Consider the following 57,671-nt stretch of genomic DNA (forward strand, 5'->3'; position numbering starts at 1 on the left):
TCCTTCGTTCATGCGGAAGACGGGGCCGTTGCGCTCGAAAATGATATGGATATTTTCCTTTGCAATCAAATCGCTGTCTGATGCACCTAAATCCCAAAAGATAGAATACCTAGAATAATTAAGTGGGAAGGTCATGGGAAATCTCCAAACCATAGGATACCCCATGTCAAACTATTTGAATATCAAAAATATGATGTTTTTATTATGAAAATGCTGTAAAAAGGTCCAACCGCACCCGATACTCACTACCTATTCTCCAAAGCACGCAATAAAAGCATAAAAATAATGCTTCACTTCATCCGTCTAAATACTGGTATATAGCCCACCTTCAACCGGCTCTTTCAGTTCATGCCACCTAGTTTATTGGAAAAAATATATCGTTTCGATGTGTATCAAAAGAAGATATGCTGGTGGGTTTGGGTTTAACTTAAATATCGTTCTCTCTGATCGTGGGATTCATACAATAGCCCGATAGTGGAACTCGCGGTGCGTAACTGTTTTTCGCCTTTTTTTGCTCGAAAATTGGCAAAAAGACAACAAAAAACCGCCTTTTTAGGGTGGTTTTTTCATTAATTCTTGGCGGTCCCGACGGGGATAGAAATCACAATTAGTCTCTATATTCAGTCACGAATGATAAAATCTTGTCTGTTGTAGGTTTTTTACGCACATAATGCAATGAGTTACAATTGAGTTTGAGATATGCCTTCACAATCACCTTGTTCTCCCTAAACGAGCATGTAAAAAGTGTCGTATTGTGTGTATCCCTGCCCCCAAGGGTTCATATCCCCTATTTGATCAACTAGACCATATCTACGATGGGGCGTAATTGTTTTTAGGTAATTGTTTTTTGGATATTTATCCTGGACTTCTTCTATCAACACAACGGAGAGACTTATTAGCCACAGCAACTAAAATTTAGCACCTGAAAATCCGTTATTTAGCCAGACAGGTACCGTTGCCAATTTTCGCCTTATAACCGCAATCAGATCTGTCCAGCGTGGCATATATCATGTATCGGGTATAAGTAACCATATACAATAATGCCTCAATAAAAATCTCAACTTTTATTCTGCTCCATAAGATTAACCCCTCTTAGTTTCAGTCAAAATTCAACCACCTCAATATCTACGAGTAAAGTAAAATCATTATAGACAACAAAATCTATAACACGAGATGGCTATGAAATCCTTTCGAAAAGAACTCTGGTTTAACCTCCCCACCCGGCTTGGCTTTGTAAACATTACCCCTCAAGTAGAGGCCTGCCTTCAAGAAAGTGGAATTATGGAGGGCATTTCTCTGATTTCCGCGATGCATATAACCGCTTCTGTTTTCATCAACGACGATGAATCGGGGCTACATCAAGATTACGAACACTGGCTGGAGGAGCTTGCCCCTCATGAACCAACAAGTCATTACAAGCATAACCAGACAGGTGAAGATAATGCAGACGCTCATCTCAAACGCCAAATTATGGGTCGTGAGGTAGTCGTTGCCGTCACTGATGGCAAACTTGACTTTGGTCCTTGGGAGCAGATTTTCTATGGTGAATTTGATGGACGGCGTCGAAGCGTGTTCTAATCAAGATCATCGGAGAATAAAAAGTCTCCCTGGCTTACGCTAGAAGGACTCGGTTCAACATATCTATCTTTATTCTTTTCGGCGAACATTTATGAATGAGAATTCAGTTTTGATAGGAGTAAAACTAGGTTTGGTGAAATCTCAAAGTGGTAATTGTGACGGACTGGTGAATGCCATGCATATCACCGCTTCGGTCTTCATCAACGATGACGAATCGGGGCTGCATCACGATTACGAGAAATGGCTGGAGAAACTTGCACCGCATGAGCCGGTCGGTCAGTATCGTCACAATGACACGGGTGAAGATAACGCCGATGCGCACATAAAACGTCAGATCATGGGGCGCGAAGTGACCGTGGCCGTGACAAATGGTCAACTTGATTTTGGCACCTGGGAACAAATCTTTTACGGCGAGTTCGATGGGAAAAGAAAGAAAAGAGTACTGGTAAAAATTATCGGGGAGTGACCTTATTTAACAAGTTGTTAATAGTGTGTATTTCTTTTCGTGTATAGTTGCGTACGGAAAATAAAATGCATACACCAAAAATCAACTGGTTTCTATTTGTCCTTTTTTCGGTGGCAGCAGTCGGGGTGTTAATTGCCGCCATGATCTCCCCTTCAATCCGCACTCTCGCTTATGCACCGCTGCGCGAAGCAATCATGCCGCCGCCGGAACCGATCGTGGTTTCCATACTCTACTCCACAGAGAAGGAAGCCTGGCTGAACGAAGCAATCATTAATTTTGAAAACACCAACGCAGCGATTGACGGCCACCCTATAAAAATTGAACTCGAAAAAATGGGGTCTTGGGAAATCACAGCCGCTGTCTTGGATGGCACACACAAGCCTGTGATTATCAGCCCGGCGAGTTCGCTGCAAATCGCAGCTTTTCAAGATGCATCCACTTTACAATTTGGCACTTCGCTTGTTAACCCCGCTGACTCATCAATCTGTCGTCCGGTGGTTACAACGCCGCTCGTATTGGTTGCGTGGAAGGAACGCGCGGATGTACTTTGGGGCAGTCAGCCTGGAAAGTCAATATGGCGAGACCTGCACGATGCCCTGACCGATCCACAAGGCTGGGCGGCGTACAATCATCCAGAATGGGGATATGTAAAATTTGGACATACCGACCCGCTAAAATCCAACAGCGGATTTATGACCATCCTTTTGATGACCTACGGCTATCACAACAAGACCTCTGACTTAAACGCATCTGACATTCTTTCCAATGATAAATACCAGACCTGGTTTTGGAAACTGAAGCATCCATTGGACAGTTTGAATACAGCACCGGCCCTTTGATGGAAAAATGGTTGTGTACGGGCCAAGCACATTTGATATTGTTGCGGTATACGAAGCGACCGCCATTGAACAGGCCGAAAATGCCGTTGGCCGATATGGCGAACTGCGCGTGTATTATCCGCCAGCAACTTTATTGAGCGATCATCCATTCTGTGTGCTTAATGCAGATTGGGTCACACCACAACAAACTCAGGCTGCAAAACTATTCATGGATTATTTAACAAGTAAACCGGCGCAGGAACTGGCTCTGCTGAAATATGGTTTCCGGCCTGTAGACTCTTCCATTCCGCTCGAACAGACTGGATCACCTTTTGACCAGTACGCCGCAAACGGTTTTCGCGCGGATATTTCCGGCATCCCTGATGTGGAAATCCCGGCAGGGAATGTGTTAAATACTTTGAGGGATTTTTGGTCTCGAAATGTAAGCAGATAAACGAAAAGCTTTTTGAGGAAGAATAAAAATGAAACTTCGCATATTATCCATTTTGATAATTCTTTCGCTGCTTTTAAGCGCGTGCGGCGCAATACAGGAATTCATTCCCGGCGAAAAAATAACAGTCAGCATTGTATATGGTTCTGAAAAGAAAGAGTGGCTTGAGCCGCTGGTGCAGCAATACAATGATGCGCGAAACGAAACGTCAGATGGGAAAATCATTGTCGTGGAAGCAACAGCCATGGGGTCGATTGAATCGGTACGGGGCATCATCGATGGCACGCTCCAACCCACAGTCTGGAGTCCCGCTTCATCGGTTTATATTCCGGTTGCAAATTCAGAATGGAAAAAGGCCCATGCCGATGACCTGGTCACTGGTTCGCCCAATGATCTGGTATTAAGCCCGGTAGTGATCGCGATGTGGCGACCGATGGCTCAGGCCCTGGGCTGGCCCGATAAAGCATTAGGCTGGCAGGACATCGCGCAAGTAGCAACCTCTGAAGAGGGTTGGGCAGCTTACGAACATCCTGAATGGGGAATTTTCAAATTCGGGCATACACATCCCTCTTATAGCAATAGCGGTATTGTTTCGATTATCGCAGAAACATATGCCGGACTGGGAAAACAACGCGGCCTGACCGAAAACGATCTGAAATCTCCCGAGCTAAAAGAATTCATGACCAATGTGGAAAGCAGTGTGATCCATTATGGAACCAGCACCGGCTTCTTCGGCGAGCGTATGTTTGAACGCGGACCGTCTTATTTAAGCGCGGCGGTATTATACGAAAATCTGATCGTAGCGCAGGAAACAAAACGAATAAGCGGTCAATCTTCGCAAATTCCAGTGGTTGCCATTTATCCAAAGGAAGGCACGTTCTGGTCGAATCATCCTTACGCAATATTGAATGCGGTCTGGGTTACGCCCGCGCAAAAAGAAGCGGCTCAATTATTTGAAACCTTCCTGCTTGATAAACCGCAGCAATTAAAAGCGCTTGAATATGGGTTCCGCCCCGCAGACCCATCCATCCCGTTAACTTCGCCGCTCAATGCCGAACATGGAATTGATATTACCCAGCCGCAAACCATCCTGGAAGTTCCCAGCGCATCGGTTATTGAAGGGATTCAATCCTTATGGCATGAAACGAAAAAGCCGGTTGACCTGATCGTCGTCATGGATATTTCTGGCAGTATGCGCGGTGATAAGATCACATCTGCGCGCGACCCTCACCCCGCTGACACCCATCGGCGAGAAACGCCAACAGGTACTTGATAGTGTTTCCGGGATATTCGAGCAAAACAACACCAGTTTATATGATGCCACGCTTCATGCCTATGAAGATATGCAAACCGAGGGCAACCCTAGTCACATCCGCGCCATTGTGGTCTTGAGCGATGGAGACGATACCGTATCTGTCGCAACGCTCGATCAGGTAATTGCCCGTATCACCGGCTCGGAAAATGAAGGTGGAAACGCCATCAAGGTATTTACCATCGCCTTTGGAGAAGATGCGGATTCGGATATTCTAAAAAGCATCGCGGAACCAAGCGGCGGCAAACAATATGACAGTCTGCCTGAAACCATTCAAAAAATCTACGATGAAATATCAACCTTCTTCTAACTCAATATGACAAACCGCCCGCCTCTTCTTACCTCGATCCTGCATCCGCTTAATCTATCCATGCTTGCGCTGACGGTTGCCGCCGGCCTGTGTTCAGCCTGGTGGCTGGCTCCTGTTGGTTTTATTTTCTGGTTAATCATGGTTGGTATCGTTGCGCGTGATCCCGGCCTGCAAATTTCATTCACACGTCAATCGCGCGAACCATTGGCGCAGCGCTTTCAAAATAGATTTGACCGCCTTGACCGCGCCCGCATTTCCATTTTCAACTCATTGCAGGGTGTTCCACCGTCTTTTCGTAGAACTGTCCAGCCCATTCAGGACACCCTGGATGATCTCACAGAACATGCCTATCAACTCTGTTTAAACATGACAGCGCTTGAAAATAATTTTGCAGTCCAGCAGATCGCCAATAATTTCGATGATGAAATTGAGAACATGCAGGAAAATATCCGTAAAGCAGCGGATACTTCTGGGAAAAAAGAGTATGAAGAAACGCTCAAGTCACTGCAAGAGCGTAAGATTCAAATGAAAAATATCAGTTCCCTGCTTTCGCGCTTTGAAGCGCAATTGACAGGCACAAACAATGCTGTGGATAGTGTAGTGACCGGGATTGCCGGTTTAAAAGGCCGGGATACAAAACAGGTTGCTGTGAAGATCCCACCGCTGCTGCAAGTTCTGCAGACTGAACAAATGGAACTGCAACAATTCGACGCAGAGTTGGAAAAAACATCACTGATCTAAATATAACTATTCCGGCCATGACAACAAAAGCGGGAAACAGAATTGAGCGGCTTAATGACTCCCTTGTTTTTGAACTAACCAAAGCGATGGCATTGCCGCAAACAAAGAGCGCAGATCCTGACCCATCTGTTATTTAACAGGGCCACACTTCGTTTTTCAGAAATCATCCTTGGATTTGATCGTGAAGTTGAACAACGCGGCGCAATGGCCGGTGCGCGCTGGCTGCTGCCATATTTCACCGCAGGCTACAAAGCAAGCGGCACGGAAATAATTCCAGAAAAAGGCCCGTTGATCATTGCATCCAATCATCCTGCATCTTATGATGCGATTGCGATCACTGCTCATATCTCCCGGCCAGATTACAAGATTATCATCGGCGAGATTCCGCCTTATCACTATCTGCCGCATGTTAGTCAGCACGCCATTTTCTCACCCAATGTAAAAAACACATTCGGGCGGATGCAAACTGTCCGCAATGCGATTCGGCATCTAAAAAATGACGGCGCATTGTTGATTTTTCCGCGCGGCGGCATTGAGCCTGACCCGGCCTTCATGCCAAACCCCGATGCAGAATTTAACAAGTGGTCGCGCAGTCTTGAGATTTTTATGCGAAGTGTCCCACAGACTCAAGTGCTTATCACCTCAGTCAGCGGTGTCATCTCAGAAAGAATCATGCGGCATCCCATTACCCGCCTGCAAAAATCCCGCCCGGATAAACAACGACTGGCCTTCATGTATCAAATGATCCGCCAGATACAAAGCGGCAAAGAGTTGTTCGGATTGACCCCACGTGTTACATTTGGAGAGTTACTAACCAGCGCCAACTCTAAAAATGTTTTAACCGAAGTTGAGCGTTCCGCAAGATATACACTTGCAAAACATTTATCGTTATTTCATTCATAAACCAAAGGAGTCAATCATGCGTTTACAAAACAAGACCATCGTTACCCTGATCGCTGAAGGCGTGGAAGACCTTGAATATTATGTTCCATTGATGCGCTTACAGGAAGAAGGCGCAAAAGTTTTATCAGCAGGCATGGATTTAAAACCCGTCAAAGGTAAGAATGGATTGGTCATCACACCTGATGTCACTATTGAGTCACTCAAGGCAGATGATATCTACGGTTTGATCCTGCCCGGCGGCTGGGCGCCCGATAAGATCCGCAGGTATGATGTGGTGAAGAATCTGGTAAGGGAAATAAATAATGCCAACAAGATCATTGGCATTATTTGTCACGGCGGATCGATCGCCATCTCTGCGGGCATCATCAAGCAAGGTCAACGCGCTACGGGCTCAGTTGGCATTAAAGATGACCTCGTCAATGCCGGCGCTGTTTGGGCGGATGAAGCTGCCTTTCGTGAGGGCAATCAGGTTTGGGGGCGGGTTGTGGCGGATATTCCTGATTTCAATCGCGAGCTGGTTAAGGCTTTAGTCGAAGGATAAAGGTTGTTGTTTCATCGTTGAAGGGATGGGGATTTCCAGCAGACTCAGGATCGTTGGGGCGATCTGCAAATGGGAAACGATTTGACCGGTATCGCCTCTTCCTTTAACGTTGGGCTGGATCACAAAAAATGGGACGGTTCGCTGCTCGGAGGCTGCTCCGCCATGCGAACCGTCTTTGTTGATGCCGTGGTCGCCGGTGACAAAAACAGTATAACCAAGTGCAGTCCATTCTTGAATTAAAGGAGCAAGCCACATATCCTGACGAGTAGCATGGTTACGATATTCCTTTGTGTCGGAGCCAAAGGTCTCACCGTGATAATCCATGCCCATTGGGTGGAGTAATAAATAATCAGGGGAAAATCTGCGCACAAGAGATGCGGCGCTTGCAAATAACTCTTTATCAGGATATTCATCTTCAGTGTAAAAACGTCCGTGCTGAATGTTTAAGGAAACATCATCTGTTTCTTTGTCATTAATCATGTTATACGGTGCATGGTTATATAACTCGGAATACCAGTAATATGCCGCAGCCGCTGTGACCTTTCCAGCAGCCTTCACCGCTTGAAAAACATTCGGCTGGTCTGAAAGCCTGACAATGGAATTGGCAACAATTCCATGCTCGCTGGATGGCAGGCCGGTGTGAATGGTCTCGTACATCGGGCGCGACATACTCGGCAATTCGCCAATGATCTTGTAAAGGGAGGATTTTTTACTTTCAACCAGATGCATTAAATATCCCATGTTATCAACAGCAACATCGTAACGCAATGCATCAGAGAGAACGAGAATTACTTTATTCATTATTCCTCTTAAAAAATCACAGGGGCGGCTCTATAATGAGCCGCCCCTGTGATTGATTCAATAAACTAACAGTAGATTACTCATCCAAAACCAGAACGGCTTCGCGGGAACAGGTCACCTGCTCCACAGACCCGATCTTTGGAAGCTCAAGAAACGGATTGTTGAACGTATCCATGTTGAACTTGGTGCTGCCGATCTTCACTTTAATGCGAACCACTGAACCGAGGAAGGTAACATTTTCAATGACCGCATCCACTACATTCGCTTTCTTCTGTTCTGAGGCAAAGCTTAAGCGTTCGGGGCGGATGGCAACCCGAACCTTATCGCCTTTCTTGCGTTCCTTCAAATCCACAGCAGACTCAAATTGCCCGCCGTCGATTGAAACCGTGCCTTTGGCAGGGTCTACTACTTCAGCGGAGGCATTGTTCAATGTTCCCACAAAGTTGGCGGAGAATACAGTGGTTGGGAAATTATAAATTTCAAAGGGAGTGCCTACCTGTTCCATTTCACCCATGTTCATCACGACGATGCGATCTGAAAGCGAGCGCCTCTTCCTGATCGTGAGTCACATAGATGGCAGTGATGCCAAGTTTTTGTTGAATGCTGCGGATTTCGGCGCGCAAGGAAATGCGAATCTTTGCATCCAAAGCGGAAAGCGGCTCATCGAGAAGCAAAACTTCGGGTCGAATGGCCAGCGCACGGGCCAGAGCGACGCGCTGCATTTGTCCTCCAGAAAGCTGATAAGGGTAACTATCCGCTTTCTTTTCAAGGTTGATGATGGATAGCATTTCCTTTACACGATCCTGGACATCTGCTTCTTTTTCTTTTCGAATACGCAAACCAAACCCGATATTCTGTGCCACAGTCATGTTGGGGAAAAGTGCATAAGACTGAAACACCATGCCTACATTACGCTGACTTGGAGCCTTATTGGTGATATCAACACCATCAATCGAGATTACGCCTGTTGTTGGGATTTCAAACCCTGCGATCATCCGCAAAGTCGTTGTCTTTCCACAGCCGGAAGGACCGAGAAAGGAAACAAACTCGCCTTTTTTACATCAAGGTTGAAATCATTAACCGCTGTGAAATCGCCGAAATGTTTGGAAACTTTTTTTAGCGCCAAATGTGTCATGTCAATTCTCCATCAAAGATTTAATGCGTCCCTGCAGCTTGCCCCTGTCCGCCTGTAAACAATTGAATCAGCCCCATTGCAACCCAGGTAAGAAGGAAACTGGCAAAAGAAAGCGCAGCAGGTTCATACGCACGATGCTGACCAAGCAAGAACAAATAAGGGCCAAAAGCAGGCACACCCAGAAAGGAAGCCAGAGTTACTTCGCCAACCACAATGGCAAATGTAAGTAACGCGCCGCTCAACAACGCTGAACGGATATTAGGCAGGATCACACGCATAATGATGGTAAACCAGCTTGCGCCGAGACTCTGCGCAGCTTCGGTAAGAGTCCGCACATCCACGGTACGCATACCGGTATCCACGGAACGGTACATGTAGGGCAGACCTAAAACCACATATCCGGCAACGATCAAAATATCGGTACCTACTTCAAAAGTCGTAAGTGGTTGTATTATCGTAATATTTGTAAATGGAATATTGACGGGGGAACTATAAATGCGGATCAAACCAAAAACAAGGATGATCGCGGGGACAACAAAAGGCAAAAGTGTAATGAACTCAACGATGCGGCGAGCTTCAGGCAAACGCAGTCGAATCCAATATGCGGTCGGTACGATCAGGATAATACTGGCAATGATCGTCATTAATGCAGGCATATTTGAGTAAAGGAAAGTTTTCAGAAAATCAGGATCTTCAAACGCTCTGGTATACGCCTTAAAGCCAATTACATCGCGTTCCATGCGGAGTGAAAAGTTAAGAGTTGCGTACAACGGCAAAATAAAATAGAGCGCGCCCAATATAAACCAGAACCAACTCCAAAAGGGAATTTGGCGAATTCGATTGAGTATTTTCATCGCAGCCACCTTTCTGATCTTTTCTGAAGCCAGGAATACCCCAGCAATGAGATCGCCATAATAACCACCATGCCTACAGCCATTGCATAACCCAACCCTGGATTATGGAGAACATCGCCTCTTATCTGCGCTCCGATCTGAATCGTGATAATACCAAGCCTGCCGCCTGTAAGAGCATAAGCAGTGGCATATGCGCCAAAAGCATTCCCGAACAACAAGATCATGGAGCCAAGAATGGATGGGAGCAAAACTGGAAATGCAATTCTAAGCCAATACTGCGTGGTGCTTGCGCCAAGGTTTTCAGCGGCTTCGCGCCATTCACGTTTCAATCCATCCAAAGCAGGAGCCATAATTAGCACCATAAGTGGAAATTGAAAATACATGTATGTAAGACTCAGTCCCCAGAAACTATATAAGTCAAAATCTGTCTGTTTGTATAAATTAACCCCGAAAATACTTTCAAGAAGGGCTGTCACAAAACCTGTACGTCCAAGCGTGGCAATAAAAGCAAAAGCAAGTGGAACACCCGCAAAGTTGGAAGCAACACCTGAGAATGTGATCAACACAGAACGTAACGGCTTCGGAAGCCCGCCCACCGTCACAGTATATGCAAGTAAAAAACCAAAAATACCGCCGCCAAGAGCGGTAACCGCGCTGATGCGAATACTCAACCAGTATGCATCAAGGATAAATTTTTCCTGAAACAATTGAAGGATATTTGCGAATGTGAACTGTCCTTCTTCATTCGTAAAACTTCCAATGAACAAACGAAAAGAAGGCAACACAAGAAAAAGAATTGCAAAAAGGAAAAATGGCGCGACACCAAGCCATTTTTTCCAATCGGAGAAAGGGGGTGAAACTTTTGGATTAAAAGCAGTTTGCGCCATAATTTAATTACCTCAACTTGCCATGGTACTGCATAATTTACCAAACCAAAACTTCATTTTGCCCGTATTTTCACATCTGAAAATTTAAAAATACAATGAGCAGTGCCTCTTGCTGTGGCGAGACCCCGCCAAATGGCAGGGTCTCGCATTATTACTTCAAAATCTTTTCTTACGGGGCGGCCTGTACATCAGCACCAACGGCTGAGTCCCATTTGGTTGTGATCAGTTCTTTGGCAACATTGAGCTGGTCAAGAGTTGGGAATACTGCGCCGGATACATCGGGCAATTTGGCAAGTAATTCAGCAGGGATGACACCACGGGCGCGCAAATCAGCTTCGCGGATCGGATGGCAATAACCTTCCATCCATAGCAGTTGACCTTCGTCCGAGTACAGGAATTCCATCCACAGTTTGGCGTTTTCAGGATGTGGCGCGTAAGCGCTAATAGCCTGAACATATACACCAGCGAAACGGCCAGTGGCAGGGATAACCACCTCAGCGGCAGGATTTCCTTCAAAGGAATCTATGGCAGCAAGGGCGTTATAGTCCCATGTAATGCGGACTGCGGTTTCGCCGGTAGCAACCAAACCGTTATTGGCGATCAATGGAACGAGATTTCCAGCGGTATTCATTTCAGCAAAATAATCAAGACCGGGCTGTGCATTATCAAGTGAACCACCGTTCGCAAGAGCAGCGGCATGGACAGTTTGAATAGCCTGGTTTGAAGTGCGGGGATCGCCAGACATTGCAACCTGACCATTGTATTTAGGATCAAGCAAGTCGGCCCAATCCTGAGGAACATCAGGCTGAACGTCTGTGTTTACAAGGAAAGACAACACGCCGTAGTAATCGCCATACCAGTATCCTTCCGGATCCTTGGCATCGTCAGGGATCGAATCCCAGGTGGAGACTTTGTAAGGTTGAATAAGTCCTTCAGCCTTGGAAGATTCACCGAACGCGAAACCTACGTCAATCACATCAGGGGCCTGAGGACCTTTGTTTTCCTTGTTGGCTTTAATGGCTTCAATCTCATCGCCTGAGCCAGCATCCGGATTCAATTCGTTGACTGTAATGTTGGGATATTTGGCTTTGAACGCATCAATGACGCCGCCATAATTACACCAATCATGCGGCAAAGCAATAACGTTCAATTCAGTTTCAGCAGAAGCGGCGGGGGCACCACCACAGGCAGACAACAGGGTTGCTGCAATTACGAACAGGGCGAGCAAATGGTAAGCAAAGTTTTTAGTACGCATTCTTTTTCTCTCTCCTATATGGTTTTTGTTTGATTGGACAAACGGAACACATTCCATAAACAGTATCTCTTCCTGACACCTCCAATCTATTAACAAATCGTTAATATTGTAGCATTATCAATATTCAAAGTCAAACATATCCAACTTCGAATTGATTGATCAAAATAACATTCCGCAGGTTTCATCGATTCACAAGAAATATCAACCAGTAAATTCCTGCAGAAAATAAAGCGCTGGCAGGGATCGTAATGATCCACGCGATGAGAATATCACCGGCAACTCCCCAGCGGACTTTCCCAAACCGTTCAGACGCACCGACACCTATGATTGCCGAACTAACAACCTGAGTGGTGCTGACGGGAAGACCGATCAACGACGCCGTCAAAATAACGAACGCCGAAGTCAACTGTGTCGCAAAACTATGCACCGGGCGGATCTTGTAAAACTTACCGCCCAGCGTACGGATCAATCTCCAGCCGCCAGTGCAGTGCCCAGCGCCATGGTTGAAGCGCTTAGCAAAATCACCCAAAACGGGATGTCGAAATCACTTAATTGTCCGCCGATGATCAAACTCAATGTAATAATACCCATTGTCTTTTGCGCATCATTTGTACCGTGACTAAAAGCAAGGCCAATTGCAGTAAAAAATTGACCATTTTTAAATAAATCATTGATGCGCGGCGTCGCATGTTTTGAGAGAAAATAGATAACCCTTAAAACAATGAACCCAATGACAAATCCGATCAGAGGCGAAACAAACAAGGCGATCAACACTTTATAAAGCCCTTGTACCTTAATCACATTCAATCCAACAGATACAAAGACAGCGCCCACCAATCCTCCGATCAAAGCATGAGACGAACTGCTCGGAATCCCAAAGAACCAGGTGATCAAATTCCAAATTACAGCGCCCATCAAACAGGCGATCAATGCCTCAAGTGTGAGAAGATGCGAATCGACAACATCGCTTCCAATTGTCTTGGCAACCGTCACGCCAAATAAAAAAGGTCCAAAAAACTCAGCGACGGCGGTCATCCCAAGTGCAACTTGAGGACGAAAGGCTCTTGAAGAGATCATGGTCGCCACAATGTTGCTCGAATCGCGCATACCATTAAGAAATTCAAAGATCAACGCCAGAATAATAACAAGGATCAGTTGAGGAGACATTAACACCTTGTTAAGTTTTCTTTACAACGATATCTGCAATTGTGTTCGCGGCTTCATCGCCGCGGTCTGCCGCATTGGATAAATGACGATACACTTCACGCATCTTCAACATCTCAACCACATGATGAATATCCTCGGGCCCGCTGAACAGATCGGCTACCGCTTCACGATAGACGGCCTCCACACGATTCTCCAGGGCTTTGGCGCGCTGGGCGTGATCCGTGGCGACATTCGGATGATTCGGAAGGCGCTGCACTGCGTGCCAAATTTCATACGCTGCATCTTTTAGTAAATTTGCCATTCTCAACATATACGGTGTGGACTTTACATTAAGAATAACCATTTCCATCACTGTACTGTCAGCATAATCAATCACATCATCAATGGAACGGGACAGAGAGAATATATCCTCGCGGTCAAACGGCGTGACAAATGTACGGTTTAATTCATCGATCAAAATACGCCGTACTTCATCTGCTTCTTTTTCCTTAATGGACAACTCTTCAGCAACTTCTGAATCAAGTGTCTCCAAATATTTAACAAGCAGTCGTAATGCTTCATAGGTAATCGAAGCCTGCTGTTCGATTAATTTTTGAAACACATCTTCCCTGCGCTTAAAAAACCTTAACATAAAATCTCCAATTTGATTTAAAACCTATTCTATCGGCTTCAACTCACCCGACACCATACCAGGAAATTCAGCACGAAGTTTCCCTTCAATTTCAGGGGAGAGAAGTGAATCTGTATGGGTCGTCATGATCTCTTTCACGCGTTTCATCGCACGCGCTTGAATATCCATTGAGCCCTTCTTGACCCAGGCCGTACGCGCATCACGGTCTGCCAGTTTGGTCATAACCGCTTCGGTCTTCATACGGCTGATCGTGTGCTTGGCAACGATAAACGAGCCGCCCGGCCCGACCTGTTTAATAAGATCGAGCGCCAGGTCTTCCGGCCCAAACGATATGCCGTGTTTGACGCGCTTCATCATCTGCGCAACTTCATCGTCGATCACTGCCTTTGCAAAATCAAAGGTCTTCAATGCGTCGATCAAACCGCCGATATTGAACATATCCATACCGCCCAATACGCCGCCCATACCAGACATACCCGTTTCATATCCTGCCTGCGCATCGTTTATCTTGGCATTTGTCAGACCTATATAACCGCCGCAAGGCACATTATAAAAACGGGACATTTGCGCGAAAGCCATATGCAGCATACCGCACTCAATCGCGCCAGATGTATACGCGCCCGAACGCATATCTGCAACAGTAGCCAATGTGGCGTAGATCGTGGGCGTGCCTTCCTTCACCATTTGCATCAAAACTGCAGTGGCAAGAAATTCAGCATTGCCCTGCGCCAACGTCCCTGCCATCGACATGGGCGAAGTAAGCCCCGCATTTGGCACAATGGTCGGGTATACAGGCAAACCTTCCGCTGCAAAATACATTACATTTTCAGTGGAGAGATTATCCATTGATAACGGCGAAACGGTCGGGCAGTAATGATGCGTCAGGAATGGATGTTCCTTATATGCCTCTTCTCCACCGGCAACAATATACGCCATTCGCATCATGGAAAGCGTATCTTTGTGATCGGTAGTGGTAGCACGGATCGGTTTGAGACAATACTTGAGAGCAGGATACAGTCTCGAGATTGTGAATTGATCCGCCGGCGCGTCATCCGCCAAAGTGGAAATGGAGAACATGTCGTAGCCTGGAAGTTCATTGATCAGATGCGCAATCCGCGCGATATCACCCGACTCAGCGCGTCTTTCCTGACCTGTAACCGGGTCGATAATATCTGGAGCAGAACTCGCCGTTACAATGACCGGGCTATCCCGTGGAATCGTTTTATCAAATTTGGGATCACGTGCGTAAAAGGTAAAGGTGGGCGGAACCATCTTGCGGTATTTTTCCACGATCTCACGCGGAAGTTTAACCCGCTCGTCCACCACAATACAGCCATGTTGTTTAAATATTTCACGTGCAGGTTCATAACGAACCTTTAAACCAACCTCCTCAAGAATTTCAAGCGAGGCATCATGAATTTGTTGTACCTGTTCCTGGGTAAGAAGTTCTGCAAATGACATGGTTCACATCCTTTTATTAATAAATTCCCTGCACTCTCCGCCACACATGATGACGGCAAGATGCGGGCGGAGTTATCCTACCAATGATTTTTTGATCTTTTTTCTGTGCTGGGTTTTCTTTTTTCTGTGCTGGGTTTTCTTTTTTCTGTGCTGGGTTTTCTTTTTTCTGTGCTGGGTTTTCTTTTTTAGCATTAATTTTTCCGCAAGTTTTTTACCTTCTGTCATCAGCGGACTTTGCTGTGCCTGCGAGATCAACTTGTCAATTTCAAAGAAGCGATTGTCACGATAGACCATACGGTCAACGCGCAATGTGGCAGCCAGCGCCTTAATATCTTTTACGGGAAACATTTTCAAACCCGAACGTGTGACCTTCATCGAAGCTGCAGCGATCGCAAAGCGGACAGAATCTTCCAAACTCCATTTTTTCAGATAGGCATAAATAAAACCTGATGAAAATGTTGCGCCCGCACCCGAGCCGTCTACAGCCTTAACCTTCGGCGCATGAATGCGGACAATCTCATCATCCTGAACCACCATGCAGCCCTGACTCGCCATGGTGATGATCGCGGTCTTAATCCCAGCCTTGAGCAATTTCTTCGCCACTGAAAGCATGGCGCCCCTTTTTCCAAGCTGCGCAGCATCGGTCACTGCCTGACAAATCGTGGCGCGGCTGGCGTATTTCTCCATGATCTCGGGGTCATTATGTCCATGCTCAAGGTTGAGGAAGACAGGCACATTACGCCGGCGGGCTTCATTCATCGCGCGGATGATGTGATCGCCATCATACCAATCGACATACATCAACTTCGCGCCAACCAACATCGACAGATCTGCTGTATCAAGCGTCTCAATATCTCGCGTGAACGCGCCAGAAATAAGTACGCGCGCCAGTTTTATCTGAAACATTCACCTCAAGTGGCGTTTTGTACTTATTTGTAAATCGAACCTCTCCCTGCACACCCATATCTTCCAAAGTATCAGCAACAAAGTGTCCAAGCAGATCATCACCAACCGCGGTGCCGATCATGCCGGTAGGAACACCCCATTGACGCAGGTTACACGCGATGATCGCCGCGTCATCATAAACATATTCACTGACTTGATGCACGATCGCGCCAGTATTATGTTTGGGTAGTTTATCCAACGCCATGATGTAGACGGGGGTCAACATGCCAAAGCCAACATAGGCGGGAGGAGTTTTATGAATGGAAGGCATTTATTTAATCACCACACAGTTTCACAAAGGACCACGAAGGACACCAAAGTGTTTAAAGCTTTGTGTACCTTGGTGTCCTTCGTGGTTAATGAATTATGCACGCACTCTTTCGCCTTTCGGGTCGAATAGCACAGTGGCTGTCACTTCCGCTTCGCGCCGGCCCTCTATCAGGTCAATAATGAAGCGGTTGCCTTGTTTAGCCAATTCGATCGGCAAATAGGCATATAAAATATTCTTCTTCAATGTAAAGCCATGTCCACCACTGCGGACACGGGTGAGAACTTTGTCTTCGTGATAAATAGCTTCACCGCCGTATATCTGGGTAAAGTCATCACCGTCTGTTAATACAAGTGTGCAGAGTTTGCGTTTGAGACCTTCCTGCTTTTGCTTGACGAGCGCCTCACGTCCGATAAAATCACCTTTATCAAGATGAACGCAAAAACCGAGACCGCCTTCGTAGGGAGTTTCTGACGGTGTAATATCGGTGGTGTAATAGCGGAAACCTTTTTCAAGGCGCAGTGAGTCGAGCACTTTGTAACCACCGACTTCGATTCCAAATTCCTTGCCTGCTTCCATTAACATATCAAAGATCATTGTGGCGTTCTGGTTGGGAATGTAAAGCTCCCAGCCAAGTTCGCCCGCATAACTTACACGCTGAGCATACACCTTCGCTCCATTAATATCAATCAATCGTGTCATCAAAAATGGATGCGCCGCATTGGAAACATCATCCTGTGTGACTTTCTCTAAAACCAAACGTGCCTTCGGCCCCCATAATGCCAAACAGGCATATTCCTGCGTAATATCCCGGATGGATACTTCACCGTCTTTTTCATCCACGTGCATTTGAATGCGGGCAAAGTCATTGCCGATAAAACCGGAACCTGTGATGACCCAGAAATGTTCTTCGCCCAAACGAGTGACGGTCAGATCAGATTCGATTCCGCCTCGTGTGTTCAAAAATTGAGTATACACTGCGCTGCCAACCGGTTTGTTGATATCACTATCGGTTAAGCGCTGTAACAAAGGTAAAGCGCCTTTGCCCTTCACTTCGATCTTTCCAAATGAAGTTAGGTCAAACAGCGTCACACGTTCACGCGTGGCTTTGTGCTCTTCACCAAGCCGATCAAAGAACGGAGGCTTGCTCCAGCCCCATTGACGTTGATCTTCGCCCATGCGGCGTGACGGTTTGCCGGGCTCAAAATAATTTACACGCTCCCAGCCGAATTTTTCACCAAAGACTGCGCCATGTTCCAGCAAACGATAATGCACCGGACTCACCCGATGCGGACGTGCCCATTCATGCTCATCATGCGGGAAGCGCAAACGATAGTAATACTTCACACTCTCGCGTGTCTTCTCTGCGGCATATACCGGGTCTGAATAATAATTTCCAAAACGGGTGGCGCGGAAACCATACACATCCATTGGCGCTTCACCGTCAACGATCCACTCGGCCATCAACTTGCCCATGCCGCCCGCGCCGCCGTATCCATTCAATGACATTCCTGCCAAAATCCACATGCCGCGTGCGCCGGCCATTGGTCCAAGCAAAGGTTGGCAATCCGGTGTGTACGCGCCGGGATGACGCACCAACGTAATAATCCCCGCCTGATCCAAAAATGGCAGACGGCGAATCGCGCCTTCAAGCAGCATTTCAAATTGATCAAAATCCCCGGGGAAACTCTTACTGCCATGTTCCCACGGTGCGCCATCGATCCAGCGCGGCAAGGGATTCGGCTCATAGCCGCCGATCACAAGTCCGCCCTGCTCCTGACGCATGTACACTAAATTATCAGGGTCACGCAAACAAGGCGTATCCGCTGCGAACTCATGCCCAGGCACAGCACGCAATGCAATATGTTGATGATCGACCGGAGTGGTTGGGATGTGAAGACCAGCCATGGCAGCGATGCGCGGCGCCCACATACCTGCCGCGTTGACAACGATCGCGGTTTTGATCTCGCCCTTATCTGTTACTACTCGTTCAATTTCACCTTTCGCTGTGAGTTTTATCCCCGTCACTCGCGTATTGGTGTTGACTTCCACGCCCATCTCTTTGATGATGCGCGCCATTGACGTCGTTGTCGTATACGGGTCAAGCTGACCATCGCGAGGCAGATAAATTCCGCCGTATAAATCTTTTTTGAAATCTGCGGCATGATCTTCAAGGCTTCATCAGGTGAAATAATTTCACAATCCAAACCCAATGCTTTTGCGCGGCTGACGCTTCGTTCCATCTCAAGCAATTGCTCCCTGCTTGAAGCAACTCGCAAACTGCCGACATGATTGAACAATCCCAACTCACTGTACAACTCAATGCTATACATGCGGAACTTCAACATGGCCTGTGACGTGGCAAACTGTGTCACCAATCCCGCCGCGTGGGAAGATTCACCACTGGCGATCTCACCTTTCTCCAACAACACAATATCCTTACGTCCCAACTTCGCAAGATGATACGCGATATTAACTCCGTAAATTCCACCGCCAATAATAACGATCTCTGCTTGATCTTTCATGTTCGCTCCATGAGATAAGTATTTTAAAGTAAAACACGTACACAAGTAAACCAACTGACCTATGCTTACTTGTGTACGTGTCTACAAACTCTACCGCTTACACACTTTCATCCCGCGTCATCAACACTTCGATGGAATGCTCCGCGAGATCTTCCACAGCAGACTTGCTAAAACCTTCATCTGTAACCAGTTTATCGATCTCATTAATATTCGCGATCTGAAAATTGGAGACCACACCCCATTTACTGCGATCAGCCGCGACGATGATCTGCCCCTTGGTGCGCTCGATCATACGCCGCACAACTTCCGCTTCGGGATCGGTCGGCACCGTGCAGCCGTGCTTAAGACTGACCCCGTCAACGCCAAGGATAACTTTATTGGCATAGACCATGCTCAGGCTGTCGAGAGCGAAGCGGCCTGCCAAAGAGTTGGAACGTGACTGGAACTCGCCCCCTGTCAAATAGTAGTGAAAGCCCGGGTCGCCGATATCCGCAATGGCACTGACGTTATTCGTAAACACGGTAATGCGCGAATCTCTGCGGATATGATGCAAAACTTGCGTGGCTGTTGTACCGCTATTAATAAAAACAATATCGCCATCTTCGATCAGAGAAGCGGCGAGTTCACCAATACGTTTTTTTCTTCGGGGTGATGCTGTGCGCGCTGTTGATATTCCTGTTCAAAGATCATGCGCTGACTTAAGATCGCGCCCCCATGAGTGCGTTCCAAAATTCCCTTTTGCTCCAGCCACTCCAGATCACGGCGGACAGTGGCTTCGGAAGTTTCCAATAGATCACACAGATCCACCGAACGGGCGATCTGATGAATTGCCAAATATTCCTGAATTCTTTCGCGGCGTTGGGCTGGGATAAGAGGTTTGCTCATCCGAAGGATTATATAAGAATTTGAAGGAATTTGCAAGTTTTTGACTTTTTTATTATAATCTGCACACTTCCTTTCAGGAAACGTCCCGCAGGTTTTTACGAAGTAATAGCACCCCTTCAAACCTGCGGGACGATGATTTTATGGAGTCATACATGACCAAACTTGTAAAAGATCTCATGCACCCGGGCATCATCACCTGCAAACCCACAGCCACATTGGGGCAAGTCGCTGTGCTGCTCAATCAACATCAAGTACATGCCTTATTTGTCACAGATCGTGATGGGCGCATTCTGGGATTAATTTCAGATTTTGACTTAATGGCGGGCGAATGGCTTTCTTCGGATTCTGAAAGTTTGACGGCCATGCGAAAATTAACCGCTGCGGATCTTATGACGCGGCCAATTGATTCTGTTGAAGCAAGCATTCCCCTCTCTGAAGCAGTAGACCAGTTCATCGAAAAAGGGATCAGCCGTTTGCTGGTCACTGAAAACGAAAAACCTGTCGGCATTATTTCCCTCTCCGATTTTGTAGCCAGCATTGCAAATGAAATTAAATCAAAGCGTGAAACCGTTGGCGATGTGATGTCGCACGCGATCCTTGTCTGCCGCGGAAAGACTCCTGTCGCATCCGCCGCACGCGCAATGACATCCGCTGGATGGCGCTCGGTGTTGGTTGTAGACATCAAAGGAAAAATCCTCGGCGTGGTCAGCGGCTACGATCTTTTGCGCTTTGTCAAAGAAGGCGTGGATGAAAATCTGGTCGTACGCGATGTGATGCACCCCGCATTGACCATTGACCGTCAAGCCAGCCTGCGCGAAGCCGCCGACATGCTGATCCAAAACCATCACCACCGCCTCGTCGTGATCGACAAAGACGACCCCGATTCATTCCCCATCGGCGCACTCTCCACTTTCGACATTGTGGCAGAAATGGCAAGGCCTGATTCAGTTTGGCAGAAGTAATAGAAAAACTTAAACACGAAGGACACTACACCTGCCCTGGCGGGCGGTGCCAGGGAGTACACAAAGTAAGAGCAAGGCATTAATTCAAAAAGGTTTTGATTTTCCTTAGTGACCTTCGTGACCTTTGTGTTTAAGATTTTATAAGGAGACAACGCACATGACAGAATTTCCAACACAGGCACAAGTTGTAATCATTGGTGGCGGCGTAGGTGGAGCGAGTATCGCTTATCATCTCACGCTTATGGGCTGGAAAGATGTGGTGATTTTGGAGAAACACGAAATCACATCCGGCTCAACATGGCACTCGGCGGGGCTTGTTGGCCAAATGCGTTCAGATGCAAATCTAACACGCATGATGCACTACAGCACTGACTTGTATCGCAAACTGAAAGCAGAAACGGGACAAGACACTTCGTGGCGCGAAGTCGGTGGGATTCGCCTCGCTTGCTCGCCAGAACGCATGGAAGAAACCAAGCGTCTGGTCGGCATGGCTCGTTCCTTCGGCGTTCCCATGGAATTGATCTCGCCCAAAGAAGCGCAGGATATGTTCCCGCTCATGTCATTGGACGGTGTACTCGGTGCGGCGTACACTCCCAATGACGGAAGTATTGATCCAACCGGATTAACCAACGCATTGATCATCGGCGCAAAGAATCGCGGCGCAAGAGTTTTCACAGACACAGCCGTTGAAAGTATCACCCTCACCAATGGCCGCGTCAGTGAAGTGGTTACAAATAAAGGCACGATCAAAACTGAGATCGTCGTCAATGCCTCAGGTATGTGGGGACGTGAGATCGGCAAAATGGTCGGGTTGAATCTGCCAGTTGTGCCGATGGCGCATCTTTACATTATGACCAAGCCGATTGAAGGCGTCACCAATAAATTCCCAAATCTGCGTGACCCTGATCTATTAGTCTACTGGCGCGAAGAAGTCGGCGGATTGATCACAGGCGGCTACGAACGTCAGCCCGCAACCTTTGGCATGAACGGCATTCCAAAAGATTTCAAATTCCAGTTATTGCCGCCAGATTGGGAACGCTTTACCCCCTTAATGGAAAATTCGATTCGGCGTGTGCCCGCAGTTGAAAATGCCGAAGTCAAAATGTTATTGAACGGTCCCGAAGGCTTCACACCTGATGGCGAGTTTTTACTTGGCCCGACAACCGTCAAAGGTTTCTGGGTGGCTTGCGCCTTCTGTGCGCATGGACTTGCCGGCGCGGGCGGTATCGGCAAAGTCATGGCCGAGTGGATCATCAACGGCAGCCCCGAATGGGACATGTGGCGTTTGGATGTGCGCCGCTTTGGTCCGAACTACAACAGCATTAATTACACCGTCGCACGCACCTTTGAAACCTATACTCAATACTACGACATTCACTATCCCGGCGAAGAAAGAATGTCCAAGCGCAATGTGCGCACCTCCCCCACGTATTATCGCCTGCGCGACCTCGGTTGTCACTTCGGCGAAAAGATGGGCTGGGAACGTCCGAACTGGTTTAAGAAATATGAAGAACTCGCTACGCACGGTCACGAACCAAAAGGCTGGGCACGTCATAACTGGTCACGCGCCATCGGCCACGAACATTTGATGACCCGTGAAAACGCTGGCCTCTTCGACGAAACTTCGTTCAACAAATTTGAAGTGCGCGGACCAGGCGCCTTGAACTTCCTCAACACCGTCTGCTCGAATCAAATTGATGTGCCGGTTGGGCATTTGGTCTACACCCAATGTCTCAACAAACGCGGCGGCATCGAATGCGATTTCACGGTTACTCGCCTTGCAGAAGATCGCTTCTTCATTGTTACGGGCACGGCATTTGGTCAGCATGATATGTCGTGGCTCTCACTCAACATGCCCGAAGATGGCTCTGTCACCCTTGAAGATGTCGGCTCGTCCTACGCTTGTATCGGCATGTGGGGACCGAAGGCTCGCACTATTCTCGAAAAGGTCACTTCGGATGACGTGTCGAATGCGGGATTCCCCTACATGACGAATCGGCGCATCAACATTGGCGACATCCCAGTCCTCGCTTCGCGCGTAACGTACGTAGGAGAGCTCGGCTGGGAGTTTTACTGCCCGACAGAGTACGGCCTGCGACTCTGGGACACCCTTTGGGAAGCCGGCGCACCTGAAGGTATGGTGGCAGGCGGCTATAAAGCGATAGATACACTGCGTCTTGAAAAAGGCTATCGCTATTGGAGCGGTGAGATTTCTCCTGATTACACTCCTTATGAAGCAGGTCTTGGTTTTGCAGTGAAACTTGATAAAGAGAACTTCATCGGCAAGGATGCTTTGGTAAAACAAAAGGCCGAAGGCATCAAACGCAAGCTTTGCACCATCACACTCGCTGACGACCGCACGATTGTGCTTGGCAAGGAACCGATTCGCATCGGAGATGATATTGTCGGCTGGGTGGCTTCAGGTGGATTTGGCTATTCGGTGAATAAGTCCATTGCTTACGCGTATCTTCCAATGGAACACGCGAAGGTTGGAACAAAATTACAGGTTGAATGTTTCGGGGAGCAAGTCGGCGCGGAGGTGGCGCAGGCTGTGCTGTGGGATCCCAAGGCTGAGAGAGTTCGTCAGTAAACAGAATCAAATTAGAGATTAAGAAAGATGCGTCATCCAAACTTCGCCAAAGGAGGTTGTCGGTTCAGGATAATTTAATGGAAGGCCTACTCGCAAGCAAAAATCCTAATCCTGTTTGGAGAAAATGCCATGTCAACACTCGCAATTGATAAAGCCATTGATAAAGTTCCGTTTCTAGCCGGGTCGAAGAATATTAAAAAAATTCCTTTGAGCGGCGGAATTACAAATTTGAATTTCAAGGTTGAAGCAGACGGCAGGTCATATGTGATCCGGCTCGCGGGCGAGGGGACGGACCAGCTCGGTATTAAACGTGATGTGGAATACGCTGCGAATTATGCGGCGGGACAAATGGGGATCGCACCTGAGGTGGTATATTTTATCGAGCCTGAGAATTACATCGTGACGCGCTTTGTGACCGGCAAGCCGATTCCGCCTGATGTGATCAAGCAGCCTGATTATCTGGCGCGTGTGGCTAAAAAATTGCGCCTCTTTCATATGCGCGGGCCAAAACTAAAAGGCGAGTTCAACGTCTTCCGCCGCGTTGAAATGTTGACAAAGGTTTCAAAAAGAAATAACGCAAAGTTTCCGCATGATTGGGATTGGATCATGCAAAAAATGAAGGAAGTGGAAAAGGCGCTGGCGAAAGATCCATACACGCCCACTCCAACACATAATGACTTGCTTAATTTAAACTGGCTTGAAGAGGAAGTAGCCGGCGATATTGGAGAGATCCGTTTGCTTGATTGGGAATACGCAGGCATGGGCGATATCTTCTTTGACCTTGGCAATTTCTCTCATCACCATCGTTTAAATGAAGATCAGGTGGATAATTTCCTGTATGAATATTTTGGCGAAGTGACAGACAAACAATATGCGCGTCTGCGCTTAATGTGGCCAATGTCTGAATTGCACGAGTCAATGTGGGGCACGACACAAACGGGCATTTCCAAACTGGAAGAGGATTTTCAGGGATACGCAGATCTATGGTTCGCACGTTTCCGCACCCATGTGACAGATTATCGCTGGGATCAATGGCTGAAGGATGTTGGGAAGAAAAGCAAAGGATAAAAAGGATGAAGGATGAAAGAAGGTCAAGGTCAAAAACTGAAGGTTAAAATTTTCTAGGTTTTATTCATCCTTCATAATTCATCATTCATCCTTTTTAAGAACATACCTAAATTTTCGAAATTACCTAAACATAAGGAGAAAGACATGTCTATCGTAAATGCAAAAGAAATCATGATCGATGCCGCAAAAAACGGCTGGGCTGTGGGTGCGTTCAATATCACAGACTTGCTCCAGTTTGAAGCAGTGATCGATGCCGCCATCGAAAAACGAGCGCCGGTGATCGTTCAGACTTCGGTCAAACCGTCACAATTTTTGGGGACTCAAATGATGGTGAATATCTACCGTACATTGGCCGAGTCTGCGCCAGTGCCTGTCTGCTTGCATCTCGACCACTGCACCACCGTCGATTACTGCAAGAAGTCTGCGGATGCTGGTTACACCAACATCATGATCGATGCTTCCAAACAATCCTACGAAGAGAATATCCGCCAGACCAAGGAAGTTGTGGATTACTGCCATAGTATCGGCAACATCTCTGTTGAAGGTGAGCTGGGAACTGTAGGCGGCGTGGAAGACCAGGTTATCGTGGCGGAAGATGAAGCGCAGTTGGCAAATCCGCAACAATCTGTTGAATTCGTAGAGCGCACCGGCGTGGACATTTTCGCCCCAGCCATCGGTACCGCGCACGGCGTGTACAAGACCAAGAATCCGAAGATCGATTTCGAACGCATGGCTATCATTCACAAGATGTTGAACAGCAACGGAATCAAGACTCCGCTCGTCGTCCATGGCGGAACCGGCCTGCCTGATGATTACATCGTTAAGCTGCTGGCGGCTGGCGGCGCGAAATTCAATGTATCCACTGAGTTGAAGCGTGTGCTGATTGATGCGAAGTTCGAATACATCTCCTCACACCGCGATGAGTACGATCCTGGTAAATTGGATGTCTTTGTCCGCGATGCAACACGCAAGGCTGTAATCCATTGGATGGATAAGTTGGGTTGTGAGGGTAAGGCGTAAAAATTAGGAATTAGTGATTAGGTATTAGGTAATTCGTAATACCAAACCGACCTGACGGTTGAGACACAAATTTGAATACTAAATAAAAAATTAAGGAGTTTTACAGCATGAAAAAAGTTGAAGAATATTACGCCCCGTGGGTGAAGGGCATCCCGATGTACATTTCGGATCATATTGAAAAAGCGTGGAGAGACCCCTCATTGCATCGCATGATGTCCAATGAAAATCCACTTCCGCCATCCGATAAAGTGTTGGATGCAATGGTCAAATATGCGAAGATGGCAAACCGCTATCCCGATCAGGGATTGGTTGTCCGCAGCAAGATCGCTGAAATGAACAATGTTGATGGTCCCGGCAACGTGATGATCGGCAATGGATCCAGTGAAGTGTACGACAATATCTTCCGCATGTTCCTCGAACCCGGTGACGAAGTCATTCAGCACACACCCTGCTTCGGCATTTACGGTCTGCGCGGAACTTTGCTCGGCGCAAAGATGGTCTCTGTGCCGATGGTCTACAAAGATCACAAAATGGAATACGATCCCGAAGCCATCATCAAGGCTGTGACTGACAAGACCAAGATCATTGTCGTTGCCAACCCGAACAATCCCACCGGTAACTTCATGGATGCGAAGCATTTTGTCACAATCGCCGAATTAGGCATTCCCTTCGTTGTGGATGAAGCCTATGTCGAATATGCCGGACTCGGCATGTCACAGGTGCAGTTGACCAAGAAATACAAGAACGTACTCATCACCCGCACTTTGTCCAAGGCTTATGGTCTGGCGGGTATGCGCTTCGGCTACACCATCGCCGACAAGGAAGTCATTGACCAGATCGCCGGCTCCCTGCTCCCCTGGAACGTGGGTACGATCCCGATGTGGGCTGCACTCGCCGCCTTTGAAGACACCGAAGGACTCGCAGAACGCGTCAAGTTCAATAATGATGCAGTAGATTTCATTACCGAGTCACTCAGTGTAATTCCGGGCTTCCATATCATGAATTCCAAAGCCAACTACATTCTTTTTGATTGTGGTGAAACAGGCAAGACCGGTGCGCAGGTATTGGCTTACGCAGAAACCAAAGGCATCATCCTGCGCGGCGAGAGCAAGAAATACGGCAGCGACGGCTGGTTCCGTGTGACTGTTGGGTCTGCGGAAGAAAACAAATTGTTCGTAGACACTGTCCTTGAATTCTTTGGGATGAAGAAAACACAAAGGACAATTCAAGGAAAACCAACAAAAATAAAAGGTTCCCCTTTGTGTACTTATGTCCTTTGGGTTTATTTTTTGAATGGAGGAAATAATGTCAAAAATAAAAAGCAGTGTTCTTTGACCAGGACGGCGTGATCATTGACACCGAGCGTGACGGTCACCGCGTATCGTTCAACATGACCTTCAAGGAATTCGGTTTCACCGATGAATGGGACGTGGAGTATTATCACGAACTGCTTCAAGTCGGCGGCGGCAAGGAACGCATGAAGAAGCATTGGCAAACCAAGGGCTTCTCCAAACCGCTGACCGAGGAAGAAATTGATAGTCTGGTCAAGGATATGCACAAGCGCAAAACCGCTTTGTTTGTGGAACTGATTGAGACAGGCAAACTGCCCCTTCGCCCGGGCATTCACCGGTTTATGAAAGAAGCGATGGATGCGGGCCTCAAACTCGCCATCTGCACCACATCCAATGAACAGGCCGCGAAAGCGATCACCGAAGGTCCGCTTGCAGATATTAAATTTGAAGTTGTGCTGGCTGGTGATGTGGTTGAAAAGAAGAAACCAGACCCTGCGATTTACAATCTGGCGCTTTCCAAACTTGGCCTGACACCTGACGAAGTGTTCGTAGTGGAAGACTCCAAAAATGGACTCGCCGCCGGAAAAGCCTCTGGCGCAAAAGTGATCGTCACCACCAATCACTACACTGAGCAAGAGGATGTCAGTGCCGGTGATGTGATTGTCTCTTGTCTGGGTGATGCAGACGGCGAGAAAGCAAAACTTCGCAAAGGTGACATCAAGGATTTCGATGGCATTGTCCATGTGAAACAATTGATGGAATTGTTCGGATAAATAAAATCAACAAAAAGAAATTATCAAAGGTCAAAAGTCGAACATCTATGGCTTTTGACCTTTGACTTTTGACAGGAGCAATCATGGATGAAAAACTCGACATCGTAAATGACGAAGACATTGTCACCGGTCAGGAAATGCGATCCACTGTCCATCAGCTTGGATTACAGCATCGCGGCGTACATGTATTTTTATTTACAGCAGATGGAAAAATGCTGGTGCAAAAAAGAAGCGCAGACCGCGCAGCCTCCCCGTCCGCGCTGGATTGCTCAGTTTCAGAGCATGTCAAAGCGGGTGAAAGTTATCTCGATGCGGCCATGCGCGGCATGAAGGAAGAAATGGGCGTGGACGGTATTGAGATCAAGCCGCTTGTAAAATTCAGAATGAATTATGGCGTGAACGACAATGAAATCAGCGTATTATATGAAGGCGTGGTTGACCCGGGCAAAGTCCGCTTTGATCCGGTTGAAATTGCAGAGATCAATTATTACAGCCTGGATGAATTACAAACAATGATCGAAGACAATAATGTAAAATTCTGCGGCTGGTTTGTGGAGTTGCTAAACTGGTATTTGAAAAAACCAACGCAAATGAGTTTTATATTCTAGTAACAAATTCTCTACCGTACATTTAAGGATTAGGACGCTGATGAACGCAGAAAACGCAGATTTTTTCTTTTTATCAGCGAAAGTCAGCGTTTTTCAGCGTCCAAAAAAGGTTTTGTACGATATAGAGGTAATAAAAAAAATAATATTACAGGAAATTTCATGAGAAAAATCAAAGCCTTATTATGGGTAATCGTACTAATTTCAATAATTGCATGTGGCCTCGGAACAGAAACCCTAGGCGAACAGGAACTCCCCAATACTTCCATGCCATCCAACCCTGAAATCAATCAGGATTACAGTAATGCCAATCAACAAGTAGATGATTTCTTTGCCGGCTTCACAAATTCAGAGACGCCCGGCGAAGCGGTCATTATCTTGCAGGATGGTGAAATCCTATATCAATCGGCTTATGGTCTTGCGAATCTGGATGATGGCACGCCGCTCACCACCGATCATATTTTCCATATTGCATCGGTTGGAAAACAAATGACAGCCCTTGGCATCATGATATTGGCTGAGGAAGGCAGCTTAAATTACGATGACCCGGTTGGAAATTACGTTCCTGAAGTTCAACAATTCGGCGATGACTTCACGATCCGCCGGCTGTTGACTCACACATCCGGAATGCCTGATTACGATGATGCCATTCAGGAAGCTCTCTATGCGCGCGCAGACGAACCGACCAACGAAGACCTTGCAGTTGTGCTTTCTGAAATGGAAGAATTACCATCAACACCCGGCGATGCGTTTGAATACAGCAACCCCGGATATGATCTGTTAGCCATTGTCATTGAAAGAGTCTCAGGGCAGACCTTCCCCGACTTTATGCAAACCCGCATCTTTGATGTCCTCGGCATGACGCACACCTTCTCACTTCCCAACGCATCCCGCCGCGCTGACCCAATGGTTGCAATCAGTTACACAGGCGAATACGGCGAACCCGAAGCCTATCCCAGCGACGATCTCGATAATTTATATGGCTCAGGTTCCATCTATACCACCATCGGCGACATGGCGCGTTATGATGAATACCTCTATACAGAAAAACTTGTATCGCAATCTATACTCGCAGAAGCTTTTCAACCATCCGAATTAAATGATGGAAGCAGTGAACCCTATGGTTTCGGATGGGAGCTTGAAGAATGGAACAATGAAAATTACGTGGCGCACTCTGGCGCATGGTTGGGATTTAATTCAGATTATGTGCGCTTCCCAGACCGTCATTTTTCGGTAATCGTCCTGCTTAATCGCGACTATGACTACCCCGATGATCCGCGCATCGCCCTGAAGATCGCAGAATTATATTTTCATAACTAACAGGATTGAAAGCACATGAACAATCCATCAGACGTATAATCGAAAAACTAAATAAAAAAACCAAATGGTTGTAGACGAGTTATACTAAAAATGGGAAATAGAATTAAATGAGCATAGAATTTTTTGACGCCATCAAACAAGGAAATCTGGATGAAGTTCAACGCCTCCTTTCTTTAAACTCCAGCCTGATCCACGAAAGAGAGGAGGGTCTCAGTCCGGTCATGGTTGCTGCGTACAATCACGAGCCGAAGATCGCAGATTTCCTAGGTGAGAAAGCTGGAAGCCTCAACATCTTTGAAGCCGCCGCCACCGGAAAAACCAACCAGATCGTCCGTCATCTGGCGCGTGACCCGATGCTGGTCAATGCCTATGCATGTGATGGATTTCAACCTCTCGGGCTCGCTTGTTTTTTTGGACATTACAACACAGCAGAATACCTCATCAAAGCTGGTGCGCAGATCAACACACCTTCTCACAATTCATTCGGCGTCGCTCCCATTCAATCGGCGGCGTCAGCCGGGCATGTCAAGATCGTCATGCTTTTGCTTAATAACAACGCCAATCCTAACGTGCGTGAAAATAACGGCCTTACCCCGCTCCATGCCGCCGCGCAAAACGGGAATGCCCAAATGATCCGCTCATTGTTATTCAATGGAGCAGATCTGACCATCCGCAGTCATAGCGGAAAAATGCCAATCGATATGGCATTGGATGTGGGAAATGCCGAGGCGGCAGCATTGCTCAAAGAGGGAATCACGCGTCGGTTTAGAGAGAATCGGGTACAGCTCGACATCCAATAGCAATTTGACAAAAAGTCAATAAATTAGCAACTTCCCAGAGGTAAAGCCGTATACTTACCTTGGGAAGTTTTTTATTCAAAGGAGACCCCATGAAAACCACATACAAATTTTTATCCATTTTTTCCCTTATTGCCCTTCTGGCTCTCACTTTTGCCACACCTGCCCAGGCTTTTGATGGCCGCACGGGCGAAACCGTTGAAATCAAAGCGGACGAAGTTATTGAAGACGATGTATACGTCACCGCAACTGAATTCACCCTTGAAGGAACCGTCAAAGGTGACCTGATTGTGTTCGGTCAGACCATCATCATCAACGGCACCGTGGAAGGCGACTTGATCGCCGCCGGACAAAGTGTCATCATCAACGGCACCGTCACAGATGATGCGCGTATCGCAGGCGCGGAGTTGAAGATCAGTAAAACAGCCTCGGTCGGCGGAGACGTTGTATCAGCCGGCGCAAGCCTTGAAACAGAAAAAGGCAGCGCCATCGCGGGCGAATTGGTCATTGGCGCCGGTCAAGCCCTGCTTGACGGCAACGTCACTGGTGATGTACTCGCAGGTATCGGTTCGCTGGAATTGAACGGCGAATTCGGCGGAGATGTGAACGCCCAGGTCGGCGACCCCGAAGAAGGCGGCCCGCCCCCATCCACTTATATGCCGCAAGCTGAAATTGATTTCCCAACCGTGAAACCGGGTTTCAACATCGGCAAGGATGCGAAGATCAAAGGCAATCTTGATTACACCCAAACAAAAGATATCAAGATCCCTGCCAACGCAGTATCCGGGAAAGTTACCAGATCAGAGCCTGTCGTGGATAAAGAATTTGAATACCGCGAACCGACACCCACTGAAATCGCAACCAACTGGACCTTCGACCTGTTCCGCTCAATCGCCACTTTGACAATTTTCGGGCTTTTGCTCGGCTGGCTCGCTCCCGCGTTGATGAAAACTCTGACAGAAAAAGTGCAGAATCAACCCGCGGCTTCCCTTGGATGGGGCTTGGTCGCATACGCCGCATTTTTCTTTGCGATCCTTGTCATTCTCGTGGCAATGATTGCGGGCGGCATCCTTTTTGGAGTGCTAACTCTTGGCAGCGTAAGCGGCACAATTATTTGGATTGGTATTCTTTCCATCTTTGCCATGATCATTGGCTTCATACTCATCACCGCATTCCTGACCAAGATCATCGTGGCCTGGCTGAGCGGCAAGTTGATCCTCTCTCGCATCAACCCTGCGCTGGCTGAACACAAAGTCTGGCCGTTGCTTCTTGGGGTAGCGCTGATCGCATTACTGGTTGCCCTGCCCTACATCGGCTGGCTGTTCGGAATGTTGATTATGTTCATCGGCCTTGGCGCAATCTGGATCTGGGGCCGTGAATCCTGGGCAGCACGCAAGATCGTCGCCTGATAAATACCCAACTTATTAATAGACCGAGGATGAGAGTCCTCGGTCTATTAATTTGACAACTCTAGTATAATTTCGGCCATGTTAACTCCAGAACAGATAGAAACCAAACTCGACCGTATTCTCTTAAAGGTACAAAAGCCTGGTCGCTATGTCGGCGGTGAACTCAACAGCACCATTAAAGATTGGGACAAAGTCCAAACCAAGGTTGCCTTCATCTTCCCTGATATTTATGATATCGGTGTTTCAAACGTTGGATTAAAGATCCTCTACGACCAGATCAACCAGCGGGAGGACGCACTTGCCGAACGTGCCTACGCGCCCTGGGTGGATATGGAAGCGCTGATGCGCGAGCATGAGATTCCGATGTACACCCTCGAATCAAAACGACCTTTGGCCTGCTTCGACCTAATCGGCTTTACTCTGCCCTACGAGACTCTCTACACAAACACCCTCAACATTCTCGACCTCGCAGGCATTCCCGTCCGCTCGGCAGACCGCGACGAATCACACCCGATCATCATCGCCGGCGGACATTCCGCCACGAACCCTGAGCCAATGCACGCTTTCATTGATGCCTTTGCAATTGGCGAGGGTGAAGAAGTCATTCACGATATTGTCAACACGATACAGAAATTCAAAGCCTCGCCGAATTACAACCGAAATGAATTACTGCTCGCGCTGGCGCAAATCCCCGGGGTTTATGTTCCTAAGTTTTACGAAGCTACCTACCTTGAAGATGGCACAGTAGCGCACACGCTGCCGATCACGCCCAATGTACCCAAGGTGATAAACAAGCGCATCGTAGCCAAATTGCTTCCGCCGCCCGTGAAATTCATTGTGCCGAATATTGAGATCATTCACAATCGTGTCTCGGTCGAGATCATGCGGGGATGCACCCGCGGATGTAGATTCTGTCAGGCGGGTATGATCACGCGTCCGGTTAGAGAAAGAGGCGTGCAAGAGGTAGTGGATGCTGCAGATGCAGCCATCCGCTCTACGGGGTTTGAAGAACTCGCCCTGATGTCGCTCTCCTCTTCAGATTACACCTACATCAATGAATTGGTGGATGCGATCAGCAAACGCTTTGAAGGCCGCAAGTTGACCGTTTCACTTCCATCGCTGCGCATTGAATCTGTTTCAGTGGATTTGATGGACAAACTAAAACAACATCGCTCCGGCGGATTCACGCTCGCTCCCGAAGCCGCCAGCGAACGCATGCGCCGTATTATCAATAAATTCATTCCTGACGAAGAGATCATCAATACCACACGCGATATTTACAGCCGCGGCTGGACGACCATCAAGTTATATTTCATGATCGGACATCCCAGCGAAACGATTGAAGATGTGCAGGCAATTGTTGACCTGTCCAAACTCGTCATCGCCGAAGGACGTAAAGTGGCGGGCTGGAAAGTTAAATTAAATGTGGGTGTCAGCACTTTTGTACCCAAACCGCAAACTCCCTTCCAATGGGTTTCCTGCGACACACGCGATAATATTTTGGAAAAGCAGGCACTGCTCAAACGGCAATTGCTCAAAGACAAGAGCATCAAATTAAGTTGGACAAAACCCGAAGACACATTGCTCGAAGCCTGGCTTACACGCGGTGACCGCCGCATGGCAGAAGTAATTTATACAGCTTGGAAGAACGGCGCAAAATTTGATGCCTGGGGCGATGAAGTTAAAATACAAACTGCCTGGATGCCTGCCTTTGCAGAGCATGGACTTGACCATGCATTTTATACACATCGCCAGCGCCGCACAGATGAAGTGTTCCCGTGGGAGCATATCACCGCTGCAGTGCGCAAGAACTTCCTGTTTCAAGATTTCCGTCAATCGCTCGAAGGCCAGATCCGCGTGGATTGCCGGTTGAATTGTTTTGCCTGTGGAATTTTGCCAACCTTTGCGAACCTGAGACGTGAAAATCCCGGCGAAGGCTGGAAGTGTCCTGATGTAAAAAGCCCGGCAACCCAGATCATTAGTAACGAATTGTCAGTTGTGGGTGATTAAGAATCCCGTGGACAAGATCACCTTTCTCCCCCGCTTGCAGCGCGAGCGCGATAAATTTGAAATCCTGCTCAATCAGGTTGGCTTTAAGCACCAAATGACAATGAATGGCGTTGTTGGCAGCTTGTCAATCAAAGATCTGCTGGCAGACGTGCTCACACGCGAGCAATTCATCGCAGATCGTTTGAACGAGATCCTGCACAACGAATCCTATTGGACAAGCACCTCCCTCATCGCGCTGGAAAATTTCAGGCGCGATCACGGCTACCCGGATTACGAATCCCCGCTGATCGAAAAGGAAAAACTCGATCAAGTAGTGACTTACAAATACAAGAACATCGGAGTGGATGATATTGTTGAGCTGGAACTCGCAGCATATGCAAATATCGTTTCTGTGCTTGAAAAACTGTCGCACGACCAATGCCTTGATAATGATATTTTTCATCGCATTGCAGAACATACCTACAAATCCTATCGCCGCGCCAGTATTGAAATTAACCGCTGGCTAAAATCCATTGCATCGGAATCAAATTAAATATGCGAGTACGCATTACATTTACAAAACAAGGCGCACTGCGTTACACAGGTCACCTTGACCTGCATCGTTTATGGGAGCGCGCCATGCGCCGCGCAGAACTTCCCATTAGTTATTCGCTCGGATTTCATCCACAGCCAAAGATCAGTCTCGCCGCCGCCCTGCCGTTGGGATTCTCTTCACGCGGCGAAGTGCTGGATGTGCGCCTCAACGAAGATATTCCAGTGGATGAGATCGCTGTCCGCTTGAAGGATAATCTTCCGCCCGATATTCAGGTGACAAAAATTGAAAGCGTGGATGAGCGCCAGCCCGCGCTGCAAACCCAGGTGCTCTCAGCGGCGTATGATGTCCATTTGACAGAACCAGTTGTCGGGGCGGAATTGAATCGCAAAGTCGAAGAAATCATGATGACCGAAACCCTTCCGCGTGAACGCCGGGGCAAGTTTTATGATCTCCGTCCGCTGATCGAAATGTTAAGCGTGGTCACAGAAGCCAATGGCAAAGTCTGGCTGCGCATGACTCTCTCTGCGCGTGATGGCGCCACAGGCCGCCCCGAAGAAGTATTAAGTGTACTGGGGATCGAACCAGAATACACCCGTGTGGAAAGAACCCGCCTGATCTTTCAGGGGTAAAAACAATAACCCGAAAAACCATCCTCATGCCTGGCTGAAGGCAAAAACAAAATAGGAGAAGTTATATGGCGCTAATCGTATCCTTATTCTTTGGTTTTGTTCCCATGTTTATGTTTGCCGTTTTTGTATACTGGCTGGACCGTTACGAAAAAGAACCCAAAGCGCTGCTCGGAGCGGCCTTCTTTTGGGGCGTGGTGGTCGCGGCTGGCGGTGCTTTTATTATCAACACCGCATTTGGTTATGGCATCTATATTTTCACCGGCTCGGAAGTTGCCGCCGATGTTGGAACCACATCGATCGTTGCGCCGCTCGTTGAGGAATTCCTCAAAGGACTTGCTGTTGCGATCGTGTTCTTCATGTTCTATAAAGAATTCGATTCCATTTTAGACGGAATCATTTATGGTGGTATCGTAGCCTTGGGTTTCGCGGCCACGGAAAATACGCTTTATATTTTCCGCAATGGATACCAGGAAGGCGGATGGGGCGGCTTGTTCCTGCTTGTCTTTATCCGCGTTGTGATCGTGGGCTGGCAGCATCCATTCTATACCGCCTTCACAGGCATCGGTTTTGCCATTGCACGCACAAATAAAAATCTGTTCATTAAATTAATTGCCCCCCTGATCGGCTTCGGGGTAGCGGTGACCACTCACGCTTTCCACAATACTTTTGGAGGCCTGATTGGCGGTTTCAGCGGTCTCGCGGCCGGCACATTTGTAGATTGGATCGGCTGGTCATTCATGCTGGGCTTTATCCTATGGATGATCAATAACGAACGCAACCTCGTCAAGCATCACCTGCACTCAGAAATGCTATCCGGCCTGATCACGCCGCCGCAATATCAAAAAGCGCTTTCCCCCTGGAACATGACCACAGCCGGCCTACACGGAAAGTCCACCGCCCGCTTCTATCAAGTCTGCGGTGAACTGGCTCACAAAAAAGAACAACTGGCAAAACACGGCGACGAAGGCGGCAATCTGACCGCAGTAGACAAACTACGCGCTGAACTCGCTTGGCTTTCTCCACAGGCGAATTAAAGTCCACGCTTCTCACTTAACGCAAGGCTGGTGACTGTTTCACCAGCCTTTTCTCATCTTTATGATGAAGTACCGGCCTATGGTAGAATTTATTTTATCCACACAATTGACCTCCGCCCCTCAGGAAAATAGATGAATCAGACACTCAAAATAAAAATTAAACTTCATAAATTACTACTCCCATTTCTACATTTTTTTCTACCTCTCATTAACTGGGTACATGGCAAGGCATATCAACTGGAATCCCTGCGTTTAAACAAGGATTTATTTTCAAGCGCAGAAAATATTCCGGAAGATGAACTCAAACAAGTCCAACTAAAAATGCGCGAATTATGCAAAATAAAAAAATATGACGCCGATTTCGAAGAATTATGGGTTGGGCACAGTTTTCGCCTCATTCTAACTAAAAACTGGATCGAACAACTTATTGACACCAAAGGTCAAAATTTATCAGCAATTGACCTGGGAACAGAAAGCATTGCAACCGGACTTTGGAAACAATGGTTCCCCAATTATTCCTGGGACAATACAGACTTCGATTTACGTTATACATGGAAATTCCCCGATAACTCAACTGACTTTATTTTATGTACAGAGTTGCTTGAGCATTTATCCGATCAACCCAACGCCATCTTCAACGAGGGGTTTTATAAAACAGGATTGCAGGGACTTTAAAAGAAGCACATCGAGTATTAAAACCCGGAGGATATTTCTTCGCAACCACTCCAAACGCGGCATCCATGTTACATCTGCAAGCCATACTTGAAAAACGCCCGCCCTGGTTTTTTGATCGCCATGTTCGCGAATACACTCTTGACGAATTACTTTTTGAGATGAAAAAAACAGGGTTTCAGATCACAAAAGCCAGTGATGTGCATTGCATGTCCATATACTCCTATCCCGAATATTCATCAATTTTTCAACTGCTTTTAACCAGCGGATATTCCACAAGCGGGCGCGGCGACGATTTATTTATTGTGGCACAGAAACCCCTCTCTGTTTGAGATCATATAAAGCCCACGCTTCTCACTTAACGCAAGGCTGGTGACCGTTCCACCAGCCTTTTCTCATCTTTATGATGAAGACACACCCCCTATGGTAAAATTTGTTAATTCGCCCTCGTAGCTCAATGGATAGAGTATTGGCCTCCGAAGCCGAGGATCGCAGTTCGAGCCTGCGCGAGGGCACACAAAAAAACCGCTTCCTGGCGGTTTTTTTATTTATTCCACAACTTGCATAATCAACATGGACTGCGAACAAAAAATTATATTTCAAATAAAATAATACACCGCACAAAGAAAGGTGTATTATTTTTCTCGCACATCACAAAGAACATGCTTTTTAGATACAATAGAGTTGTGTATCATATTCGCATCCTACTTCTTGTTTTTATCATAATCCTGTCTGCCGGCTGTGGCGCAAACCCTGCTGGTCAAACAGCAACGCCTGATTTTGCAACCGCGGTTTTGCCTTTCACACCAACGCCAGTTTCAACTCCAACACTTGCGCTGCTATCAACCGAGGCTGTGTCTGGTGAAACTAGCGCCCCGGGTATTGCGCCTAGCGCAGGGACAACAACAACACAGATCAATGTACGCGCAGAACCATCCACGGCAAGCGAGACATTGGGGATGATCGGTATATTCACCAGTGTTCAGGTCAACGGCAAGGATGCCAGCGGAAGCTGGTATCAGATCGTTTACCAGGAATCGACAAATGGAAACGGCTGGGTGCGCGCAGAGTATGTGCAAGTGGATGCCGCAGCGGAGATCCCCGTCATCGGGGCTGTGGCAGGTTCCAGGGCGGCAGGAAGCGGGCTTGTCATCCAGAAAATAAACGTCCGCAGTGGTCCAGCTACAACATTTGAATCGCTTGGAATTTTGAGTCCGAACGATGTTGTTTTTGCCACTGGAAAAGATTCCAGCGGCGCATGGATTCAAATTGAATTTTCAACCGCTCCCAATGGAGTTGGCTGGGCGGCCTCAGAATTTTTACAAATAAGCAACCTTGATTCTCTGCCAATTATTGGTGAAACGAAACCGGCAGAGGAATTGCCAGCTGATGCTTTTTCAACACCAATAACCACCTTCTCAGCAATGGAAGACGGGGATTCGATGCAGGCTCCAATGGCGATAACATCCTTTTCAGCCGCAAATACCCGTGTCTTACAGATCACAGGAGATGTTTCTGCGCCCAGTGGAGATACAAAGGATTGGATCCAATTTTCAACAGACAGCAGGATGATTGTGATAGAGGTAATATGCTCAAACAATGCACTGCAAATGGAAGTATGGAATCGCGAGGTGCTTGAAAAAACGTTTTTACTTGCCTGTGGAGAAGAATTGACCTTGACCACCATACCGGACAATTTATATTTTTTGAGTCTTTCAGAACCCAACCCAGGCGAATCTCAATATACAAGCTATATCTTGAAGTTGGAAAGTCTGCGCTGAAATGAGTACCACCAGAACAAGGCTGCCATATTCAGCCTGTAAAGGGACAAACAATTTTAAGCCGGCCATTCTCTGTGACATCGGAATAATGCGAAAACAAGGTCTCATAATTGCCAAAAATTGGCTGTAAAACCAATTCGGGCTTGACGACCCAAAAAATGCTCCAAAAATACACAACTTTAATTCGGGGAAAATAAGTTCAGTTTACTGCAAAAAACTGCGGAAATTTGCAGGTTTACGCTGTTTTTTGATTGTGAAGTACTTGTGTCTAATTGTACAAAACTAAAAATTATGGTAGAGTTATGAAAATTTCAAAAATGCGAGGGCATAACATGAACGCAGAAAAAATCCCTGATATTATCATTGGTCGTCTGCCGGTCTACCTGCGTGCTCTACAGCGCATGGCCGATAATGGACTTAAGACCACTTCTTCACAGGAACTTGGCGAACACGTAGGCATCTCTGCGGCACAAATTCGCAAAGACATCTCACAATTTGGCGAATTTGGCAAACAAGGTACGGGATATTCCATTGCCTACCTATTAGACAAACTACGCGAAATCTTGAAAGTAGATCGCAAATGGGACGTGGTACTGGTTGGTGCAGGCGACATGGGCCATGCGCTTGCAAATTATCAGGGTTTCGCCAATCGCGGTTTTCATATCGTCATGATCTTTGATAATGATAAAGAAAAGGTTGGACAAAAAATCGACCAATTCACCGTTGAAGATACCGAAAAAATGATCGAACGGGTAAAAGCAGCGGGCGTAAAAATTGCCATGCTCACTGTCCCGGCCGCCGCCGCACAAAGCGTAACAGATAAACTCATGCAAGCCGGCGTAAAAGCCTTTTTGAACTACGCCCCGATCAGCCTCAATATGCCAAACAACGTAAAAGTACAATACATCGATCCCGCCACCCACTTACAGCGCATGACCTATTATTTATAAACGTAGAAACACATAAAATGTAAAAAACCCGCCAAATAATGACGGGTCTTTTTTTGGAAAAGCGGCGGAACTTCCCCGATTCGGGAATGTTCGCGCCCCACACCACTTCGCCTCAGACTTACCCAAGCCTGACCAGCCCCAATGCACAGAGTCAGTGCTCGAAACAGGATCAGCTAAAAGCGCATCCAGATGCGAAGCATCATCCTCTCTATGGTAACATCACGCGCATGAGCAAAATATGGAATGCCTCTGAATACGATACATCACGCCGTCGCCTCATCCCGTGCTACGACCTGTTCTATGCCGTCGCCGCAGACCTGACCGCGCGCTCGATCAAAACCCCATCCCCCGCCATTCTCGACCTTGGCGCAGGGACCGGCCTGCTGAGTGAGTTTGTCATGCAAAAGGTTAAATCTGCATCGCTAATCTTATTAGACGAATCAGCAGACATGCTTGCAAAAGCACAGCAGCGATTGGCGCAATACCAACCTACAATTTTCATCCAACCCATGACAGACCCACTCCCCGCCGGGGCTTTTCACGCAGTCATTTCATCGCTTGCGATCCACCATCTCAGCGATGAAGATAAACGCAATCTGTTCAAGCGCATTTATCAATCTCTTGCGCCGGGCGGGGTTTTCATCAACGGCGAACAAATTCTGGGAGATAACGAATGGCAGCAGCAACTCTATGAAGATATACATCTTAACGGTGCCCGTGCATTAGGCAGTGACGAGGATGAAATCCGCGCTGCTCAGGAACGCATGACTTACGATAAATGCGCCACACTTCCAGACCAGGTATCATGGCTTAAAGAAATCGGATTTCAAAACGCGGCATCCTTCTTTCACTCCTTTCGCTTCGCTGTATACGCAGGCTGGAAATCAGAACTCTAAAATATCATTTCTTTTCACGAGAGTATCACCTTGAAAAACCACTCACTAATTACCACACTAAAAAACCTGACTGGAAATCCGCGCGGCTGCGTCTACCCTGAACCATTATGGGGAATTCCTTTCAACTTATATGCACCTTACGCATCCATTTACATGGTCGCAATCGGATTAACCGACAAACAGATCGGCCTGATCGTCAGCATTAGCTGGGGATTCCAAGTGCTTCTTGCATTATTAAGCGGCGTTGTTACCGACAAACTGGGCCGCCGTCTCACAACTCTGATCTTTGACATATTATCGTGGACAATTCCTTCGCTCATATCGGCAGTCGCCCAAAATTTTTGGTACTTCCTCGCAGCAGGGATTATCAACAGTGTCTGGCGCATCACTCATAATTCATGGTCCTGTCTTTTGGTGGAGGATGCCGAAGAAGACCAACTGGTGGATATATACACCTGGATCTATATCGCCAATCAAATCGTCGGATTTGTCGCGCCGCTGGCGGGAATATTGATCGGCATATTCTCTCTTGTACCCACAGTCCGCGGGTTGTATTTTTTCGCCGCGTTCATGTTTACCTTAAAAGCTGTGGTCACTTATCAAATGACTCAGGAAACCAAACAGGGAATCATACGCCTGCATGAAACACGACATCAAAGTGTCTTTAGCGTACTTGGTGAATACAAGGGAGTTTTTCAAAATTTACTTAAATCTCCTGCAACCCTGTACACAGCCGGCATCATGCTCGTCATCAGCATCTCTGCCATGATCAGCGGTAGTTTCTGGGGCATTATTGTTACAGAGAAGCTGAATATTCCGGCGCAAAACCTGGCTTTGTTTCCCTTTGTAAAAACAGCCATCATGCTCGTTTTCTTTTTCTTGATCAATCCAGTATTGAACAGACTGCACTTCAAACTTCCCATGACCATTGGCTTCCTGGGGTTTATTATCAGTCAGATATTATTGATCACTGCGCCAGAGAAGGGTTATTTCATACTCCTGATCAGCGTATTTCTGGAGGCTTGCAGCTTCGCCGCAGTCAGTCCGCTCGTTGACAGGCTGATCGCCTTGACCATCGACCCGAAGGAACGCGCCCGAATTCAATCCATTTTATACGTTGGTGTTATTCTGCTTACCTCTCCATTTGGCTGGATCGCTGGAACACTCTCTACTCTAAACAAAGATCTGCCCTTTGTTATCAACATCATTTTATTTACAGCCGGCGCCGGTCTCGCATATTTGGGAGGAAAGGCCTCGCAAGGAAGGCAAAAAAGCGGAGAGTCCCGCTATTTTGTAAATTAGTAGACAAGTTTTAGGTATCAAAAAACGGGTAACTCAACAGTGAGTCACCCGTTTTTATTTTCTGATTAAGTCAACATTAAACTTGCGGCAAATTCCTGCGGATCACATTCAGCATACTGAAACCCTTTACCGCACCTTGTACCACACAAGTCAACGGGTTATCTACAAGATAAGCTGGAATACCAAGTGATTTTGTCAGTAGTTTATCGACACCGCGTAAAAGCGCTCCGCCGCCGCACAATGCAACACCACGGTCAATAATATCGGAGACCAATTCAGGAGGAGTCTTTTCAAGTACTTTGCGGCCTGTCTCCACGATCTGTTTCAACGGCTCCTGCAAAGCTTCAACAATTTCGCCGGTGGTTAATGTAACAGGGCGTGGCAGACCAGTCACCTGATCCTGTCCCTGCACTTCCATGCTATTTTCAGTATCCTGGGGAACTGCGGCGCCGATACGGATCTTTAACTGTTCAGCTGTTCCTTGCCCAATGATGACTCCATACTTACGACGCACATAATTGACAATGGCTTCGTCCAGATCCATGCCGCCGGCGCGCAATGTATCAGCGGCAACAATGCCATACATCGCCATCACAGCAGCTTCAGTACAACCGCCGCCAAGGCTGATGATCATATTTCCTGATGGGGAATTAATCGGTAAGTCAATGCCAATGGCCGCGGCCAAAGGCTGCTGGATCAGGAACGCTTCACGGCTCCCTGCTTCCATCACAGCTTCATAGACCGCACGGCGCTCCACGCTGGTGACCCCATAAGGAACAGAGATCATCACACGCGGACGAAAGATGCGCATTGAACCGCTTACACGCTGCAATAAATATTGCAGTAAAGTTTCTGTAATTTCGTAGTCAGCGATCACGCCATTTCGAAGCGGACGCGCGACTTCAATACTATCTGGAACTTTTCCAAACATGTCACGCGCTTCGAGACCTGCCGCCACCATTTTCTGGTCATCTACATCAATGGCAACAATCGTCGGCTCTTCCAATAGCACTTGAGCACTATCGGCGAGACGAGTGAACATTGTACCCAGGTCAATACCCAGGTCTTTGGAAAACATAGCCACAGGGGTTTATTGTTCCGAATAGGGAGAGCGGGTGTTCTTGCGATAACGACGGGCAGCGTCGAGACGCAAGTTGGATTTTCGTAATGCGGCTTCCATTGCAAGGTAGGCATCAGTATCTGCAGGTACACCCTTCGCAAGAGCTTCTTCAGCACGTACACGCGCAGCTTCTGCGCGGGCTACATCGATCTCTTCCACATTTTCTGCGGAATCTGCAAGAACAGTAACAATATCAGGTTGAACTTCAGCAACCCCGCCAGCTACTGTAAATACTTCTTCCTTGCCGCCTTTGCGGACTTTGATAAGGCCAAATTTCAAAGTGGTAAGAACAGGTGCATGCTTTGGAAGAATACCCATCTCCCCGGCAGCGCCAGGAAGAACAACAATATCCACATCACCCGCAAATACGGTGCGGTCTTGAGAAACAATTTCACAACGAATGGTCATTTGAGTTCTCCAGTGTCAGGCGTCAAGTGTCAGGTCAAACCTGATACCTGACACTGAAACACTTGACACTACTTATTTACGCACTCTTGGAAAGTTTTGCGGCGCGCTCACGAACATCCTGGATCGTACCGGCCATCATGAATGCCTGTTCGGGGAGATCATCACATTTACCGTCGAGGATCTCACGGAAGCCACTGACAGTATCCTTAAGAGGAACATACCGTCCGTCAATGCCTGTAAAGCGTTCAGCCACATAGAAAGGCTGGGAGAAGAAACGCTCGATCTTGCGGGCACGTGACACGATGAGTTTATCGTCTTCAGAGAGTTCATCGATACCGAGAATGGCGATGATGTCCTGTAAGTCTTTATAGCGCTGCAAGATACGCTGCACTTCACGCGCTGTCCGGTAGTGCTCTTCTCCAACGATGTTGGGATCAAGAATTCGGGAGGTGGAAGCGAGCGGATCCACCGCGGGGTAAATACCTTTTTCCACGATGGAGCGTTCGAGAGCGATCGTCGCATCCAAATGTGTAAAGGTCGCTACTGGAGCAGGATCGGAGTAGTCATCGGCGGGCACGTAAATCGCCTGCATGGATGTGATCGAGCCGGTGCGAGTTGATGTAATACGTTCCTGTAACTCACCCATTTCAGTCGCAAGTGTTGGCTGATAACCTACAGCGGAAGGCATACGACCAAGGAGCGCGGACACCTCGGAACCGGACATGGTGAAGCGGAAGATGTTGTCAATAAAAAGGAGAACATCCTTGCCCTGATCGCGGAAATATTCAGCCATGGAAAGGGCAGAAAGAGCCACACGAAGACGCACGCCTGAAGGTTCGTTCATCTGGCCGTACACCATGACGGTATCTTTCATAACGCCGGACTCGAGCATTTCGCGATAAAGCTGTGTACCTTCACGGGTTCGTTCGCCTACGCCTGCGAACACAGAATTGCCTTCGTGTTCGGTCGCAACAGAGCGGATGAGTTCCATGATGATAACGGTCTTGCCTGTACCCGCACCACCGAAGATGCCGGTCTTACCACCCTTGGTGAACGGAGCGATCAAATCTACAACCTTTACGCCTGTTTCGAAAACTTCCACGCGGGTGGATTGTTCTTCGAAGGAAGGGGCGGAACGGTGAATTGGATAATAAGAAGAAGCGTTGACGGGGCCTTTCTCATCCACAGGTTGACCAAGCACGTTAAAAATGCGGCCAAGAGTGGAAGGTCCAACGGGAACCATGATCGGTGCGCCGGTTGCAATCGCGGGGACACCGCGCTGAAGACCATCGGTTGAGTCCATGGATACGGTACGTACCCAGTTATTACCAAGGTGTTTTTGCACTTCAAGCACTAAAGGCGTCTTGCCTTCACGATCAACTGAGATCGCTTCGAAAGCCCGGGAATGTTTCCTTCAGAAAATTCCACATCTACTACACCACCAAGAATTTGTACGACACGGCCTGTTGAGTTTGCCATGAGTTCCTCCAGTTATTTCGCGGCCAGCGCTTCAGCGCCGCCCACAATGTCTAAGATATCGTTCGTAATGCCTTGCTGACGAACTTTGTTATAAGCCAATTGCAAAGCGCCGACCAATTCTTTTGCATTATCGGTGGCGTTACGCATGGCGATCATACGAGCCGCATGTTCACTGGCCTGGGATTCCAATACTGACTGATAGACTTGCAAAGCAGTAAAGCGCGGAATGATCTCATCAAGGATCACACGCATATCAGGTTCATATTCATACGCTGCAGCCGGGCCGGTGGATTTATTTCCAAAATCCTCCACCAATCCTTCTCCCTCAAGTTCAAGCGGAAGGAGCTTCTTAACTGTTGCGATCTGGCGCCCCATATTGACAAAGTCTGTGTAGACGAGGAAAACCTCATCCACGGCGCCGGTATTGAATTCTTCAACTGCAAGACGGCCAATTGCAGAAACATCGGCAAAACTTGGCGCGGCAGGCAGGTTGCTAAAATCTGCAATTACCTTTTTCCCGCGGCGGATCAACAGGTCACGGCCTTTACGGCCAACAGCTATATATTTAACAGGAACAGCATTCGAGTCAAAACGTTGAGACGTAAAACGGATCACATTGGAGTTGTACGCGCCCGCGAGTCCGCGGTCACCTGTAACAACAATCACCAATGTATTGTTCACTGATTTACGTTTCGCCAAAAGCGGATGCAGGCTGTCACGTCCCGGTTGTTCCGCAACATGTCGTAATACCTGCCAGGCTTTTGTGGCATAGGAACGAGTCGCCGTAACCGCATTAATTGCCTTGCGGACCTTGCTGGCGCTCACCGTTTCCAATGCGCGTGTGACTTGCGAAATGTTTTTTACGCTCTTAATTCGGAGCCGCATTTCACGAGCGGAAGCCATAAGATTAGTCCTTTATTCCTTAGTAGGATAGCCTAAGCTACCCAGCCTGTGCGGAAAGCTTCGAGGGCCTTCACAAGTGCGGCGCGATTATCGTCAGAAATGGCTTTCTTTGCCACAATATCCTTACCAACTTCAGGGTAGGATGTTGCCATAAAACGGATAACGTCCGTCTGCCATTGAGGCATCTTATCGAGAGGCACGCCATCAGCAAAACCATTCGTCCCCGCAAAAAGCAAAATTACCTGATCTACAAGTTCGGCAGGCTGATACTGGGGCTGTTTGAGGATTTCCTGCATGTGCTGACCGCGGCTCAACTGTTGTTGAGTGGACTTATCAAGGTCGGAAGCCATAAGAGCAAATGCAGCCAACTCACGATAAGCAGCCATGTCGAGGCGCAAACGTCCAGCCACTTGTTTCATGGCTTTGGTTTGAGCATCACCACCTACGCGAGAAACCGAAACGCCTACGTTTACCGCAGGGCGGATACCTGCATTGAAAAGGTTGCTCTCAAGGAAGATCTGACCATCTGTAATTGAAATTACGTTCGTAGGAACATAAGCAGAGATGTCACCAAGCAGAGTTTCAATAATTGGCAGGGATGTAAGTGAGCCGCCCGTACCTGCAACTTTAATAATCTTGTGATCATCTGCATTGCCCATATGTTTGCGGGCTTCTTCAGCCTCATCTTTTGAGATCGGGCCGGTATAAACTTTTCCATCTACGCCGTCTTTTTCAGACGCTAATGCTTCTTTGTAATCTTTCTTAACGATAACGTATTTGTTCGCAAGGCGTGCGGAACGTTCCAATAAGCGGGAGTGGAGATAGAACACATCACCAGGATACGCCTCACGTCCAGGCGGGCGGCGCAAGAGCAGGGAAACCTGACGATACGCCCAAGCATGCTTGGAAAGATCATCATAAATGATCAGGGCATCGCGCCCTGTTTCCATGAATTCTTCACCAATGGCTGTTCCAGAGTACGGAGCAATGTATTGCAAAGCCGCCGATTCATCAGCAGCAGCAACGACGATGATCGTATGTTCCATCGCGCCAGCTTTTTCAAGAATACCAAGTGTACGAGCAACGGCGGCCTTCTTCTGACCGATCGCTACATAAATACAAACCAGATCTTTGCCTTTTTGATTAATGATCGCATCGATCGCAATCGCGGTCTTGCCTGTCTGGCGGTCGCCAATAATCAACTCACGCTGACCACGACCCACAGGGATCATCGCATCAATCGATTTGATACCTGTCTGCACGAGTATCCACATCCTGACGATAAACCACACCGGGAGCAATGCGCTCCACCGGGCGGAAACCTGTGGTTGCGATTGGACCCTTGCCATCAATCGGCTCACCCAGCGCGTTAACCACACGTCCGATCATTGCATCACCAACAGGAACGGAAGCAATACGATTTGTACCGCGCACGGTCATGCCTTCAACGATACCGTCGTAGGCACCCATCACGATCACGCCCACACTATCTTTTTCGAGGTTGAACGCCGTACCCATAACGCCATTGGAGAACTGTACAAGTTCCTGCGCTTTGATATTCGCAAGACCACTTACACGGGCAATACCATCACCCGCCTCCAACACAATACCGATATCACTGATATTGAGCTCGGGATTAAAGCCTTCAATTTGTTTCTGCAAATCACCTGTGATTTGCTTGATCAAGTCTGACATTAGGTAGCCTCCACCAAAAAAATTCGTATTAGGTACAAGAACCCGGATAAGGGCTTTATCCGGGTATATGTGTAGTTTTTTCATGCACTTCACCCATTTTTTTCTTTCGTGAGCGAGAGTACAAGCGTGCCAATGATACCTGAAAGGTTGGTGATTGTCTAGTTACAATCACCAAATACCTTAAGAAATGCTGCACACCCTTGTTATCTACACAACATATACTATACTAACGCCCGTCATTTCATATTAAGGAGCAAATAAAAATGCCAGAGTCTCTTATTCGTGAAGAAGAACCTCCCAGTCGTCGTATGAAACGCTATTGGAAAATCGCGGTTCTCGCAAATATCAAGGATGACTCACATCCCAAACCGGAGGGAGTTCCACCAGACGCTTTCGCTGACTTTGACCATATCGAGACAATAGACGCGCTTCGCGCCGCGCTCGAAACTGATGGCCATTCAACAGTCTTTATCCAGGCTGACAGAGACCTGCCCTACGCGCTACGCGAAATAAAGCCTGATATCTGCTTCAACATCGCCGAAGGACTAGGCGGCGACGCACGCGAAGCCCAAGTCCCTGCCCTGCTTGAGATGCTCGGCATCCCTTATACGGGTTCTCGCGTACTCACCAACGGCATCTCACTTGATAAAACCCTCACCAAACGCATCTGGCGTGACCGCCGTCTGCCGGTCGCTCCTTTTCAAGAATTCATTGTTGGTGACGAACCCCTCCGCGCAGAATTAAAATTTCCACTCTTCGTCAAACCTGCGCGCGAAGGCACCGGCATGGGCGTGGACATGAAAGCCATCGTCAACAACGAAAAAGAATTGCGCGAACGCGCAATGTACATCATCAATACCTATCAACAACCCGCGCTGGTAGAAACCTTCCTGCCGGGGCGTGAATTTACGGTCGGCATTCTTGGCCGCGCAGACGCAAAACTATACTCCCGTCATCCTGAATGGTATGAAAAAGACGGCTTCCATCGTTTCCCGGTATTAGAGTTAGACACCACCCGCTCAGTAACTCCCTGGGTTTATGGCCTTGAAGCCAAATCAAAAGACGTTGGTGCAGATGGTTCGCCCGGTTATTTCTGCCCCGCAGACATTGAACCCGAACTCGAAAAAAAGTTAAAAATTTTGCGCTGCGCGCACATCAACTGCTTTACACACTGGATGTCTCCCGCACAGACATCCGTCTCGATGAAGATGGCAATCCGCGCGTCATGGAAATTAATACCCTTCCCGGCCTTACTCCTGATTACAGTGACTTGTGCCTGCAAGCAAAAGCAGAAGGCATTCGCTACGAAGACCTCGTACTCGATATCCTATATCTTGGCGCCAGCCGTTGGGGAATGTTGGAACCACGTGAATATATAGTAGAAACGCCAAAGAAAAAATAATTGGCAGTTCACGATTCTGGAGTCCATCAGCTTGCTGATGACTTGAAATTAGATTCCGTGTTTCACATTTCACGTAAACAGCGCCCACAAGATCAAGTGATCTGTCCGAATCCAGATTCGTTTTCGTGAACTACTCATAATAGAAAAGACAGGTCATTAACTTTCCATGACCTGTCTTTTCTATTTAGTTAGTCATCGTGCTCGCGTCCATCTGCGTGACATTCAACGCAATTCTCAAAGTTGGAAATTCCTTCTTCGCGATGCTCGCCGATGATGTTCGCTTCCGTATGCTCATGACATCCATAACAGGTATAGGTTGTGTATCCAGCAGGATGACAGGTCTTACAAGAAACAGTTCCATTCTCACCATGATTCAACGGGAAGGTGTGCTTTCCATTGAACTCAGCAGGGGTCCACGCGTTTGTTGTATGACAGGCCGCACAGTCAGTACCGAACTGGCCCATATGCTCAGTTGGCTCGGCGTGACAGGCAAGGCAGGTTATATCGAGGCCTGTAAATTGTTCGTTCTTATGACAGGCTTCACACTCCACCTGAACATGCGCTCCCGTCAACGGGAAGTTGGAACGGTCATGGTCAAATTTCGCATCATCCCAATTATTCGGGTTATGGCACACCGAACAATCAGTTCCAAATTTTCCGTTATGTTCATCATCTTGTTGATGACATGAATAGCAATCCTGAGGCGTGCCTTCAAAAACATCATTCTTATGGCAATCTTCACAGGCGGCTTCCCTGTGCTCACCTTCCAACTTGAAATCTGAAAGGTCATGGTTGAAGTTTGCAGGCTCCCAACCCTCGGGCGAATGACACACGGCACAGTCCTGTCCGTACTTGCCGTCATGTTCATCATTGTCTTTATGGCAGGAATAACAATCCTGCGGCGCAGCTTGCAGATCAGCAACCGTGCGCGCATCAAGATGACATTTCGTGCAAGCTACATCGGCGTGTTTGCCATCCAGACGAAATACAAAACCAGAATGCTTGAAGTCGCTGCCGAAAGTATCCACGCCATCATGGCAGGCCAGACAATCTGTCCCGAAGGCCAGGGTATGTGCCTGAGCGAAGACAATGTCCATTTGACGGTGGCAACTGTCGCACGAGTCTGATGCGAAGGTTGCTACATCCTCGTGATGACAATCGGTACAAGTAAACGCTTCTTTCTTAACGGTTAGCTGATGCCCTTCCAATGAATATCCCAGCGCTTCATGCGGAAATGTGTTCTCACCCATATCTGTCAGTGAAGCAGTGGCCCCGCGATGTTCAGGGTGACATTCGCGGCAGGAAAGGTTTGGATTATTTTGTGTGATCGTGCCATGTAGTTTTGCCACATCCAGCATTTGCGCGGCAATGTCGGTGTGACAATCTGCGCAGCGGTCGGCCATTTTATCCGCACCGATCGGAGGCACGTGACAGACCGAACATTCAGTGATCTCTGCGTGTGAACTTACACCGCCATACATATCTCCCGGCTGGGCATTCAACGCCCCCGCCGAAAACATCTGACTGCCATTCATAAACGCAAAGCCAATAATCACAACCAATGTAATAAGGGTTGCGATTATTCCAGTGGCGGTAAAACATCCAAGTCGATTGCTATGCATAATGGCATCCTATTTGAGTAGTGTGGCGTAATAAAGCGCCCCGCCCATGTGGACAAAGGCCGAAACGAACAACACCATACCGATCGGAATATGAATCGTATGCCAAAGCGCCATGAGCTGACGTGCCTGCCGAAGCGCGGACTCTGAAAGTGTCCCCTCAATTTCAAGCCCATCAAGCGTGCGTGGAATACGCGTAAAAATATAACGTCCAATGAAACCACTGACCACGATCACGATCGTAAATAAAGTGGTCACTCCAGCCAGACCGTTAAATTTCCATGAGGTATGCAGCAGAACCATGTATGGTCCCACTAATCCTGTAAAAATATGAAATTGCAGCCAGGATGACATTCTGCCCCAACTAGCGCTGCGAGTGCGTTTCCGCAGGCTGTAAAGGATTTCGGTCATCAGCATCAAAACAAAGCCGAAGATGCCGAGTGCATGGCCAAATAATTCACCAGCCGCAGGGATTTCCCGTGTTACAAAATATACCCCGCCGTACAACCCCGTAATTAAAAAACCGACAAAAAAAGCCCACCAGAGTTCTCTATTGCTACGAAGCATGATGCCCACTCCCGTTCTTTATTTTTTACTACCGCACGTTTCTCTCATAAAAAACCCTAAGAGACTGTTTAATAAGTCTGTGTTTTTGACCACAACACTTGCACCGCACGCCACTACAGTCCCCGAAGTGAAACGAGTGGGAGTGCAGGTGAGGCACAAAGACTCTAAGGAAAAAACTTCGTGGCTTTGTGTCTTTGTGACTTAGTGGTTAAGTTATTAAACAGCCTCTAAAGGTCTATTCTGTTAATCAGACTTTTACGAAAGCGAAGCAGACCTTTAGAGTTTGTGTGTACGGTAGAGAATTTCTACAAAGATACTTTCTCTCTCCACTTGATCCAGAAATCAGCGATTAGGTCGGCCACTGGTGGTTCAGGTTCCATTAACTTTTCACGAATGGGAGAAATATCCGCACCTCCTGCAATCATTTTCTGCAAAGGCCACGAAAGAGTCTGGTCACCCATCACAATCGCGCCGATCAACGTTTTCTCGCCGATCATCAAACGCATGTGATTAATATCAAAGCCGCTTTGCGCCGCAATGGCATCGGGCATATCACGCCAGGTTTCGCTGTCGCCGCGCGCAATCCCTACGATATCTTCATCACGTCCGCGCCCGACGGTGCCGATAATAGTGGTGGTCAGGCCGGCGAGACGTGTCACATTAAACGGTGCTGACTTTAAATAAGCCGTCTTGCGTCCGGCCATATTCATCCCCGCCACCTGACCCTGCTCACGCGCCGGATTCCACAGACTATCCAACACAGCGCGCCCCGATAGCGGATCAAAAGCCTGCGCCACGTCACCCGCCGCGTAAATATCGGGATCGTTGGTTTGCAGATGTTCATCCACCAAAATTCCGCGATCTACATTCAAATCAGTATTCTGCACAAGCTCAAGGCATGGATGAATTCCAATCGCGTAGGCCAGCATGTCACATTTGATCGTCTGCCCGTTCTCCAGAAGAATCGCAGAAACACGATTTTTCTTTCCGACAATTTCTTTTAATTCAGCATGATAATGAAGTTCCACCCCTTCAGCCTGTAAACGGCCTTCCACCACTTTTGATTCGCGTTGATCGAGCACATTGCTCCAATATCTATCACCACGCAAAAGATAATGAACCTTCATGCCGCGCGCCAGCAAACCTTCGGTCAACTCAAGTGCAGTAATTCCACCGCCAACAACCACGGCTGTCTTTCCGCTCTTCGCCAGTTTGAGAATATTCTGCGCATCGGTCAAATGATCCAGTTTTACAACGCCATCAAGTTTTGAACCTGGAACTTTCAACGGCAAAGCGCGCGCACCAACAGCAATCAACAACTTGTCATAAGTTAATTGCGGCTTTCCTTCTATTTCCAAAGCGTGCTCTGAACGCAGAATTCGTGTGACACGGCATTTATGGAAACTAAATTTTATTTTTTTATAATCTTCCAAAGTCCGCGGATATAAAGCCTTATCCTGCAATTCCCCTGTTAAATAGTAAGCCAGCCCGGGACGTGAGTAATATCCATGCGGATCGTCGCTGATCATGATAATTTCCCCAACCCTATCCACCGAGCGGATCGCTTCAATCGCCGCATATCCAGCTACGCCCGCACCAATAATGACGTATCTCATGCGCCTCTCCGCTCGAAGAGATCTGTCTGCACAAAACGCAGCACCCCGCGCGGACAACGCGCCACGCACTCGCCGCAAGTCAGGCATTCACTGTTCTTAACCGCTTCATCGCGCCAAACATGCGCGCGAACATCAATCCCAATCGGACAGTTATAGGTGCAAATGCCACACTGCACACAACGCGCAGAATCAGGCACAACATGGCCTGAATACAGTGCGGTGCGCCGGTTGGCATCGCTCTTGAAAATATTAAGAAATGACACAGGAAAACCCTCCGTCTATTAGTCGTTGAAATTGAAAAAAAGTTACGGGCAGGTTTTTATTGTAGGCCGTTCACAAAAACAAGGGTAGTAACGGAAGTCACCCATTTTCTTTACAGTCCCCAAACAACAAAAAAACAGAGCTGCCGTGTGGCAGCTCTGTTTGGTCGCAAAACTTCAGCCGTCAGGCACAGTCTTACGAGAGCGGAATTACATTGGCGGCCTGCAAACCCTTGGGGCCGTCTTCGATGGAAAACTCCACCTTTTGTTCGGCTTCAAGTTTGCGATAACCATCGCTCTGAATGGCGGAAAAATGAACAAACACATCTTCACCACCATCGCGCCCAATAAAGCCGTAGCCCTTGGTCGCATTGAACCACTTGACGGTTCCAACAAAACGCTCAGACATCTTCACTATACTCCTGCTGAGAAAAATTTATGCCGCCCACCCCGGCATTTCGGGCGCAAGATTATCATAGCGAATTATTGATGTCAAGATTGTTTTTTCTTCTTTATGGATGCGTATCTGGAAGTAAGATGGAACCACCAGGGCGACCACTTCGCCTGCATCTTTGCCCCGCGGATGACACCCCGCATCCCCTCCGGACCTGTGAACTGGTCCAGCAACAAGAGAGATCTCCCCACCTCGAAAGCTGCGTGCGCGTCCGAGCCAACTGTCCCGGCGAGATTGTGCATTTGGGCAAACAGGCCCGCCCGACGGTTGAAGCGCGGAAACATGCAGCGTGAGTTATACACTTCGATCGCGTCCACAAATGGAAGGATGTCCAACAAATCATTTTCCTTCCATCCGCCCTCACGCAATTCATCAAACGGATGCGACACGCTAATGAACGCGCCCTGTTCCTTTAATATCTTAAGCGTTTCCTGTGGTGAAAGTCCGCGCGGAATTTCCTCCTGCACAAAGGCAGCAAGAATCTCACCTTTGGTGGTCATGATCTCTTCGCCGATAATGATCAGCTCAGGATCAATGGCCTGTGCCTCGCGCGCGCCAGCAATTGAATTGTGATCGGTCACCACCACGCGGTCAATTCCCTTGCGACGTGCGACCTTAACCAGATCAACCGGACGGGTCAGCGAGTCTTTTGATGCATAAGTATGGCAATGGAATTCAAGTTTAATCATGACATTTGTTCTTGACAAAGAGTTTTCAGAGAGTATATACTGTTTTAGTCAATTTAATCACAGGTGGTCATATATGGTGGGCGCTCTTTTTAGTATGACAGGCATGGTAAATGAAAACATCGGCATCGTCGTCACTGGGGCTTTTTTACTGGCGATAATTTTATACATCATATTTCAATCCCACAAAAAAGCAAAAGATGATGGGCTGTTGTACGGCGTATTTTTTTTGATTGTTTATGTTATTGAATTCAGCATACCCATTGCATTATTTTTTTGGCTTCCCAATCAACTTGAAAATTTATCTGGAAAATATTTCCCGATCAAGGAACTCGCCCGTTGGATTCGCTGGGGTGAAATTTTTGTTGCCGGTATTTTATTTATCAGATCAAGAAAACACGCCGAAACACGCGGATTGACCTCATTCCTCGGTCACTACGCCTTATTCTTCTTCGCCTGGTTCATTGACCGCTGGTCTGGCATTATTATCATCGCATTGCCGCTGCTCTTCATTTACTATTATGTGATGTCGCGTGTTGCGCTTGAGATTATGCCTGCATCCAATCTGAATGATAAAAAAGAAAAATATAACAGGTTTAATGTTTTTCTCTCCTATACCTGGGGCTTGCAACAACCGATATGGAAAACGCCATCCAACACAGCGCAGGAAGCTGAAAAAAGAATTGACGGTGCTCCAAGTTTTATAAAAGCTCCGGGCATGGTGTGGACACATCCACATCAAGTGATCGGCATTACCGAAGGCCCAAAATTCAGCGTGGAAGGACCCGGCTTGATCTTCCTTAAGAAAGGCAAACAGCCTTTTGATGTTATGGATCTACGCGATCAATCGTGCAAATCAACGATCAAAGCCATGTCGAGAGACGGTATTTCATTTGAAGCGGAAGTGACCGCCTCATTTCACGTAGACCGCGAAATCTGGTCAAAGGAAAAAGCATCAAAACCTGCGGCGTGCAAATCCCATACTGCGTGAAGGGAGGGAAATTGACCGAAATTCAAACGGAACTTTTTCATATTCGCATGCGCGCGTCAAATCTGTATTAAGCTATCGAAGCAAAAAATTTACAGCCGACGGCAGGGAGGAAATAGAGCGCTGGAACGACCATGTATTAAACATTGCCGAAGAAGCCGCGCGTGAGGTTTTGGCTGAGCGAAGCATCGAAGACCTGTGGAGAGCCCAGGAAAACGAAAACAGCAGCGCAGCAGAAGAAATTATCAGTGAAATGAAAAATCTTATCAATGAGAATTTACCTGCAAACGGCATCAATCTGATCCACGCAAAAGCCTTCAACTTTTGCTTCAAAGAAGGCAGTATTAACGAAAAAGAGGAAGACCATATAACAGAACAGCAGCTTGCCACCTGGAGCGTGGAATGGAGAAGACAACAAGCGATTACATTGGAAAATGGACTGGCCGAATCTGAACGAATCCAAAACGAAGCGCGTGCATACGCCCACTCGATTCTGTTAACTGCCATCGCGGAAGGCTTGCAACAAGCGCGTTTAATACACCCAAATCTGCCGCGCTATGTGATCGCCATGCGATTTGTGGGCGCGCTCGAAAAAATGATCGAGCAGCAACCCGAAACAGTCGACAAACTGGAAGCCCGCGCAACCCTTGGCAATGTTAAAGCGCACTTCTTAACAAGACCGAGCGGAGAGTAATTTCCCATGTCCACTACTCCACATATCGACCCCAAAGATTGGCAAAGCCTATATTCAGAAAATCGGGCGCATCGCGATTCGTTAAAAAAAGCCGGAAAACTCATCCTGCCAGTCTTAAGCGCTCTGCTTCCACCGCTTCTTTTTCTCATTACATACACGGCGCGTTTACTGGAGAACCAGCCTACACAAGAAATTGCAAAATGGCGTTTAGCGCAGGGCATCATGTTAATGATCGTCCTGATTATTTTTACCTTACTTTGCATTCGTTATCTATTTAAGACCGCCGCGCGATTTTTAGAAAAATTTCATAACTTGACTGTTGAAAATGACGCTGCCAGTCTGGTGCGTCTGCGTATTAGGACTTCCCCCTCTCCCCCCACCGCTTTCCACGTGGATAAAATTCCCGGCCGTTTCCCTAAAAGGCGAAAAACTTGACCCACCCGATCACTGGTCAACCAGCGTGGGCGGACCTGCAAAATTAAATATCAGCACAGGTCATGCGCTTTATCTTGAGCGCGGCGGTTATTTTTCAAGGGTGGTCGGGCAGGGTTCCGCTTTTCTCGATTGGAATGAACGGATCAGTGCGGTTGTAAATGTAGGCCCGCACAGTGAGGAAATGTCCATCACCGCGTGGACAAAAGAAGGCATCAAGGTTGACGTAAAAGCAAAGGGAGAATACTTCCTTGGTCACTCACGAACCGAAGATGAAGACAATATCCTGATTCCTTTTGACGCTGAAGCCATTCGCAAAGCAGTGGAACATACCTTCAAAAGCGGCAAGGAGGCGAATGAATGGTTAATTTCTGCCGTAATGCAAACCAAGGGAATCCTTGGGTCTTATATTTCAAATCAATTTCTGGATGATCTATTCCTAAAAGATAACAGCAGCCTTACTTTGCTTTCCAATGCAAACATTAAAGAAATGCATAACACGATCAATGCCAGGTTGCAGCAATATGGTGCGTATCTTTCCAATTTCCAGATTTTCGATATTATCCTGCCGCCAAAGGTGAGGAATTAAGGGTTGAAATCTGGAAGGCACATCACAAAAACATTGAAGTGGTGACAGACGGCGAAGTAAAAGCGCACCAGATCCGTATGCGTGAAAAAGCACGCGCAGAAATCCAGCGCGACTTGATATTCACCCTCGCCAATGGACTTGACCGGATCGATTCAAACAACTTTCCTGAGCCGCTTCTGTTATCGATTTCTGTGTTGCTTGACCAGAATATGAAAGACCCAATGGTACGCGCAAACCTGGCAAAAGAATCGCTGGAGACACTTGAAAAAATGCAGGAGGCGATCAAGTTTCCGCTGCAATTGCCTGGCGAGGATACATGAAAGACGAAGTTAACACGATCCTCAATTATCTGGATGGCGAGAATGTCATGGTTCTTTTACGAAACCAGCTTCTTTCATCAAGCGCATCACGTCCCGCAGAATTAGCGCAGACAGTTGCCAGCCTGCGTGATGCCATCAAGCAAACCAATATCCAAAGCCACAAATACGCGGGCTATTATTATTTATTTTTAGGGTGCGCGTATTACGAACAGGATCAATATAAAAACGCAGTGAGCAGCCTGCAAAGCGCGGTAAGTGAGTTATGGGGCTCGCAAGTCAACAAGGCGCTGGCGCGCTGGTTGATCGGATTGTGCCACGCCAATATGCAGGATTTTCCAAAGGCGCGTAACGAATTACAGGAGGCCCTGCAATTGCTGGCAACCCACATCGGCAATAACTCACCGCGTACAGACAAGGAATATAGATCACGTCAAACAATTCGACAAAACATCAAAGATGCACATGATCGACTTTTCAACGAACCGCTCTTTCGTAACGTTTTGCCTGATCCCGCTCAAAGCGCTGACCGTTTCCCTGTGCAGGACCCACCTACAGATGAGAAAGATGCGTTCCCCACTTCATTCAACATGCCCATTTCGGTCACGAATGAAAATTATCCAACGATCAATGTTCCGGTCAATGTAAATAATGAGAATTCGCCGGTCAATAAAATTTCATTTCAGCCGCCATCACCCAACCCAGAGCCCAAAACCGCCAAAGCGGAGCAACAGCAGGAATACGAACCGGAAAGGCCGCACGAAACCCGCACGGATGATGACGGGTATTTGGTGATAAGGTCCATTCCGGTTTACAATAAGTTTGCACGTGCGGGAAATGAAAAAGGATCAAAACCAGAAATT

55 protein-coding genes, 1 tRNA gene and 7 pseudogenes (1 of these 63 running past the window's edge) are annotated in these 57,671 nt (G+C 47.6%); 38 read left to right on the forward strand and 25 right to left on the reverse strand.

Features of this window, described 5'->3' with window-relative positions; genetic code table 11:
- Positions 1-1,179 precede the first annotated feature (1,179 nt).
- From IPL71_RS15615 to IPL71_RS15655, 9 genes and pseudogenes are all read left to right on the forward strand, one after another.
- Positions 1,180-1,598 (forward strand): annotated as a pseudogene (locus IPL71_RS15615) (secondary thiamine-phosphate synthase enzyme YjbQ).
- Positions 1,599-1,693: 95 nt separating this feature from the next.
- Positions 1,694-2,044 (forward strand): annotated as a pseudogene (locus IPL71_RS15620) (secondary thiamine-phosphate synthase enzyme YjbQ); the annotation flags it as partial.
- A 65-nt stretch (positions 2,045-2,109) separates the two neighbouring features.
- A complete protein-coding gene (locus IPL71_RS15625) occupies positions 2,110-2,883 on the forward strand; it encodes a substrate-binding domain-containing protein (protein WP_345323197.1) in 774 nt (257 codons plus the stop codon).
- A gap of 13 nt (positions 2,884-2,896) precedes the next feature.
- A complete protein-coding gene (locus IPL71_RS15630) occupies positions 2,897-3,316 on the forward strand; it encodes a substrate-binding domain-containing protein (protein WP_345323199.1) in 420 nt (139 codons plus the stop codon).
- 28 nt (positions 3,317-3,344) lie between these two features.
- Positions 3,345-4,586, forward strand: a complete 1,242-nt coding sequence (locus tag IPL71_RS15635) for a substrate-binding domain-containing protein (protein ID WP_345323201.1) — start codon at positions 3,345-3,347, stop codon at positions 4,584-4,586.
- Positions 4,513-4,935, forward strand: a complete 423-nt coding sequence (locus tag IPL71_RS15640; protein WP_345323203.1) for a vWA domain-containing protein — start codon at positions 4,513-4,515, stop codon at positions 4,933-4,935. Before IPL71_RS15635 ends, IPL71_RS15640 begins: the two co-directional genes overlap by 74 nt.
- A 6-nt stretch (positions 4,936-4,941) precedes the next feature.
- Positions 4,942-5,676: a hypothetical protein gene (locus tag IPL71_RS15645; protein WP_345323205.1), complete on the forward strand. Its 735-nt coding sequence runs from the start codon at positions 4,942-4,944 to the stop codon at positions 5,674-5,676.
- A gap of 204 nt (positions 5,677-5,880) precedes the next feature.
- The gene (locus tag IPL71_RS15650; RefSeq protein ID WP_345323207.1) at positions 5,881-6,579 is read left to right on the forward strand and encodes a 1-acyl-sn-glycerol-3-phosphate acyltransferase; all 699 of its coding nucleotides are present in this window, start codon (positions 5,881-5,883) and stop codon (positions 6,577-6,579) included.
- Positions 6,580-6,595: 16 nt separating this feature from the next.
- Positions 6,596-7,120 carry a type 1 glutamine amidotransferase domain-containing protein gene (locus IPL71_RS15655; RefSeq protein ID WP_345323209.1) on the forward strand — a complete coding sequence of 175 codons (525 nt, stop codon included), beginning with the start codon at positions 6,596-6,598 and terminating at the stop codon, positions 7,118-7,120.
- Here IPL71_RS15655 and IPL71_RS15660 read toward each other — a convergent pair.
- The 14 genes and pseudogenes from IPL71_RS15660 to IPL71_RS15730 form a co-directional block, all read right to left on the reverse strand.
- Positions 7,106-7,921 (reverse strand): alkaline phosphatase family protein, encoded by an 816-nt coding sequence (locus tag IPL71_RS15660; RefSeq protein ID WP_345323211.1) that lies wholly within the window; start codon positions 7,919-7,921, stop codon positions 7,106-7,108. The two genes, IPL71_RS15655 and IPL71_RS15660, sit on opposite strands and share 15 nt — an antisense overlap.
- A 76-nt stretch (positions 7,922-7,997) precedes the next feature.
- Positions 7,998-9,056: pseudogene (locus IPL71_RS15665) on the reverse strand (ABC transporter ATP-binding protein).
- A gap of 20 nt (positions 9,057-9,076) precedes the next feature.
- Positions 9,077-9,910: an ABC transporter permease gene (locus IPL71_RS15670; protein ID WP_345323213.1), complete on the reverse strand. Its 834-nt coding sequence runs from the start codon at positions 9,908-9,910 to the stop codon at positions 9,077-9,079.
- Positions 9,907-10,797, reverse strand: a complete 891-nt coding sequence (locus IPL71_RS15675; RefSeq protein WP_345323215.1) for an ABC transporter permease — start codon at positions 10,795-10,797, stop codon at positions 9,907-9,909. Before IPL71_RS15675 ends, IPL71_RS15670 begins: the two co-directional genes overlap by 4 nt.
- A gap of 169 nt (positions 10,798-10,966) precedes the next feature.
- Positions 10,967-12,052 carry an ABC transporter substrate-binding protein gene (locus IPL71_RS15680; RefSeq protein ID WP_345323217.1) on the reverse strand — a complete coding sequence of 362 codons (1,086 nt, stop codon included), beginning with the start codon at positions 12,050-12,052 and terminating at the stop codon, positions 10,967-10,969.
- 181 nt (positions 12,053-12,233) lie between these two features.
- A pseudogene (locus tag IPL71_RS15690) lies at positions 12,234-13,219 on the reverse strand (inorganic phosphate transporter).
- Between the two features lie 10 nt (positions 13,220-13,229).
- Positions 13,230-13,850 (reverse strand): DUF47 domain-containing protein, encoded by a 621-nt coding sequence (locus tag IPL71_RS15695; protein ID WP_345323223.1) that lies wholly within the window; start codon positions 13,848-13,850, stop codon positions 13,230-13,232.
- Between the two features lie 24 nt (positions 13,851-13,874).
- Positions 13,875-15,311 carry a trimethylamine methyltransferase family protein gene (locus tag IPL71_RS15700; protein ID WP_345323225.1) on the reverse strand — a complete coding sequence of 479 codons (1,437 nt, stop codon included), beginning with the start codon at positions 15,309-15,311 and terminating at the stop codon, positions 13,875-13,877.
- A 72-nt stretch (positions 15,312-15,383) separates the two neighbouring features.
- Positions 15,384-16,217, reverse strand: a complete 834-nt coding sequence (locus tag IPL71_RS15705) for a carbohydrate kinase family protein (protein WP_345323227.1) — start codon at positions 16,215-16,217, stop codon at positions 15,384-15,386.
- Complete coding sequence (locus tag IPL71_RS15710; protein WP_345323229.1) at positions 16,159-16,527, reverse strand: hypothetical protein; 369 nt, start codon at positions 16,525-16,527, stop codon at positions 16,159-16,161. Before IPL71_RS15710 ends, IPL71_RS15705 begins: the two co-directional genes overlap by 59 nt.
- A gap of 93 nt (positions 16,528-16,620) precedes the next feature.
- Positions 16,621-18,603 (reverse strand): FAD-dependent oxidoreductase, encoded by a 1,983-nt coding sequence (locus IPL71_RS15715; protein WP_514130805.1) that lies wholly within the window; start codon positions 18,601-18,603, stop codon positions 16,621-16,623.
- The gene (locus tag IPL71_RS15720) at positions 18,549-19,049 is read right to left on the reverse strand and encodes an NAD(P)/FAD-dependent oxidoreductase (protein WP_345323231.1); all 501 of its coding nucleotides are present in this window, start codon (positions 19,047-19,049) and stop codon (positions 18,549-18,551) included. The genes IPL71_RS15715 and IPL71_RS15720 overlap by 55 nt, the downstream gene beginning before the upstream one ends.
- Before the next feature lie 97 nt (positions 19,050-19,146).
- Positions 19,147-19,722, reverse strand: coding sequence for a DeoR/GlpR family DNA-binding transcription regulator (locus IPL71_RS15725; RefSeq protein WP_345323398.1), 576 nt, complete (start codon positions 19,720-19,722; stop codon positions 19,147-19,149).
- A complete protein-coding gene (locus IPL71_RS15730; RefSeq protein ID WP_345323233.1) occupies positions 19,656-19,934 on the reverse strand; it encodes a DeoR family transcriptional regulator in 279 nt (92 codons plus the stop codon). The genes IPL71_RS15725 and IPL71_RS15730 overlap by 67 nt, the downstream gene beginning before the upstream one ends.
- A gap of 152 nt (positions 19,935-20,086) precedes the next feature.
- On the opposite strand from IPL71_RS15730, the gene IPL71_RS15735 reads away from it, so the two are divergent.
- From IPL71_RS15735 to IPL71_RS15835, 21 genes are all read left to right on the forward strand, one after another.
- Entirely contained in the window at positions 20,087-20,896 is an 810-nt protein-coding gene (locus IPL71_RS15735) for a CBS domain-containing protein (protein WP_345323235.1), read from the forward strand.
- 157 nt (positions 20,897-21,053) lie between these two features.
- Positions 21,054-23,486, forward strand: coding sequence for a GcvT family protein (locus tag IPL71_RS15740; RefSeq protein WP_345323237.1), 2,433 nt, complete (start codon positions 21,054-21,056; stop codon positions 23,484-23,486).
- A 129-nt stretch (positions 23,487-23,615) separates the two neighbouring features.
- The gene (locus tag IPL71_RS15745; RefSeq protein WP_345323239.1) at positions 23,616-24,554 is read left to right on the forward strand and encodes a phosphotransferase; all 939 of its coding nucleotides are present in this window, start codon (positions 23,616-23,618) and stop codon (positions 24,552-24,554) included.
- A 144-nt stretch (positions 24,555-24,698) separates the two neighbouring features.
- Complete coding sequence (locus tag IPL71_RS15750; RefSeq protein ID WP_345323242.1) at positions 24,699-25,574, forward strand: class II fructose-bisphosphate aldolase; 876 nt, start codon at positions 24,699-24,701, stop codon at positions 25,572-25,574.
- Between the two features lie 107 nt (positions 25,575-25,681).
- The gene (locus IPL71_RS15755) at positions 25,682-26,923 is read left to right on the forward strand and encodes a pyridoxal phosphate-dependent aminotransferase (protein ID WP_345323244.1); all 1,242 of its coding nucleotides are present in this window, start codon (positions 25,682-25,684) and stop codon (positions 26,921-26,923) included.
- Positions 26,920-27,639, forward strand: coding sequence for an HAD-IA family hydrolase (locus IPL71_RS15760; RefSeq protein ID WP_345323246.1), 720 nt, complete (start codon positions 26,920-26,922; stop codon positions 27,637-27,639). Before IPL71_RS15755 ends, IPL71_RS15760 begins: the two co-directional genes overlap by 4 nt.
- 83 nt (positions 27,640-27,722) lie before the next feature.
- Positions 27,723-28,247, forward strand: a complete 525-nt coding sequence (locus IPL71_RS15765; protein ID WP_345323248.1) for an NUDIX hydrolase — start codon at positions 27,723-27,725, stop codon at positions 28,245-28,247.
- Positions 28,248-28,406: 159 nt separating this feature from the next.
- Positions 28,407-29,564 carry a serine hydrolase domain-containing protein gene (locus IPL71_RS15770; RefSeq protein ID WP_345323250.1) on the forward strand — a complete coding sequence of 386 codons (1,158 nt, stop codon included), beginning with the start codon at positions 28,407-28,409 and terminating at the stop codon, positions 29,562-29,564.
- Between the two features lie 107 nt (positions 29,565-29,671).
- Entirely contained in the window at positions 29,672-30,364 is a 693-nt protein-coding gene (locus IPL71_RS15775; RefSeq protein ID WP_345323252.1) for an ankyrin repeat domain-containing protein, read from the forward strand.
- A gap of 89 nt (positions 30,365-30,453) precedes the next feature.
- A complete protein-coding gene (locus tag IPL71_RS15780) occupies positions 30,454-31,770 on the forward strand; it encodes a polymer-forming cytoskeletal protein (protein ID WP_345323255.1) in 1,317 nt (438 codons plus the stop codon).
- 78 nt (positions 31,771-31,848) lie between these two features.
- Positions 31,849-33,780 (forward strand): TIGR03960 family B12-binding radical SAM protein, encoded by a 1,932-nt coding sequence (locus IPL71_RS15785; protein ID WP_345323257.1) that lies wholly within the window; start codon positions 31,849-31,851, stop codon positions 33,778-33,780.
- A 7-nt stretch (positions 33,781-33,787) separates the two neighbouring features.
- The gene (locus tag IPL71_RS15790) at positions 33,788-34,312 is read left to right on the forward strand and encodes a hypothetical protein (protein ID WP_345323259.1); all 525 of its coding nucleotides are present in this window, start codon (positions 33,788-33,790) and stop codon (positions 34,310-34,312) included.
- 2 nt (positions 34,313-34,314) lie between these two features.
- Complete coding sequence (locus IPL71_RS15795; RefSeq protein WP_345323261.1) at positions 34,315-34,944, forward strand: TIGR03936 family radical SAM-associated protein; 630 nt, start codon at positions 34,315-34,317, stop codon at positions 34,942-34,944.
- Between the two features lie 65 nt (positions 34,945-35,009).
- Positions 35,010-35,978, forward strand: coding sequence for a PrsW family intramembrane metalloprotease (locus IPL71_RS15800; RefSeq protein ID WP_345323263.1), 969 nt, complete (start codon positions 35,010-35,012; stop codon positions 35,976-35,978).
- A gap of 132 nt (positions 35,979-36,110) precedes the next feature.
- The gene (locus IPL71_RS15805; protein ID WP_345323265.1) at positions 36,111-36,653 is read left to right on the forward strand and encodes a hypothetical protein; all 543 of its coding nucleotides are present in this window, start codon (positions 36,111-36,113) and stop codon (positions 36,651-36,653) included.
- Positions 36,638-36,982, forward strand: coding sequence for a methyltransferase domain-containing protein (locus IPL71_RS15810; RefSeq protein WP_345323400.1), 345 nt, complete (start codon positions 36,638-36,640; stop codon positions 36,980-36,982). The genes IPL71_RS15805 and IPL71_RS15810 overlap by 16 nt, the downstream gene beginning before the upstream one ends.
- Positions 36,983-37,093: 111 nt before the next feature.
- Positions 37,094-37,165: transfer RNA gene (locus tag IPL71_RS15815), tRNA-Arg, on the forward strand.
- 171 nt (positions 37,166-37,336) lie between these two features.
- Positions 37,337-38,431, forward strand: coding sequence for an SH3 domain-containing protein (locus tag IPL71_RS15820; protein ID WP_345323267.1), 1,095 nt, complete (start codon positions 37,337-37,339; stop codon positions 38,429-38,431).
- Between the two features lie 317 nt (positions 38,432-38,748).
- A complete protein-coding gene (locus IPL71_RS15825) occupies positions 38,749-39,381 on the forward strand; it encodes a redox-sensing transcriptional repressor Rex (RefSeq protein ID WP_345323402.1) in 633 nt (210 codons plus the stop codon).
- 86 nt (positions 39,382-39,467) lie between these two features.
- Positions 39,468-40,277, forward strand: a complete 810-nt coding sequence (locus IPL71_RS15830) for a class I SAM-dependent methyltransferase (protein ID WP_345323269.1) — start codon at positions 39,468-39,470, stop codon at positions 40,275-40,277.
- Positions 40,278-40,307: 30 nt separating this feature from the next.
- Entirely contained in the window at positions 40,308-41,579 is a 1,272-nt protein-coding gene (locus IPL71_RS15835) for an MFS transporter (protein ID WP_345323270.1), read from the forward strand.
- A gap of 76 nt (positions 41,580-41,655) precedes the next feature.
- Here IPL71_RS15835 and IPL71_RS15840 read toward each other — a convergent pair whose 3' ends face one another.
- From IPL71_RS15840 to atpA, 5 genes and pseudogenes are all read right to left on the reverse strand, one after another.
- The gene (locus IPL71_RS15840) at positions 41,656-42,657 is read right to left on the reverse strand and encodes a rod shape-determining protein (protein WP_345323404.1); all 1,002 of its coding nucleotides are present in this window, start codon (positions 42,655-42,657) and stop codon (positions 41,656-41,658) included.
- A 12-nt stretch (positions 42,658-42,669) separates the two neighbouring features.
- On the reverse strand, positions 42,670-43,107 hold the full coding sequence (gene atpC, locus IPL71_RS15845) for an ATP synthase F1 subunit epsilon (RefSeq protein ID WP_345323271.1): 438 nt from the start codon (positions 43,105-43,107) through the stop codon (positions 42,670-42,672).
- A 76-nt stretch (positions 43,108-43,183) separates the two neighbouring features.
- Positions 43,184-44,586 (reverse strand): annotated as a pseudogene (gene atpD, locus IPL71_RS15850) (F0F1 ATP synthase subunit beta).
- Between the two features lie 12 nt (positions 44,587-44,598).
- Positions 44,599-45,489 carry an ATP synthase F1 subunit gamma gene (atpG, locus tag IPL71_RS15855; RefSeq protein WP_345323273.1) on the reverse strand — a complete coding sequence of 297 codons (891 nt, stop codon included), beginning with the start codon at positions 45,487-45,489 and terminating at the stop codon, positions 44,599-44,601.
- A 32-nt stretch (positions 45,490-45,521) separates the two neighbouring features.
- Positions 45,522-47,184: pseudogene (atpA, locus tag IPL71_RS15860) on the reverse strand (F0F1 ATP synthase subunit alpha).
- Positions 47,185-47,774: 590 nt separating this feature from the next.
- On the opposite strand from atpA, the pseudogene IPL71_RS26070 reads away from it, so the two are divergent.
- Both IPL71_RS26070 and IPL71_RS26075 read left to right on the forward strand, forming a co-directional pair.
- Positions 47,775-48,161 (forward strand): annotated as a pseudogene (locus IPL71_RS26070) (D-alanine--D-alanine ligase family protein); the annotation flags it as partial.
- A gap of 194 nt (positions 48,162-48,355) precedes the next feature.
- Positions 48,356-48,586, forward strand: coding sequence for a hypothetical protein (locus IPL71_RS26075; RefSeq protein WP_514130806.1), 231 nt, complete (start codon positions 48,356-48,358; stop codon positions 48,584-48,586).
- A gap of 188 nt (positions 48,587-48,774) precedes the next feature.
- Here IPL71_RS26075 and IPL71_RS15870 read toward each other — a convergent pair whose 3' ends face one another.
- The 6 genes from IPL71_RS15870 to IPL71_RS15895 form a co-directional block, all read right to left on the reverse strand.
- Positions 48,775-50,208: a cytochrome c3 family protein gene (locus IPL71_RS15870; RefSeq protein ID WP_345323277.1), complete on the reverse strand. Its 1,434-nt coding sequence runs from the start codon at positions 50,206-50,208 to the stop codon at positions 48,775-48,777.
- 9 nt (positions 50,209-50,217) lie between these two features.
- A complete protein-coding gene (locus tag IPL71_RS15875; RefSeq protein WP_345323279.1) occupies positions 50,218-50,772 on the reverse strand; it encodes a hypothetical protein in 555 nt (184 codons plus the stop codon).
- Between the two features lie 305 nt (positions 50,773-51,077).
- The gene (locus tag IPL71_RS15880; protein ID WP_345323281.1) at positions 51,078-52,388 is read right to left on the reverse strand and encodes an NAD(P)/FAD-dependent oxidoreductase; all 1,311 of its coding nucleotides are present in this window, start codon (positions 52,386-52,388) and stop codon (positions 51,078-51,080) included.
- Positions 52,385-52,651: a 4Fe-4S dicluster domain-containing protein gene (locus IPL71_RS15885; RefSeq protein WP_345323284.1), complete on the reverse strand. Its 267-nt coding sequence runs from the start codon at positions 52,649-52,651 to the stop codon at positions 52,385-52,387. Before IPL71_RS15885 ends, IPL71_RS15880 begins: the two co-directional genes overlap by 4 nt.
- Before the next feature lie 193 nt (positions 52,652-52,844).
- Complete coding sequence (locus IPL71_RS15890; RefSeq protein ID WP_345323286.1) at positions 52,845-53,057, reverse strand: cold-shock protein; 213 nt, start codon at positions 53,055-53,057, stop codon at positions 52,845-52,847.
- Between the two features lie 83 nt (positions 53,058-53,140).
- Positions 53,141-53,791, reverse strand: coding sequence for a PHP domain-containing protein (locus IPL71_RS15895; protein ID WP_345323288.1), 651 nt, complete (start codon positions 53,789-53,791; stop codon positions 53,141-53,143).
- 73 nt (positions 53,792-53,864) lie between these two features.
- Between IPL71_RS15895 and IPL71_RS15900 the strand changes: the two genes are divergently transcribed.
- The 6 genes from IPL71_RS15900 to IPL71_RS15925 form a co-directional block, all read left to right on the forward strand.
- Complete coding sequence (locus tag IPL71_RS15900) at positions 53,865-54,779, forward strand: hypothetical protein (protein ID WP_345323290.1); 915 nt, start codon at positions 53,865-53,867, stop codon at positions 54,777-54,779.
- Between the two features lie 169 nt (positions 54,780-54,948).
- Positions 54,949-55,470 (forward strand): hypothetical protein, encoded by a 522-nt coding sequence (locus IPL71_RS15905; protein ID WP_345323292.1) that lies wholly within the window; start codon positions 54,949-54,951, stop codon positions 55,468-55,470.
- A 6-nt stretch (positions 55,471-55,476) separates the two neighbouring features.
- Positions 55,477-55,905 (forward strand): hypothetical protein, encoded by a 429-nt coding sequence (locus tag IPL71_RS15910; RefSeq protein ID WP_345323294.1) that lies wholly within the window; start codon positions 55,477-55,479, stop codon positions 55,903-55,905.
- Between the two features lie 25 nt (positions 55,906-55,930).
- A complete protein-coding gene (locus tag IPL71_RS15915; protein ID WP_345323296.1) occupies positions 55,931-56,491 on the forward strand; it encodes an SPFH domain-containing protein in 561 nt (186 codons plus the stop codon).
- Between the two features lie 41 nt (positions 56,492-56,532).
- Positions 56,533-56,811, forward strand: a complete 279-nt coding sequence (locus IPL71_RS15920) for a hypothetical protein (protein WP_345323298.1) — start codon at positions 56,533-56,535, stop codon at positions 56,809-56,811.
- Positions 56,808-57,671 carry the 5' portion of a S24 family peptidase gene (locus IPL71_RS15925; RefSeq protein ID WP_345323300.1) on the forward strand. Its footprint extends 411 nt past the window's final position, so 864 of the gene's 1,275 nt are visible here — the first part of the coding sequence; the start codon lies at positions 56,808-56,810; its stop codon lies beyond the right edge, outside the window. Before IPL71_RS15920 ends, IPL71_RS15925 begins: the two co-directional genes overlap by 4 nt.

The organism is Candidatus Villigracilis proximus, from assembly GCF_016717045.1.
GTDB lineage: Bacteria > Chloroflexota > Anaerolineae > Anaerolineales > Villigracilaceae > Villigracilis > Villigracilis proximus.

Excerpts from the sequence above, each read along its gene's own strand:
- IPL71_RS15680 (WP_345323217.1), bottom strand. The coding sequence starts at position 12,052 with ATGCGTACTAAAAACTTTGCTTACCATTTGCTCGCCCTGTTCGTAATT.
- IPL71_RS15800 (WP_345323263.1), top strand. The coding sequence starts at position 35,010 with ATGGCGCTAATCGTATCCTTATTCTTTGGTTTTGTTCCCATGTTTATG.
- IPL71_RS15895 (WP_345323288.1), bottom strand. The coding sequence starts at position 53,791 with ATGATTAAACTTGAATTCCATTGCCATACTTATGCATCAAAAGACTCG.
- IPL71_RS15880 (WP_345323281.1), bottom strand. The coding sequence starts at position 52,388 with ATGAGATACGTCATTATTGGTGCGGGCGTAGCTGGATATGCGGCGATT.
- IPL71_RS15780 (WP_345323255.1), top strand. The coding sequence starts at position 30,454 with ATGAAAACCACATACAAATTTTTATCCATTTTTTCCCTTATTGCCCTT.
- IPL71_RS15710 (WP_345323229.1), bottom strand. The coding sequence starts at position 16,527 with ATGCCTTCCATTCATAAAACTCCTCCCGCCTATGTTGGCTTTGGCATG.
- IPL71_RS15755 (WP_345323244.1), top strand. The coding sequence starts at position 25,682 with ATGAAAAAAGTTGAAGAATATTACGCCCCGTGGGTGAAGGGCATCCCG.
- atpC (WP_345323271.1), bottom strand. The coding sequence starts at position 43,107 with ATGACCATTCGTTGTGAAATTGTTTCTCAAGACCGCACCGTATTTGCG.
- IPL71_RS15625 (WP_345323197.1), top strand. The coding sequence starts at position 2,110 with ATGCATACACCAAAAATCAACTGGTTTCTATTTGTCCTTTTTTCGGTG.
- IPL71_RS15770 (WP_345323250.1), top strand. The coding sequence starts at position 28,407 with ATGAGAAAAATCAAAGCCTTATTATGGGTAATCGTACTAATTTCAATA.
- IPL71_RS15735 (WP_345323235.1), top strand. The coding sequence starts at position 20,087 with ATGACCAAACTTGTAAAAGATCTCATGCACCCGGGCATCATCACCTGC.
- IPL71_RS15775 (WP_345323252.1), top strand. The coding sequence starts at position 29,672 with ATGAGCATAGAATTTTTTGACGCCATCAAACAAGGAAATCTGGATGAA.
- IPL71_RS15655 (WP_345323209.1), top strand. The coding sequence starts at position 6,596 with ATGCGTTTACAAAACAAGACCATCGTTACCCTGATCGCTGAAGGCGTG.
- IPL71_RS15660 (WP_345323211.1), bottom strand. The coding sequence starts at position 7,921 with ATGAATAAAGTAATTCTCGTTCTCTCTGATGCATTGCGTTACGATGTT.
- IPL71_RS15795 (WP_345323261.1), top strand. The coding sequence starts at position 34,315 with ATGCGAGTACGCATTACATTTACAAAACAAGGCGCACTGCGTTACACA.
- IPL71_RS15910 (WP_345323294.1), top strand. The coding sequence starts at position 55,477 with ATGTCCACTACTCCACATATCGACCCCAAAGATTGGCAAAGCCTATAT.
- IPL71_RS15650 (WP_345323207.1), top strand. The coding sequence starts at position 5,881 with ATGGCCGGTGCGCGCTGGCTGCTGCCATATTTCACCGCAGGCTACAAA.
- IPL71_RS15875 (WP_345323279.1), bottom strand. The coding sequence starts at position 50,772 with ATGCTTCGTAGCAATAGAGAACTCTGGTGGGCTTTTTTTGTCGGTTTT.
- IPL71_RS15720 (WP_345323231.1), bottom strand. The coding sequence starts at position 19,049 with ATGAAAGATCAAGCAGAGATCGTTATTATTGGCGGTGGAATTTACGGA.
- IPL71_RS15750 (WP_345323242.1), top strand. The coding sequence starts at position 24,699 with ATGTCTATCGTAAATGCAAAAGAAATCATGATCGATGCCGCAAAAAAC.
- IPL71_RS15695 (WP_345323223.1), bottom strand. The coding sequence starts at position 13,850 with ATGTTAAGGTTTTTTAAGCGCAGGGAAGATGTGTTTCAAAAATTAATC.
- IPL71_RS15785 (WP_345323257.1), top strand. The coding sequence starts at position 31,849 with ATGTTAACTCCAGAACAGATAGAAACCAAACTCGACCGTATTCTCTTA.
- IPL71_RS15890 (WP_345323286.1), bottom strand. The coding sequence starts at position 53,057 with ATGTCTGAGCGTTTTGTTGGAACCGTCAAGTGGTTCAATGCGACCAAG.
- IPL71_RS15715 (WP_514130805.1), bottom strand. The coding sequence starts at position 18,603 with ATGGCGCGCATCATCAAAGAGATGGGCGTGGAAGTCAACACCAATACG.
- IPL71_RS15825 (WP_345323402.1), top strand. The coding sequence starts at position 38,749 with ATGCGAGGGCATAACATGAACGCAGAAAAAATCCCTGATATTATCATT.
- IPL71_RS15745 (WP_345323239.1), top strand. The coding sequence starts at position 23,616 with ATGTCAACACTCGCAATTGATAAAGCCATTGATAAAGTTCCGTTTCTA.
- IPL71_RS15645 (WP_345323205.1), top strand. The coding sequence starts at position 4,942 with ATGACAAACCGCCCGCCTCTTCTTACCTCGATCCTGCATCCGCTTAAT.
- IPL71_RS15765 (WP_345323248.1), top strand. The coding sequence starts at position 27,723 with ATGGATGAAAAACTCGACATCGTAAATGACGAAGACATTGTCACCGGT.
- IPL71_RS15805 (WP_345323265.1), top strand. The coding sequence starts at position 36,111 with ATGAATCAGACACTCAAAATAAAAATTAAACTTCATAAATTACTACTC.
- IPL71_RS15730 (WP_345323233.1), bottom strand. The coding sequence starts at position 19,934 with ATGAGCAAACCTCTTATCCCAGCCCAACGCCGCGAAAGAATTCAGGAA.
- IPL71_RS15675 (WP_345323215.1), bottom strand. The coding sequence starts at position 10,797 with ATGGCGCAAACTGCTTTTAATCCAAAAGTTTCACCCCCTTTCTCCGAT.
- IPL71_RS15840 (WP_345323404.1), bottom strand. The coding sequence starts at position 42,657 with ATGTTTTCCAAAGACCTGGGTATTGACCTGGGTACAATGTTCACTCGT.
- atpG (WP_345323273.1), bottom strand. The coding sequence starts at position 45,489 with ATGGCTTCCGCTCGTGAAATGCGGCTCCGAATTAAGAGCGTAAAAAAC.
- IPL71_RS15830 (WP_345323269.1), top strand. The coding sequence starts at position 39,468 with ATGTTCGCGCCCCACACCACTTCGCCTCAGACTTACCCAAGCCTGACC.
- IPL71_RS15870 (WP_345323277.1), bottom strand. The coding sequence starts at position 50,208 with ATGCATAGCAATCGACTTGGATGTTTTACCGCCACTGGAATAATCGCA.
- IPL71_RS15670 (WP_345323213.1), bottom strand. The coding sequence starts at position 9,910 with ATGAAAATACTCAATCGAATTCGCCAAATTCCCTTTTGGAGTTGGTTC.
- IPL71_RS15900 (WP_345323290.1), top strand. The coding sequence starts at position 53,865 with ATGGTGGGCGCTCTTTTTAGTATGACAGGCATGGTAAATGAAAACATC.
- IPL71_RS15740 (WP_345323237.1), top strand. The coding sequence starts at position 21,054 with ATGACAGAATTTCCAACACAGGCACAAGTTGTAATCATTGGTGGCGGC.
- IPL71_RS15700 (WP_345323225.1), bottom strand. The coding sequence starts at position 15,311 with ATGTCATTTGCAGAACTTCTTACCCAGGAACAGGTACAACAAATTCAT.
- IPL71_RS15705 (WP_345323227.1), bottom strand. The coding sequence starts at position 16,217 with ATGTTTCAGATAAAACTGGCGCGCGTACTTATTTCTGGCGCGTTCACG.
- IPL71_RS15635 (WP_345323201.1), top strand. The coding sequence starts at position 3,345 with ATGAAACTTCGCATATTATCCATTTTGATAATTCTTTCGCTGCTTTTA.